Annotated in this window: 54 protein-coding genes and 2 tRNA genes (2 of these 56 running past the window's edge); 30 read left to right on the plus strand and 26 right to left on the minus strand. The window is 57.5% G+C overall.

Annotation, left to right across the window (positions count from 1 at the left end):
* Window positions 1-577: the 5' portion of an SDR family NAD(P)-dependent oxidoreductase gene (locus C8N30_RS01635; RefSeq protein ID WP_025062750.1), read on the minus strand. Its footprint begins 200 nt before the window's first position; only the first 577 of its 777 coding nucleotides appear in the window; it begins with the start codon at window positions 575-577; the stop codon falls past the left edge of the window.
* Window positions 570-1,877, minus strand: coding sequence for a histidinol dehydrogenase (gene hisD, locus C8N30_RS01640; protein WP_025062751.1), 1,308 nt, complete (start codon window positions 1,875-1,877; stop codon window positions 570-572). The genes C8N30_RS01635 and hisD overlap by 8 nt, the downstream gene beginning before the upstream one ends.
* Before the next feature lie 263 nt (window positions 1,878-2,140).
* On the opposite strand from hisD, the gene C8N30_RS01645 reads away from it, so the two are divergent.
* From C8N30_RS01645 to C8N30_RS01670, 6 genes are all read left to right on the plus strand, one after another.
* The gene (locus C8N30_RS01645) at window positions 2,141-3,166 is read left to right on the plus strand and encodes a LacI family DNA-binding transcriptional regulator (protein ID WP_025062752.1); all 1,026 of its coding nucleotides are present in this window, start codon (window positions 2,141-2,143) and stop codon (window positions 3,164-3,166) included.
* Between the two features lie 197 nt (window positions 3,167-3,363).
* A complete protein-coding gene (locus C8N30_RS01650) occupies window positions 3,364-4,605 on the plus strand; it encodes an NAD(P)/FAD-dependent oxidoreductase (protein WP_025062753.1) in 1,242 nt (413 codons plus the stop codon).
* A gap of 35 nt (window positions 4,606-4,640) precedes the next feature.
* Window positions 4,641-5,630 (plus strand): TRAP transporter substrate-binding protein, encoded by a 990-nt coding sequence (locus C8N30_RS01655; RefSeq protein WP_025062754.1) that lies wholly within the window; start codon window positions 4,641-4,643, stop codon window positions 5,628-5,630.
* A 63-nt stretch (window positions 5,631-5,693) separates the two neighbouring features.
* Window positions 5,694-6,407 (plus strand): TRAP transporter small permease, encoded by a 714-nt coding sequence (locus C8N30_RS01660; RefSeq protein ID WP_025062755.1) that lies wholly within the window; start codon window positions 5,694-5,696, stop codon window positions 6,405-6,407.
* Window positions 6,404-7,717 (plus strand): TRAP transporter large permease, encoded by a 1,314-nt coding sequence (locus C8N30_RS01665; protein WP_025062756.1) that lies wholly within the window; start codon window positions 6,404-6,406, stop codon window positions 7,715-7,717. Before C8N30_RS01660 ends, C8N30_RS01665 begins: the two co-directional genes overlap by 4 nt.
* A gap of 9 nt (window positions 7,718-7,726) precedes the next feature.
* Complete coding sequence (locus C8N30_RS01670) at window positions 7,727-8,395, plus strand: aspartate/glutamate racemase family protein (protein ID WP_025062757.1); 669 nt, start codon at window positions 7,727-7,729, stop codon at window positions 8,393-8,395.
* Here the strand turns inward: C8N30_RS01670 and C8N30_RS01675 are convergent.
* Both C8N30_RS01675 and C8N30_RS01680 read right to left on the minus strand, forming a co-directional pair.
* A complete protein-coding gene (locus C8N30_RS01675; RefSeq protein WP_025062758.1) occupies window positions 8,388-8,720 on the minus strand; it encodes a hypothetical protein in 333 nt (110 codons plus the stop codon). The genes C8N30_RS01670 and C8N30_RS01675 overlap by 8 nt on opposite strands.
* On the minus strand, window positions 8,720-8,959 hold the full coding sequence (locus C8N30_RS01680; RefSeq protein WP_025062759.1) for an Lrp/AsnC ligand binding domain-containing protein: 240 nt from the start codon (window positions 8,957-8,959) through the stop codon (window positions 8,720-8,722). Before C8N30_RS01680 ends, C8N30_RS01675 begins: the two co-directional genes overlap by 1 nt.
* A 126-nt stretch (window positions 8,960-9,085) precedes the next feature.
* Here C8N30_RS01680 and hisB point away from each other — a divergent pair, with 126 nt between their 5' ends.
* On the plus strand, window positions 9,086-9,673 hold the full coding sequence (gene hisB, locus C8N30_RS01685; protein WP_025062760.1) for an imidazoleglycerol-phosphate dehydratase HisB: 588 nt from the start codon (window positions 9,086-9,088) through the stop codon (window positions 9,671-9,673).
* A complete protein-coding gene (gene hisH, locus C8N30_RS01690; protein ID WP_025062761.1) occupies window positions 9,674-10,312 on the plus strand; it encodes an imidazole glycerol phosphate synthase subunit HisH in 639 nt (212 codons plus the stop codon).
* Between the two features lie 9 nt (window positions 10,313-10,321).
* Here the strand turns inward: hisH and C8N30_RS01695 are convergent, their stop codons facing one another.
* Window positions 10,322-10,711, minus strand: coding sequence for a DUF2147 domain-containing protein (locus C8N30_RS01695; RefSeq protein ID WP_037967949.1), 390 nt, complete (start codon window positions 10,709-10,711; stop codon window positions 10,322-10,324).
* A gap of 138 nt (window positions 10,712-10,849) precedes the next feature.
* Window positions 10,850-11,233, minus strand: coding sequence for a DUF2147 domain-containing protein (locus C8N30_RS01700; protein ID WP_025062763.1), 384 nt, complete (start codon window positions 11,231-11,233; stop codon window positions 10,850-10,852).
* Between the two features lie 135 nt (window positions 11,234-11,368).
* Between C8N30_RS01700 and hisA the strand changes: the two genes are divergently transcribed.
* From hisA to C8N30_RS01715, 3 genes are all read left to right on the plus strand, one after another.
* On the plus strand, window positions 11,369-12,088 hold the full coding sequence (gene hisA, locus C8N30_RS01705) for a 1-(5-phosphoribosyl)-5-[(5-phosphoribosylamino)methylideneamino]imidazole-4-carboxamide isomerase (protein WP_025062764.1): 720 nt from the start codon (window positions 11,369-11,371) through the stop codon (window positions 12,086-12,088).
* Between the two features lie 204 nt (window positions 12,089-12,292).
* Window positions 12,293-13,054, plus strand: coding sequence for an imidazole glycerol phosphate synthase subunit HisF (gene hisF / locus C8N30_RS01710; protein WP_025062765.1), 762 nt, complete (start codon window positions 12,293-12,295; stop codon window positions 13,052-13,054).
* A complete protein-coding gene (locus tag C8N30_RS01715) occupies window positions 13,051-13,380 on the plus strand; it encodes a phosphoribosyl-ATP diphosphatase (RefSeq protein WP_025062766.1) in 330 nt (109 codons plus the stop codon). Before hisF ends, C8N30_RS01715 begins: the two co-directional genes overlap by 4 nt.
* 68 nt (window positions 13,381-13,448) lie before the next feature.
* Here C8N30_RS01715 and C8N30_RS01720 read toward each other — a convergent pair whose 3' ends face one another.
* Both C8N30_RS01720 and rlmB read right to left on the minus strand, forming a co-directional pair.
* A complete protein-coding gene (locus tag C8N30_RS01720) occupies window positions 13,449-13,916 on the minus strand; it encodes a CoA-binding protein (RefSeq protein ID WP_025062767.1) in 468 nt (155 codons plus the stop codon).
* Between the two features lie 555 nt (window positions 13,917-14,471).
* Window positions 14,472-15,248, minus strand: a complete 777-nt coding sequence (gene rlmB, locus C8N30_RS01730) for a 23S rRNA (guanosine(2251)-2'-O)-methyltransferase RlmB (RefSeq protein WP_025062769.1) — start codon at window positions 15,246-15,248, stop codon at window positions 14,472-14,474.
* A gap of 174 nt (window positions 15,249-15,422) precedes the next feature.
* Between rlmB and C8N30_RS19230 the strand changes: the two genes are divergently transcribed.
* Window positions 15,423-15,506 (plus strand) — tRNA-Tyr (locus C8N30_RS19230).
* Between the two features lie 233 nt (window positions 15,507-15,739).
* Here C8N30_RS19230 and C8N30_RS01735 read toward each other — a convergent pair.
* Window positions 15,740-17,791, minus strand: coding sequence for a hypothetical protein (locus C8N30_RS01735; RefSeq protein WP_025062770.1), 2,052 nt, complete (start codon window positions 17,789-17,791; stop codon window positions 15,740-15,742).
* A gap of 516 nt (window positions 17,792-18,307) precedes the next feature.
* Here C8N30_RS01735 and C8N30_RS01745 point away from each other — a divergent pair.
* Complete coding sequence (locus C8N30_RS01745; protein ID WP_025062772.1) at window positions 18,308-19,312, plus strand: hypothetical protein; 1,005 nt, start codon at window positions 18,308-18,310, stop codon at window positions 19,310-19,312.
* Between the two features lie 134 nt (window positions 19,313-19,446).
* On the opposite strand, the gene C8N30_RS01750 is transcribed toward C8N30_RS01745, so the two are convergent.
* Entirely contained in the window at window positions 19,447-20,082 is a 636-nt protein-coding gene (locus C8N30_RS01750; RefSeq protein WP_025062773.1) for a hypothetical protein, read from the minus strand.
* 291 nt (window positions 20,083-20,373) lie between these two features.
* On the opposite strand from C8N30_RS01750, the gene C8N30_RS01755 reads away from it, so the two are divergent.
* Complete coding sequence (locus C8N30_RS01755) at window positions 20,374-21,654, plus strand: O-acetylhomoserine aminocarboxypropyltransferase/cysteine synthase family protein (RefSeq protein WP_025062774.1); 1,281 nt, start codon at window positions 20,374-20,376, stop codon at window positions 21,652-21,654.
* A 155-nt stretch (window positions 21,655-21,809) separates the two neighbouring features.
* On the plus strand, window positions 21,810-24,764 hold the full coding sequence (locus tag C8N30_RS01760) for a hypothetical protein (protein ID WP_025062775.1): 2,955 nt from the start codon (window positions 21,810-21,812) through the stop codon (window positions 24,762-24,764).
* 101 nt (window positions 24,765-24,865) lie between these two features.
* Here C8N30_RS01760 and hppD read toward each other — a convergent pair whose 3' ends face one another.
* Window positions 24,866-25,975, minus strand: a complete 1,110-nt coding sequence (gene hppD, locus C8N30_RS01765; protein ID WP_025062776.1) for a 4-hydroxyphenylpyruvate dioxygenase — start codon at window positions 25,973-25,975, stop codon at window positions 24,866-24,868.
* Window positions 25,976-26,113: 138 nt separating this feature from the next.
* On the opposite strand from hppD, the gene C8N30_RS01770 reads away from it, so the two are divergent.
* Window positions 26,114-26,569 carry an Lrp/AsnC family transcriptional regulator gene (locus tag C8N30_RS01770; RefSeq protein ID WP_025062777.1) on the plus strand — a complete coding sequence of 152 codons (456 nt, stop codon included), beginning with the start codon at window positions 26,114-26,116 and terminating at the stop codon, window positions 26,567-26,569.
* An 11-nt stretch (window positions 26,570-26,580) separates the two neighbouring features.
* Window positions 26,581-28,491 (plus strand): cation:proton antiporter domain-containing protein, encoded by a 1,911-nt coding sequence (locus tag C8N30_RS01775; RefSeq protein WP_025062778.1) that lies wholly within the window; start codon window positions 26,581-26,583, stop codon window positions 28,489-28,491.
* 56 nt (window positions 28,492-28,547) lie between these two features.
* On the opposite strand, the gene cobT is transcribed toward C8N30_RS01775, so the two are convergent.
* Window positions 28,548-29,573 carry a nicotinate-nucleotide--dimethylbenzimidazole phosphoribosyltransferase gene (cobT, locus tag C8N30_RS01780; protein WP_051567189.1) on the minus strand — a complete coding sequence of 342 codons (1,026 nt, stop codon included), beginning with the start codon at window positions 29,571-29,573 and terminating at the stop codon, window positions 28,548-28,550.
* Between the two features lie 65 nt (window positions 29,574-29,638).
* Here cobT and cobS point away from each other — a divergent pair, with 65 nt between their 5' ends.
* Window positions 29,639-30,388 (plus strand): adenosylcobinamide-GDP ribazoletransferase, encoded by a 750-nt coding sequence (gene cobS, locus C8N30_RS01785; protein WP_025062780.1) that lies wholly within the window; start codon window positions 29,639-29,641, stop codon window positions 30,386-30,388.
* A 57-nt stretch (window positions 30,389-30,445) separates the two neighbouring features.
* Here cobS and C8N30_RS01790 read toward each other — a convergent pair whose 3' ends face one another.
* The 5 genes from C8N30_RS01790 to C8N30_RS01810 all read right to left on the minus strand — a co-directional run bounded on the left by C8N30_RS01790 (window position 30,446) and on the right by C8N30_RS01810 (window position 35,491).
* On the minus strand, window positions 30,446-30,958 hold the full coding sequence (locus C8N30_RS01790; RefSeq protein WP_025062781.1) for a CarD family transcriptional regulator: 513 nt from the start codon (window positions 30,956-30,958) through the stop codon (window positions 30,446-30,448).
* Window positions 30,959-31,220: 262 nt separating this feature from the next.
* Complete coding sequence (gene fdxA / locus C8N30_RS01795; RefSeq protein WP_025062782.1) at window positions 31,221-31,556, minus strand: ferredoxin FdxA; 336 nt, start codon at window positions 31,554-31,556, stop codon at window positions 31,221-31,223.
* Between the two features lie 52 nt (window positions 31,557-31,608).
* Complete coding sequence (locus tag C8N30_RS01800) at window positions 31,609-31,998, minus strand: RNA-binding S4 domain-containing protein (RefSeq protein ID WP_025062783.1); 390 nt, start codon at window positions 31,996-31,998, stop codon at window positions 31,609-31,611.
* 9 nt (window positions 31,999-32,007) lie between these two features.
* On the minus strand, window positions 32,008-34,908 hold the full coding sequence (locus C8N30_RS01805) for a helicase-related protein (protein WP_025062784.1): 2,901 nt from the start codon (window positions 34,906-34,908) through the stop codon (window positions 32,008-32,010).
* 19 nt (window positions 34,909-34,927) lie between these two features.
* On the minus strand, window positions 34,928-35,491 hold the full coding sequence (locus C8N30_RS01810; protein ID WP_025062785.1) for a tetratricopeptide repeat protein: 564 nt from the start codon (window positions 35,489-35,491) through the stop codon (window positions 34,928-34,930).
* A 76-nt stretch (window positions 35,492-35,567) separates the two neighbouring features.
* On the opposite strand from C8N30_RS01810, the gene C8N30_RS01815 reads away from it, so the two are divergent.
* The 5 genes from C8N30_RS01815 (at window position 35,568) to C8N30_RS01835 (ending at window position 41,361) form a co-directional block, all read left to right on the plus strand.
* Window positions 35,568-35,858, plus strand: a complete 291-nt coding sequence (locus tag C8N30_RS01815; RefSeq protein WP_025062786.1) for an SCP2 sterol-binding domain-containing protein — start codon at window positions 35,568-35,570, stop codon at window positions 35,856-35,858.
* A 13-nt stretch (window positions 35,859-35,871) separates the two neighbouring features.
* A complete protein-coding gene (locus C8N30_RS01820; RefSeq protein WP_025062787.1) occupies window positions 35,872-36,819 on the plus strand; it encodes an alpha/beta fold hydrolase in 948 nt (315 codons plus the stop codon).
* Window positions 36,820-36,857: 38 nt separating this feature from the next.
* Complete coding sequence (locus C8N30_RS01825) at window positions 36,858-37,883, plus strand: ligase-associated DNA damage response exonuclease (protein WP_025062788.1); 1,026 nt, start codon at window positions 36,858-36,860, stop codon at window positions 37,881-37,883.
* A complete protein-coding gene (locus C8N30_RS01830; protein ID WP_025062789.1) occupies window positions 37,880-39,478 on the plus strand; it encodes an ATP-dependent DNA ligase in 1,599 nt (532 codons plus the stop codon). The genes C8N30_RS01825 and C8N30_RS01830 overlap by 4 nt, the downstream gene beginning before the upstream one ends.
* Before the next feature lie 62 nt (window positions 39,479-39,540).
* On the plus strand, window positions 39,541-41,361 hold the full coding sequence (locus C8N30_RS01835; protein WP_025062790.1) for a M3 family oligoendopeptidase: 1,821 nt from the start codon (window positions 39,541-39,543) through the stop codon (window positions 41,359-41,361).
* Window positions 41,362-41,483: 122 nt separating this feature from the next.
* Here the strand turns inward: C8N30_RS01835 and rpoH are convergent, their stop codons facing one another.
* Both rpoH and C8N30_RS01845 read right to left on the minus strand, forming a co-directional pair.
* A complete protein-coding gene (gene rpoH, locus C8N30_RS01840; protein ID WP_025062791.1) occupies window positions 41,484-42,380 on the minus strand; it encodes an RNA polymerase sigma factor RpoH in 897 nt (298 codons plus the stop codon).
* A 184-nt stretch (window positions 42,381-42,564) separates the two neighbouring features.
* Entirely contained in the window at window positions 42,565-43,599 is a 1,035-nt protein-coding gene (locus tag C8N30_RS01845; RefSeq protein WP_025062792.1) for an RluA family pseudouridine synthase, read from the minus strand.
* On the opposite strand from C8N30_RS01845, the gene C8N30_RS01850 reads away from it, so the two are divergent.
* A complete protein-coding gene (locus tag C8N30_RS01850; protein WP_025062793.1) occupies window positions 43,598-43,900 on the plus strand; it encodes a DUF6476 family protein in 303 nt (100 codons plus the stop codon). The two genes, C8N30_RS01845 and C8N30_RS01850, sit on opposite strands and share 2 nt — an antisense overlap.
* 100 nt (window positions 43,901-44,000) lie before the next feature.
* Here the strand turns inward: C8N30_RS01850 and C8N30_RS01855 are convergent.
* Window positions 44,001-44,077, minus strand: a tRNA-His gene (locus C8N30_RS01855).
* Between the two features lie 679 nt (window positions 44,078-44,756).
* On the opposite strand from C8N30_RS01855, the gene C8N30_RS01860 reads away from it, so the two are divergent.
* Window positions 44,757-44,957, plus strand: a complete 201-nt coding sequence (locus C8N30_RS01860; protein WP_025062794.1) for a DUF6324 family protein — start codon at window positions 44,757-44,759, stop codon at window positions 44,955-44,957.
* A gap of 36 nt (window positions 44,958-44,993) precedes the next feature.
* Here C8N30_RS01860 and C8N30_RS01865 read toward each other — a convergent pair whose 3' ends face one another.
* The gene (locus C8N30_RS01865; RefSeq protein ID WP_025062795.1) at window positions 44,994-45,464 is read right to left on the minus strand and encodes an MmcB family DNA repair protein; all 471 of its coding nucleotides are present in this window, start codon (window positions 45,462-45,464) and stop codon (window positions 44,994-44,996) included.
* Between the two features lie 86 nt (window positions 45,465-45,550).
* Here C8N30_RS01865 and C8N30_RS01870 point away from each other — a divergent pair, with 86 nt between their 5' ends.
* Complete coding sequence (locus C8N30_RS01870) at window positions 45,551-46,834, plus strand: hypothetical protein (protein ID WP_025062796.1); 1,284 nt, start codon at window positions 45,551-45,553, stop codon at window positions 46,832-46,834.
* The gene (locus tag C8N30_RS01875; protein ID WP_025062797.1) at window positions 46,831-47,574 is read left to right on the plus strand and encodes a COG3904 family protein; all 744 of its coding nucleotides are present in this window, start codon (window positions 46,831-46,833) and stop codon (window positions 47,572-47,574) included. Before C8N30_RS01870 ends, C8N30_RS01875 begins: the two co-directional genes overlap by 4 nt.
* A gap of 324 nt (window positions 47,575-47,898) precedes the next feature.
* Here C8N30_RS01875 and nusB read toward each other — a convergent pair whose 3' ends face one another.
* The 4 genes from nusB to C8N30_RS01895 all read right to left on the minus strand — a co-directional run bounded on the left by nusB (window position 47,899) and on the right by C8N30_RS01895 (window position 50,734).
* On the minus strand, window positions 47,899-48,387 hold the full coding sequence (nusB, locus tag C8N30_RS01880) for a transcription antitermination factor NusB (protein WP_025062798.1): 489 nt from the start codon (window positions 48,385-48,387) through the stop codon (window positions 47,899-47,901).
* Window positions 48,384-48,935 (minus strand): 6,7-dimethyl-8-ribityllumazine synthase, encoded by a 552-nt coding sequence (locus C8N30_RS01885; protein WP_025062799.1) that lies wholly within the window; start codon window positions 48,933-48,935, stop codon window positions 48,384-48,386. The genes nusB and C8N30_RS01885 overlap by 4 nt, the downstream gene beginning before the upstream one ends.
* Before the next feature lie 5 nt (window positions 48,936-48,940).
* Window positions 48,941-50,065, minus strand: coding sequence for a 3,4-dihydroxy-2-butanone-4-phosphate synthase (ribB, locus tag C8N30_RS01890; RefSeq protein WP_025062800.1), 1,125 nt, complete (start codon window positions 50,063-50,065; stop codon window positions 48,941-48,943).
* Window positions 50,066-50,146: 81 nt separating this feature from the next.
* Entirely contained in the window at window positions 50,147-50,734 is a 588-nt protein-coding gene (locus C8N30_RS01895; protein ID WP_025062801.1) for a riboflavin synthase, read from the minus strand.
* Between the two features lie 102 nt (window positions 50,735-50,836).
* Here C8N30_RS01895 and C8N30_RS01900 point away from each other — a divergent pair, with 102 nt between their 5' ends.
* The 3 genes from C8N30_RS01900 (at window position 50,837) to C8N30_RS01910 (ending at window position 55,481) form a co-directional block, all read left to right on the plus strand.
* The gene (locus C8N30_RS01900; RefSeq protein WP_025062802.1) at window positions 50,837-52,129 is read left to right on the plus strand and encodes a capsule biosynthesis protein; all 1,293 of its coding nucleotides are present in this window, start codon (window positions 50,837-50,839) and stop codon (window positions 52,127-52,129) included.
* Between the two features lie 192 nt (window positions 52,130-52,321).
* Complete coding sequence (locus tag C8N30_RS01905) at window positions 52,322-53,452, plus strand: polysaccharide biosynthesis/export family protein (RefSeq protein ID WP_025062803.1); 1,131 nt, start codon at window positions 52,322-52,324, stop codon at window positions 53,450-53,452.
* 4 nt (window positions 53,453-53,456) lie between these two features.
* The gene (locus tag C8N30_RS01910) at window positions 53,457-55,481 is read left to right on the plus strand and encodes a capsular polysaccharide biosynthesis protein (protein WP_025062804.1); all 2,025 of its coding nucleotides are present in this window, start codon (window positions 53,457-53,459) and stop codon (window positions 55,479-55,481) included.
* Here the strand turns inward: C8N30_RS01910 and ribD are convergent, their stop codons facing one another.
* A protein-coding gene (gene ribD / locus C8N30_RS01915; protein WP_037968388.1) for a bifunctional diaminohydroxyphosphoribosylaminopyrimidine deaminase/5-amino-6-(5-phosphoribosylamino)uracil reductase RibD crosses the window boundary here: on the minus strand, window positions 55,482-56,047 show its 3' portion. The gene runs 511 nt beyond the window's last position; 566 of the gene's 1,077 nt are visible here — the last part of the coding sequence; its start codon lies off the right edge, out of view; it ends in the stop codon at window positions 55,482-55,484.

A 56,047-nucleotide genomic window follows, 5' to 3' on the forward strand; every position in this document is an offset into this window, starting at 1 on the left:
GTCCAATTGCGTTGGCGGTGATCCCGTAGCCTGACCATGCTTCGGCCATGGCGCGGGTCATCTGGCCAATGCCTGCTTTGCTGGCACCATATGCGATGCCTGCCGGAAAGGCGCGTGTGGTCTGAAGAGATGCAAAATTCACGATCCGGCCCCACCCGCGCTCCCGCATCGCAGGGACAAGCGCCTGAGACAGAAAAAACGGCGCCGTCAGGTTAAGCGCCAGCGTCGCATCCCATGCCTCCGGTGTCACATCATCAGCCACTTGCCGTGTGTTTACACCTGCAGCATGGACAACAATATCGGGTGCACCGAAGGGGGCGGAGATCGCACTCACAAGCGCCGGCAATCTGGCGCGGTCTGCCACATCCCCTACCACAAATGCCGCCGCCGGTCCCGCAGCGCGCGCCATATCCGCCAGTGCCACCTCACGGCGCGCAACGCCGACTACAAGCGCCCCGGCCGCAGCCAAAGCGATAGCTGCACGGCGACCAAGGCCCGAGCTTGCCCCTGTAATGACCGCAACACGGCCTGCCAGATCAAACAGGGCAAGCGGATTGGGGGCAGAGGAATCAGCCATCTGCGGACAAATCAAAATTTTCGCCCGGGAAATACTTGGCCAGACGCACGTCCGCCGCACGGGCATGACCCTCCATCCCTTCCAGACGGCTGATACGCGCAGTGGCCTCGGCAACACGCTTGGAGGCTGCGCGGGTGGTGCGTTGCCACGTGACGATCTTCATATATTTATGCACGGACAGGCCACCCGTATATCCTGCGGCCCCCGAAGTGGGCAGGACGTGGTTGGTGCCCGATGCCTTGTCCCCGTATGAAACGGTAGTCTCTTCGCCCAAAAACAACGAGCCGTAACAGGTCAGCCGATCCAGCCACCAATCAGGATCTTCCGCCTGCACGGTGAGGTGTTCAGGCGCATAGTCGTCCGAGCAGGCTGCCATTTCTTCGCGGTCAGCACACAAAATCACCTCCGCGTAATCGCGCCATGCGGCAAAGGCGTTCTCGCGGTTGGTTTCGGGCAGATCAGCGATCAGATCGGGGACCAGTGCCATCACCTTTTCCGCCAATCCGCGGTCGTCCGTCACCAGCCACACAGGCGAGTTATAGCCGTGCTCGGCCTGCGAAACGAGATCGGTCGCGACGATATGTGCGTCCGCATGCGCATCAGCAAGGATCAAGCTGTCGGTCGGTCCAGCGATCATATCAATCCCCACACGACCAAACAAAATGCGCTTGGCCTCGGCTACAAACTGGTTGCCGGGACCTACGAGAATATTTGCCTTGGGCAGACCGAACAGGCCGAATGTCATCGCCGCGACCCCCTGCACACCGCCAAGCGCCAGAATTTTATCCGCCCCACAGATATGCGCAGCATATATGATTGCAGGCGCGACACCAATACCGGGCCGTGGCGGGGAGCAGGCGGCGATGTGACGGCAACCCGCCACCTTGGCAGTCGTCACCGTCATAATGGCCGAAGCGATGTGACTGTAGCGACCGCCGGGTACATAACATCCCGCAGCATCGACCGGAATCGCCTTTTGGCCGGCAATGAAACCCGGCTCTATCTCCATTTCCACATCCGTCAGCGTGCTTTTTTGAATTTCGGCAAAGCGTCTGACATTGTCATGAGCAAACCTGATATCAGCCTTCAGCTTTTCCGGCACCAGCGCGCAAGCCGCCTCGATCTCGTCAGGGGTCAAGACGACGTTCCCCTCGTATCGGTCGAACTTCTTTGCGTATACCAGCGCCGAAGCATCTCCGCCCTCTTCGATATCGGCAAGAATTTTCTTGACGGTCTCATGCGTTTCGGACGCGTCGGATTTGGCGGTCAGCGTCGCTTTTTTCAGATATTCACGTGTCATGTGTCGGGTCCTACTTATAAATCTCGGGCCGCAAGAAACCTGCGCAATAAACCAAAACAATCACATCGCCCCACCACATCAAGGTGTGCTCTTCCCGCGCAAACAGTCCTATTGCTGTTCGGGATATACCCGCATCCTATGCATTTGAACGGGTCAGATGCAAGCGCTTACATTCAGGTGTGCTCCAAATCGGTTAGTGTGCGGATTTTAAATTATTTTCCATTTTTGCATCCTGTGGTATCTGCTTGGAGAGGAGGCACCTCATGCGAAACACCCGCTCGATCCCCACGCTCGACGATGTCGCAAAAAAGGCAGGCGTCTCCACCGCGACGGTTTCGCGGTGCATCAACACCCCCGACCGTGTAGTCCAGTCAACGCGCACACGCGTGCTCAAGGCGGTTGAGGCGCTGGGCTATACCCCGAATTTCGGGGCGCGGGTGATGGCGGCAAAGCGGACATTTACGATCGGTGCGATTATCCCAACGATGGAAAATGCGATTTTCGCCCGTGGCTTGCAGGCCTTTCAAGAAGAGTTGCGCAATCGCGGCTATACTTTGCTGGTGTCGAGTTCCTCATATGATCCGCAGATCGAGGAGGAGCAAATCCGCGCTCTTGTGGCCCGTGGCGCCGACGGTCTGCTTTTGATCGGCTATGACCGCGACCCCGCGCTCTACCGCTATCTCGAGCGGCAGGCAGTGCCTGCGCTAGTCGCTTGGGCCTATGCACCGGACGTCGCACTGCCTGCGATCGGGTTTGACAACCGCGCCGCGATGGCCCTGCTGGCAGAGAAAGTCCTGACCTTTGGCCACCGCCGCATCGGGGTCATTTCGGGCGTAATCAAAGGCAATGACCGTGCCGCCAACCGTGTCATGGGCATCAAGGATGCGCTGGCTGCGCGTGGCATTTCACCTGACACCATGACAGTGATCGAGACACCCTATGGGTTCGAGAATGGCGAGATAGCGATGACTGAATTGATGCAATCGTCTACTCCGCCGACGGTTGTGATGTGCGGCAATGATGTGTTGGCCGCAGGCGCGCTACGCGGGGCCAGTTTGCTGGGCTTCGGCGTGCCGGACGATGTCAGTGTCACCGGTTTCGATGATATCGAGTTGGCCCGTGTCGTCACCCCCGCCCTCACGACTGTCCACGTACCCCACCGAGAAATGGGAACCAAGGCGGCAACCGCATTGATAGCATTGGTAGAAGGCGGGCAAAGTGTTGGCGCGCAAGAGCTGACGATAACGCTACAACTGCGCGACACGTTGGGCCCTCCCAAGAACATCTGAACCTCGCCCTGCGCGCATTTTGACCGGTACTTGAATTCGCTCGTTTTCTCGGATGCAGCGGCTGTAGGTCACGCAGATCCCTCCAGCGGCATCTGCAGGGCCAATGTGACACTCGAATAGTTCGCTGCTTAAGGTGCGTGACAATCCGCGTCGCATTGATAAGGCTCTTCCGCAGCAGGATCGCGAAGGAGAGACAGATGCATATTTTGGTCGCAGGCGCGGGGATCGTCGGCATATCGACTGCTATTTGGCTGCAACGTGCAGGCCACAACGTCACTGTGGTGGAGCGGATCGGCCCTGCATCGGGCACAAGTCATGGCAATGCCGGCGTGCTGGCAGCAGGGGCGGTTGTCCCTGTCACCACACCAGGTTTGCTGCGCAAAGCACCTGCGATGTTGCTCGACCGCGACGCACCTCTGTTTCTACGCTGGTCCTACCTACCGCGCCTCGTGCCATTTTTGCGCAAATACCTGTCTTATGCGACCGAAGCACATGTCGACCACTATGGCAGGGCAATGTCGTCTCTGCTCCACGACAGCGTCGAGCAACATCAGGCGCTGGCGGCGGATACACCCGCCGCCGCATATATCACCACCGAGGATTATTGTTTTGGCTATGCCACCCGCGCCGATTTCGACGCTGATGCCTATAGCTGGGGAAAGCGCGATGCGCAGGGTGTCCGCTATGACGTGGTAAGCGGTGCGGAATACGCGACCTATGATCCTGTATTCGGCACCGATACATTCGAGACTGTTGTGCGCTGCAAAAATCATGGCCGCATCAGCGACCCCGGCGCCTATGTGCGCGCGCTGGCCGACCATTTTGTGGCCGAGGGCGGCACACTGCTGATTGCCGACATCACCGACATTGAGATGACAGATGGGGCGGTCAACGCGCTGATGACGGCAAACGGCGCTCTGCGCGCAGATAAGATCGTCTTCGCCATGGGGCCATGGTCACGCAAGATTGCCCATAAATTAGGCGTAAAAGTCCCGTTTGAAAGCGAACGCGGATATCATATCGAAATGACAAACCCCTCAACGATGCCGCGTGCGCCAATGATGGTGGCGTCGGGCAAGTTCGTGCTAACACCGATGCGCGGGCGGCTGCGCGCGGCAGGCGTGATCGAATTTGGCGGCCTTGATGCCCCTGCATCCCGTGCCCCGCTGGAAATGCTGCACCGTCAGGTAAAAAAGCTCCTCCCCTCGTTGCAATACGAAGACGTGGTCGAATGGATGGGCCACCGCCCCGCCCCTGGCGATAGCCTACCATTAATTGGAGCAAATGATACCCGCGGTCTCAGCTATAGCGCCTTTGGCCATCAGCATGTTGGATTGACAGGCGGGCCAAAAACGGGTCGGGTGCTGGCAGAGCTGATATCGGCGCGCACACCAAACATGGACATGCGCGCTTTTGATCCCTCGAAATACAAGGCGTAAGGGCCACCAGAGCCTCAACCAACCGGGAGACGACAATGAGTATTCTTAGCAAACTGGCATGCACAGCAGCCACAACCGCCCTGCTCGCAGGAGCCGCCCTTGCCGACGGTCACGCACAAAAATGGGACATGCCGATGGCCTATTCGGCCACCAACTTCCACTCCGAACAAGGGGTGATTTTTGCGGATCGCGTCCGCGAGTACACGAATGGTGCGATCGACATTACTGTTCATGCCGGCGGCGCGCTGTTTGGCGGGGGTGATATCAAACGTGCGGTGCAAACCGGTCAGGTCAACATTGGCGAACGTCTGATGTCGAGCCATGCAAACGAAGATCCACTGCTGGGATGGGACAACCTGCCCTTCGTCGCCACCAGCTATGCCGACAACCAGAAACTTTGGGATGGCGCGAAAGAAATCGTAAACGCAAAGCTGGCGGATCAGAACCTCTATACCCTCTACACATGCGCATGGCCGGGTCAGGGTTTCTACTTCAACAAGGAGGTTAATTCCTCCGCTGACACCCAAGGGCTCAAGTTCCGCTCGTACAACACCGCAACTGCGACATTCGCTGAAGAACTGGGCATGATCCCAGTCCAGATCGAAGCGGCGGAGCTGTCACAGGCGCTCGCAACAGGGGTGGCGAACGCGTTCATCTCTTCAGGCTCAACCGGATATGACAACAAGGTCTGGGAAAATCTGAGCCACTATTACAAGGTCAACGCATGGCTGCCGCGCAACTATGTAATGGTGAACAAGCAGGCTTGGGACGCACTCGATGCCGATGTTCAGGCAGGTGTCACAAAGGCAGCAGAAGAAACCGCTGCTTCGTGTAATGCAAAGTCCGAAGAGCTGTCAGATTTCTACTTTGCCGAGCTGGAAAAAAACGGGATGACCGTGGTCGATGCCTCGCCGGAGTTTTTGGCAGAGCTGGAAGCCATTGGCGAGAAAATGACGGCCGAGTGGCTGGAGACAGCAGGGGCGGACGGTCAGGCAATCCTCGATGCCTATGACGCCTCGAACTAAGCGTCACTGACACAACCGCGCCCTTCCTTTGGCTGGGCGCGGTTTATTCCAAGGAAATGTGAAATGCGCGACTGGTCGCCGGTGTTTGGTCTGCCTTTGTGGGTATGGCTGTTTGTTTTGCCCCTGATGTTCGGTGTTGTGTGCTTTTTCGCCAAGGCCCCGATGGAGCGGCGGCTGCGACCTGTCTGGCGGGTGCTGGACGGTGTTTATTTTGCTTCCGGTGCGGTGGCCGCGTTTTTCATGTGCATGATCCTTTTGTTGATCGTGGCACAAATGATCGCCCGCTGGACGGGCTTCGCTTTGCCCGGAACAACAGAATTTGCGGGCTACGCCATGGCAGCCACATCGTTTTTCGCGCTCTGCCACGCGCTCACGCGGGGGGCGCATATCCGCGTGTCTATCGTACTGAACTGGAACCGGTTTACCTCCCGCTGGCTCGATATTTTTGCAGTCACAGGGGCCGCAATCATCGCCACATATTTTGCCCGTTTCGCAGTCAAGACGAACATTTTCTCCGAGATGCTCAATGACCGCACGCAGGGACAGGACCAGATCCCCGAATGGGTCGTCACGGTGTTGTCGCTGCCTGCAACGCCGATCGGCGAATGGGGCAATGTCATGGGCAATGCCAGCACAGATTTGATATACACCCCGCTTTGGATACCCCAACTCGCCATGTCGGCGGGTGCGATCCTGTTGGCCATCGCCCTGTGGGATACGCTCTACCGCACTATTATTACGGGCAAGAATCCCATTATTTCGGAGGCGGTAGAATGATCGAAGCCTATGCCACGGTCGTCTTTCTATGTGTACTGTTCGGGCTTCTCGCCTCTTCGATCTGGATCGGCCTTGCGCTGATGGGCGTCGCTTGGGTAGGGCTTGAGCTGTTTACCACCCGCCCTGCCGGTGACGCAATGATCACCACAATCTGGACCTCCAGCAGCAGTTGGACCCTCACGGCCCTGCCCCTGTTCATCTGGATGGGCGAAATCCTCTATCGCACGCGCCTGAGCCAGGACATGTTTCGAGGTCTGGCGCCATGGATGCGGTTCCTGCCCGGCGGTCTGCTACATACCAACATCGCGGGCTGTACGATCTTCGCCGCCGTCTCCGGCTCCTCGGCGGCAACATTGACCACAGTGGGCAAAATGAGCATCCCCGAATTGCGCAAGCGCGGCTATCCCGAATATATGATCGTAGGCACTTTGGCAGGGGCTGCGACGCTGGGCCTGATGATCCCGCCTTCGCTCACGCTCATCGTATATGGCGTCTCGATCAACGAAAGCATTATCAAACTGTTCATGGCAGGCATCATCCCCGGTCTCGTTCTGGCTGGATTGTTCATGAGTTATATCGTGGCGTGGCACTACATCCGCCCCAGCGAACGCCCTGCCCCAGAACCTGCGATGTCATTTGGCAAAATGCTATCGGAGAGCCGCTTTCTGGTGCCGGTCCTGATCCTTGTGTGCGCGGTCATCGGGTCTATGTATTTCGGATGGGCCACAGCGACCGAGGCCGCAGCCGTGGGCGTTATCGGTTCGCTTACATTGGCGCTGTTTCAAGGCTCGCTCAGCTTCAACACTTTCCTCGAAAGTCTGATGGGCGCCACCCGTACCTCAGCAATGATCGCGCTCATTCTGATGGGCGCGGCATTCCTGTCGCTCTCGATGGGGTTTACCGGGTTGCCGCGTGCACTGGCCGCATGGATCAACGCGCTTGAACTGTCACCCATCACCCTCATCGCAGCCCTCACCGTGTTCTACATAATCCTTGGCATGTTCCTCGACGGAATCTCCTCGGTTGTGCTGACAATGGCCATCGTCGAGCCGATGATCCGCGGCGCAGGTATCGACGTGATCTGGTTCGGCATTTTTATCGTTGTGGTGGTCGAGATGGCACAAGTCACCCCGCCCATCGGCTTCAACCTGTTTGTCCTTCAAGGCATGACCAAACACGAGATCTCTTATATCTCCAAGGTGGCCCTCCCGATGGTCGGTCTCATGCTGATCATGGTGATCATCCTTGTAATCTGGCCAGAGTTGGCCACATGGCTACCGGAAAAGATCATCTCCAATCAGGCGAGGTGACGCGCGCAGATGATCCCGCACGTCACCGTCCTGCAACTCGATACCGGTTTTCCGCGCATCGCGGGAGATGTTGGCAGCCCCGACAGCTACGCGCGCCCGCCCCAAATCATCCGCATCTGTGGGGCGTCTGTAGCGCGGATTGTGACGGACAGTCCGGAATCCATTGATATCGCCCCCTTCGAGGAGGCGCTGGCGCAGGCGCGGGGGGATATAATCGTCACTTCCTGCGGGTTCCTATCCTATTGGCAGGCACACCTTGCGGCCATGACCGACCGCCCGTTTATCAGCTCGTCGCTGACAGCGCTGGACGATCTTGCGCAGACATATGCGCCGGATGAATTACGCATCCTTACGTTTGATGAGGCCGCTTTAGGAGAAGGACATTTGGGCAAGCATCAGACTTATCTGGATTCACGCGTCGGCTTGCCTGAAGCCAACCATCTTCGGCAGGTAATCAAGAGCAACAGGAAAAACCTCGACAGGGCGCAAGCGACAGATGAGATCACTGCCCTGCTGCGCGAAAGCCAAAACGCAACTCACCGTCATATACTGCTGGAATGTACAAATCTGCCCCCCTACCGCGCCGCCATCAGGGCCGCGACAGGATTGCCTGTCACCGATATTCTCACCTGCATCGAAACCATCTGTCCGGGTGCTATCGCGCCAGAATTCAGTTGATTGGAAACCGTTTGAGGCACAGAGGGGCATTGCGCTGGTAGTCTTCCAGCGTCGCCTCGACACCACGGCGGTCCCGCATGGCCTCCATAGCGCGCTTCTTCTCGGTCCAGTTGCCTCCCACATGCCGTTCGAGGATCAACACCGATATTCCAACAAGCACGTCCTTTTGCGGGGTGTCCATAAGCCCCGCCCCATTCAGCATAACGCCCGTCATCGCCATCATATTTGCGCAGCGGATCGCGGCAGCCTCTTCCCCCTCATAGACACGCTGCGCGGCGGTCGCAGTGCCCGCCACCAGCATCAGCACAAGGGCCAGAACCCGCATCAAAATACCTTGAATGTCATAGTTGTGAGCGACCGCTCGATCCCTTCGATGTCAAGAAGGTTGTCATTGATATAGACACCCACATCCTTATCGCTCGGAATATAGGCCTTCATCATCAGGTCGAAATCACCCGACGTCGAGTACAGCTCGGAATGGATTTCGCGCAAGGTTATAGCCTCGGCCACCTTATAGGTTGTCCCCGGACGGCACCGGATCTGGATGAAAACACATGTACTCATGGGCGGCTCCTGTTTTCGCGTGTTCTCAGACTCTCACGAAGGCCCAAGCACCGCAATCCCCCATCGCCCCTTGGCGCGGCGTCCAGCACTGTTATAAGGACACAAACCCGTTAACGGAGGCCCTCCATGCGCACCGCACTGATCACCCGCAAAACTGCCGAGACTGATATCAGCGTCGAGATTAACCTCGATGGCACAGGGGTCTACGACAACAAAACCGGCGTGGGCTTTTTTGATCACATGCTAGACCAACTGTCGCGGCATGCCCTGATTGATATGACGGTGCGCTGTTCGGGCGATCTGCACATCGATGATCACCACACAGTCGAGGATGTTGGCATCGCTTTGGGTCAGGCCCTGACGCAGGCAGTTGGCGACAAACGCGGCATCGTGCGCTACGGTGCTTGCCTATTGCCGATGGACGATGCCTTGGTGCGCGCGGCCCTCGATTTGTCGGGCCGTCCTTTCCTTGTTTGGAATGTCGATCTGCCCACTGCAAAAATTGGTAGTTTTGATACCGAACTGGTGCGCGAATTCTTTCAGGCCTTTGCCACACATGGCGGCATTACCCTGCACGTGGACCAGTTGCACGGCCTCAATTCACACCACATTGCGGAGGCCGCGTTCAAAGCTGTCGCCCGTGCCCTGCGCGACGCGCTCGAACTTGATCCACGCAAATCGGATGCCATACCGTCGACCAAGGGCATTCTGTAAATGCTGACTGCAATAATCGACTACGAGAGCGGCAATCTACATTCCGCCCATAAAGCATTCGAGCGGATGGCGCGCGAAGCAGATGCGGGCGAAGTTATTGTTACAGCAGACGCGGACGTGATCGCCCGTGCGGACCGCATCGTACTTCCGGGTGACGGGGCATTTCCCGCCTGTATGGCAGCGCTCAAAGGGAAAAGCGGTATTTTTGCCGCAATGACCGAGGCGGTCGAGCAAAAGGGGCGCCCGTTCCTTGGTATTTGCGTAGGTATGCAGCTGATGGCGTCGTGGGGCCGCGAATATGAAGATACGCGTGGACTTGATTGGGTTGGAGGTGAAGTGACCCGCATCACCCCTGCCGACAAATCGCTGAAAGTACCTCATATGGGCTGGAACGATCTGGTCATTGATGTGCCGCATAGCGTGTTCGAAGGTATAAAAACCGGTGACCACACTTATTTCGTGCACAGCTATCACATGGCAGTGACTGATCCGGCCCAGCGCCTTGCCCATGTTGATTACGCAAGCGACGTCACCGCCGTAATAGGCCGCGACAACATGCTCGGCATGCAGTTCCACCCTGAGAAAAGTCAGGCAACAGGCCTGCGCATGATCACAAATTTCCTGAAATGGGCGCCGTAGCCCCAAGCGTTAGCGCACGCGCCGCCATGTGACCTTGCTGCACTCCATTCCATTGCAGTTCTCGAACCGCATCAGATTGCCCTCAACCTTCATCCGCGCCCGTAACAGCTTATTGCTTGCAGGCTCCCAGACGTCGCCCGAAAACATGCCTTCTTCGTCAGGGACAAGGTTGATCAACACACGGTGGCCAACCGAACGCGAGGGCGCATCATAACCGCGCCGGTCTTTGACCCGCTCAACCTGACCGCAAATCGCCCGCCCGCATGCCCGCGTGCGGACGTGCAAAACGATGCCCATGTTGTCTGGATTACTTTGCCAAAGGCCAATAGGTACATCGGCCTGCGCGGTCCCCACACCACTGGCTATCGCCAAAATAGCGACGCTCAAAATTTTCTTCATTTCAAAAACCCCAGCGCGCCCAAGCCCTTGTGCCGCAGCAGCACAAGCAAAAGGCGCAGATCTATGATACACCTGCGCCTCTCATTTTAGTGATGTTATTTCTGCATGGCTCGGCGGAGGCACGCAAATGATGTTGGTTTAGTTCACGCGGCTCCACGTCTGCTTTTTACAAATGGGCCCGACGCACCCAGACACGTTTAATGTGTTCCCCGATAGCGCCATCTTGGATCTGAATGTCTTGCCGGTGGAAGGCTGCCAGATTTGGCCACTTTTGTAAGCGCCGCCGCCTGCCGGAGACATGTCCCAAACCAGTTTCTTGCCCAGATTTTCGGACTTGTACTCCCCCGAGGCGTTGAATGTACGCGCGATGGTACCGCACAGGGTTGCACCGCACATGCCCATCTTCACGTGCGCATATGCACCATCGTCAACCTCGGTCTTCCATGTACCCTCCGCCGGATCGGCCCAAGCCGCACCCGCAAAACAAATAGCCGCAATTGCCGCTGTCAAAATCATTCTCATACACGTTCCTCCCTAGAACTGCTGGGGAGCATGGCGCATCGCCCCCCATTCGAGCAAGCTTAACGTAAGGTCGCGTTGCACATGGTCCCGATCCGTGCAAAACCCCCGCAACCCAGACATAAGGACACGACGGCCATGATCCTCTATCCCGCGATTGATCTCAAAGACGGACAGGCCGTGCGCCTTGTTCATGGCGATATGGCGCAATCAACTGTTTTCAACGATGATCCCGCCGCGCAGGCACAATCCTTCGTCGATGCAGGCTGCACCTGGCTCCATCTGGTTGATCTCAACGGTGCCTTCGCAGGCGCGCCCGTAAACGCCGCACCGGTTGAAGAGATCCTCAAGCGCTGCAAGGTTCCTGCCCAGTTGGGCGGAGGCATCCGTGACATGGCAACGATCGAGACATGGCTAGACAAAGGCCTCGCCCGCGTCATTCTCGGGACGGTCGCTGTCGAAAACCCCGATCTGGTGCGCGAAGCCGCCCGCGCCTTTCCCGGTCAGGTCGCCGTAGGCATCGATGCCCGCAATGGCCGTGTGGCCACCAAAGGTTGGGCGGAGGAGACGGATGTCATGGTCACCGACCTCGCCAAATCGTTTCAAGACGCAGGCGTTGCCGCGATCATTTACACCGACATCCTGCGCGACGGTGCCATGGGTGGCCCGAACATTGAGGCAACAGCCGCGCTGGCCCGTGCAGTGAGCATACCAGTTATTGCCTCTGGCGGTGTGTCCTCGCTCTCCGATCTGGAAGCGCTAAAGGCCACAGGCGTTATCAGCGGGGCCATTTCCGGCCGCGCACTCTATGATGGCGCTATCGACTTGGCTGAGGCACTTCATGCGCTGGCAGGATAAAGAAGTCTTGCTCCTAATCTGGATCGGTTAGGTCGGGTTTTCTTGCAACGCTAGGTCGGGCGGTGGTGCGGCTCTGTTGCTTGTTACGGTTGGCGATTGGCAGCATCCCTGCCGATCAAATCAAAAAATATGAACAAAAAGAACCAATGCTTTCACACCAAGAGCCACCTTGCCCCATGCCTCGCCGACAGCTAAACCCGTCTCATGCTTAAAACACGCATCATCCCCTGTCTCGATGTCGCCGACGGCCGTGTGGTCAAAGGTGTAAATTTTGTCGGCCTGCGCGATGCGGGTGACCCCGTCGATGCAGCCATCGCATATGACGCCGCTGGCGCGGACGAATTGTGCTTTCTCGACATTCACGCCACCCATGAGAACCGCGGCACAATGTTCGACATGGTCCGCCGCACCGCCGAGCATTGCTATATCCCGCTAACAGTCGGCGGCGGCGTGCGCACAGTAGCAGACGTACGTGCGCTCCTGCTCGCTGGTGCTGACAAAGTCAGCTTTAACTCCGCCGCAGTCGCCAACCCCGATGTCGTGGCCGAGGCAGCCGATCAGTTTGGTAGCCAGTGCATTGTTGCCGCCATCGACGCTAAAACCGTGAGCCCTGGCAAATGGGAAATTTTCACCCATGGCGGGCGCAAATCTACAGGCATCGACGCCGTTGAATTCGCGATCACCATGATGGAGAAAGGCGCGGGTGAGATCCTGCTCACCTCCATGGACCGTGACGGCACCAAACAAGGGTTCAACCTCCCCCTCACCCGCGCCATCTCTGATGCAGTCACAATGCCGGTAATCGCTTCTGGCGGGGTCGGCACACTCGACCATCTTGTGGACGGCGTTACGGAAGGCGGCGCATCCGCTGTTCTTGCCGCGTCCATATTCCACTTTGGCGAATTCACCATTGGACAGGCGAAACAGCACATGGCCGCTGCCGGCATTCCAATGAGGCTTACATGACCCGTTCAATAACAGCTAGCGCCACACTGGACGCGCTTTACGCCACTATCCTCACCCGTAAAGACGCCGATCCCGCCTCGAGCTGGACCGCCCAGTTGCTGGCAAAAGGTCCCGAAAAATGCGCCGAAAAATTCGGTGAGGAAGCGATTGAAGCGATCATCGAAGCGGTAAAAGACGACAAAGCGGCCCTCACATCAGAGGCCGCCGATGTCCTCTATCACCTGCTGGTGATGCTCGCCGCCCGCGATGTTCCGCTCTCCGATGTGATGGAAGTTCTGGCAAAGCGGCAATCCACTTCCGGTATTGCCGAAAAGGCTTCCCGCTAGTTTTTCTTTTTTAAAAAAGTTCAACCTGCCCACCCTATTGGCCTACGTGGTCGTGGTGCGAACGTGCCTCATAGTTTACTTGAAATAATGCCTGTATTGAACCCGCCCTTGCGTAATTCACCAAACAACCTCTGATACTCAATCTTGGGGCAACGGTTTTGTACAACATCAACGCCCCGTTCCTGTGCCGTTGCTGCTGCCTCCACATGCTCCACCCCGATCTGCATCCAGATCGTCTTCAAATCGGGAAAATGGGCAAGCGCGTCGTCCACAATCGCTGGTACAGCCTCGGAGCGCCGGAAAATATCGATCATATCCACCGGCTCTTCGATCTCCAACAGGCTGGCCACCACAGGTGTCCCAAACAGGGTCTGCCCAGTCAAAAGCGGATTAACCGGTATGACCGTATAGCCACGCAAACTGAGATACCGCGCGACGAAGTAGCTTGCGCGTACAGGATTATCAGACACTCCCACAATCGCGACCCGCTTTGTGCGTGTGAGAATCTCTTTCAAGAATGAATCGGTATATGTCATCTGGCCATACTATCGGCGCGGCGAATAAAAAAAACCTCCCGAACGTTGTCGGGAGGCTGAAAAAGTAGGAACAGGGACAAAAAACAGGGCGGGTGTTCCAATCCGTCCTGCCTAACCTAAAGATAGGAACCCCCTTTGCAGATAGTAAGGGGCAGCGAAGCATGAATAAGCAAGCCGCGGGCAATGCGCCGTTATCCGCCGGTCAGTCTAATATATCCTCAATCAATTCAAACGCTTCTTCCGCAAATTTGCGGAATAAGCCCTTGCGCCTTTTCAACGGTTTGTCCCGCTTTGCAGGTGCCGCTTTGGGCAACTTGCGCAGTGTGTGTGGAGTTGGCTGATGGGTCACAGCAGGCTGCGCGACGGGCGCGGTCGTTGGCATCAGTTTAAGACTGCGCAGCGGCGCCCCGCAAGAACCACAGCTTAGCGTGTGATGCCCTGTGTCCATAAGCAACATCGCACGCGTCCCGCAATGACAACAGGTCGCGATTTTTGCCGGATGGGCGATGGCCCCTCTCCCCCTTGATGGTGCAACTTGTGCTAGTTTGCGCTGCGTCAGGAATGATCTCTAGTGGCATATAATCCGATCGCCGCCGCATTTGAGACATTGAGCGATCCAAATCCACCACCTGCGTCAATCCGCACCAAAGCATCGACCGTTTCACGGGTTTTCTCGCGCAAGCCGGGGCCTTCAGCCCCCATGACCAATGCCACAGCGCGGTCTCGCTTGCCCGCGACCGCAGCTTCGATTGTCAACTCTGCCTCCCCGTCCAAGCCGAGCACAAGATAGCCCATATCCTGAAGCTCCTTGATTCCATCAGCGAGGTTGCGGATTCGCAGATAGGGCTGACGCTCGAGCGCGCCGGAGGCTGATTTCGCCAAAGCACCGGTTTCGGGCGCTGAATGATGCTTGGTCCCGATGACGGCCGACGCGCCTAGCACCTCCGCCGAGCGCAGGATCGCGCCAACATTGTGCGGGTCGGTCACACGGTCGAGCAGGATCACACGCGGTGCCGCCTTGCCGATACACACATCTGCCATCCGCCCCCAATCCAGCGGCTTGACCTCCAGCACGACACCCTGATGCACAGAGCCGGGATCAATCGGAGGGCGAAATTTGCGCGGATCAATAACTTCGGGCACGACCCCGCTGGCAGCAACGGCGTCTTCGAGTTTGACCAAGGCGTTGGGCGTGACCATCATCGTGATCTTCTCGCGCTTGGGATTCATGAGCGCATCGCGAACAGCGTGCAGACCGAACAGCCACAGCGTCTCGCGGGCATCCGCTTTTTTGCCCTGCTCTTTTTCCACAACCCACTTCGGTTTTTTCATTTTAGTCCCAATCCTATTGCGCGCTTGGCTCCATCCTCTACCTGTTTGCGCGCAGCAGGCCAAGCCTCGCCTGACATCCAGCGTGCTGCTGGCAACCGCCCTACAGAAATCCTTTGAAACGGGCGGAATTAGAGGTTGACGCCCCTCGGACCCGCAGGTAATCCAAGCGCCAGTGGGCGACAGGCCGCAAGGTGTGGCAGGGGACTGTAACTCCCTCGCGGAGACGCACGCCTGGTTCGATTCCAGGGTCGCCCACCACTCAACATCTCATTTAAGACAAGAGAGTTAAGGGCCTCCGGCCTTTACCCGTGTATTTTGATATTCGTACCGCATGGCCTTCAATGCAGCATTATGCAGCCTCGGAGCTTTGTGGTCTTGCATGACACATAGGGCATCCGCATCCCTTGAAAAAACAACAGCCCCAAAACAGCAAAAAGCCTCTGCCCCCCCCAGAGGGGGCGGAGGCCCTTTTTATTTCACGTGCAGATCGATCAGATGAAAATATCGTCTTCTTCGACATCGTCTACTGCGTCGATTGCTTCGATTGCTTCGACCAGTTTGTCATTCGACACCGGCTGCAACACGGGAATGCCTGCAATATATTGGACATCATATTGATCACCCTTGCCATCATCGACAAACTCTTCGTCAGATGTTGGAATAAAGGTCAGATCATCCACAGCACCCGAACCTACGAGGTTCACGTTCATCGTTGAGACATTATCGGCGTTAATGATGACTTCCTGTTGGCTGTTGTTGCCCGACGCAGGAATGTCGACCGTGTTGATCAGCGTTCCGTCCACATCAAACAGGTCAATCGTGCCGCCGTGCTCTTCGATATCCAGCAGTTTGATGCTGACAACCTCTGATGGCGCGTCGAAATCGAAGCTGATTGTCCCGCCGCGCGCATTGTCATCCGCGTCAGAACTATCGTTATCCTCCGAGATAATGAGCGCGTTGCCACGGTCACTATATCCCAAATCGTAATCGCCGCCTGTAGGGCTGTTGGTGTCAAAGATCATTGCATCGTTCTGGCTGGCTTCGCCATCACCAGCGCGCTGGGCCGAGACCGTAACGCCCTCGAACTGGCCATCGACCACATCGCCAGAAGAAAGGCCCTCGAAATCAAGTGTAATCGCTTCGCCGTCTGCAACAACTTCTGTGGTTGTTTCAGTCACGGTCAGGTTATCAAAGAACACTCGCTCGTTGCTCGAAGAAATGTCGGAGATAATGCGGAATTGAACATTGCCGTTGATATCGTCCAACGCGCCGCCGGAATAGGACAAGGTGCCGCCGCTCTCGGTGATCTCGTTGCCAGTGTTGCTGCCCACCAGCGCCGTACCAGCGTTGTTGACGACAAATTTATCAAGCGTCTGCCAGTTGCCATCCTCGGTGCGTACCTGAAGCGTTAGGTGATCGGCATAGTAACCGGACGCTTCGAACAGGCTCGCATCCTCGACACGTGCATCAAAGCTCAACGTGACGTCGCCATCCGCCGCCACGGCTGCGGTTTTGAGTACTCCGTCATTATAACCATCTGTTACCAGCTGGTCACCCCTCACATCCCAGCGGCCATCATACTCGATTGCAGTGCTGTTATCTGGATCGTCAATGGCGTTGAAATCCTCGGAGAGGAGAACAGTTTCGACCGACTGCACCGCGCCGTCCACTTCCTCGGAGGCGGTGACAGAGATGTTGTCGAGTTTGATAAATTCATCAGCTGCCGTGACATCAGAGTCAAAGCGGAACTGCACGGTGTCTTGTGCCGTATCAAGAATGCCACCTTCGTAGAGGACATTACCGGCCGAGTTGCCGAATGTCTGACCCGTCAGCGAGCCTACAAGCGCGGTACCTGCATCATTGACCGCAAATTCGTCCAGCAATACCCAAGGGCCGCCGTCGATGCTTACTTCGACGCGCAGACTGTCCGCCATTGCGCCCGAATTCTCGAACAGGTGGGTGTTGTGTACGTTTGCATCAAAGCTCAGCGTGACAGGACCATCTGTTGAAACCGTCTGGAGGTTCAAAACCCCCTCGTTGTTGCTGTTGGTGACAAGTTTGTCCCATGCTGCGGCCCAGTTGGTGTGACCTTCGACGATTGAGGAGTCTTCAGCTACATGGATGTCGTTGAAGTTGTCGAACAGCACTTCTTTGGAGACCAGCACCGGATCTGCATCGGGGGTGTCACCGGTCGTCAGTACCTGACCGCTCACACCATCGTCACTGTTTACCACAGCCGCAAAGCTGCTGATATCGAGATCGGAAATGCTCAGCGGCTGACCATTGGCGGAGAACAAAGTAAAGTTGGCATTTGCTACCTCGCCCTGTGTTGTGCTGGCCGTGGTGCCGAACTGGATGCCGATGTCATACCCATCGGCAACCTGCGCGCCATTTTGCAGCGTATCAATCGCATTTGCCGCGGCCTGAATACCTGTCACGGGCGAGAAAATGCTGCCGTCGTTGGCTTCCGGAGAGAAGTTGATGTTGTCGATCGTGCTATCGTCGGACAAGTTGAAAAACAGACCGTCAAAATCAACAGGCATACCCTGATCACCGGACAGTACCTGAATAAACAGCGTTCCTGTGTCTGTTTCGGAAATACGAATGGTCGCGGTTGGATCACATCCTAGTGTGACAGTAACGGAGTTCTGAGTGCTCCTTACGGTAGTTTCCTAATTGTTAATAAACTAATGGCTAGGTCCAAAGCACAACGGGTCCTACTGGGAAAAGTAAAAGCTTTTACCCGCCACTAAATAGACACAATCGCCATGATTTCGCCGCATTGGCCCTGTTTAGGCGCCTCCATTGTTTCGCAAATAGTTACAATGGCGTTTTGACAGAGATTTTGTTTTTTGGTCTCTTTCGTTTCTCCGAGGGCTTCGAGAATCACCTGGCAAACAGCTGAACAGTTTGGAGCGTCTTGAAATTTCCATGCCACACGCGGCCCCCTGCCGCATTCATTTGCACTGCAAAATGGCGACTTCCAAAACGCGCCTTGCCGTCTATAGTAGTGGAAAAACGCGCATCCTGTGACACGCAGGGGCATTGAAGGACAGAGCATGGCACCCGAGACGGAGAAGACAAAACCCTTCAACGTGGTTGTGGTCGGTCAAAACGGGCGATTATCATTCGAAGCGGTGATCTTCGTCGCCTCCCTCCGCGCCATGAGCCCCGACTTCAAAGGGCGTATTCTGGTGGCAGAGCCGCAGATGGGGCCGCTTTGGGAAAAAGACCCGACCATCCGCAGCCAGCCTGTTCTGGATGCCCTGACTGAAATGGGTGCGGAGATAGTACCCTTTGACAACAAACACTTCGGCGAAGCCTATCCCTTTGGCAATAAAATCGAAATGCTGCAGTATCTCCCCGAGGGTGAACCATTTGTGTTTTTCGACACGGACACGCTGATCACCGGCGACCTTGCCGCCGTCCCTTTTGATTTCGACCGCCCCGGGGCATCCCTGCGCCGTGAGGACACATGGCCCCAACCACAGCTTTACGGGCCGGGCTATAGCGGTCTTTGGAAATCGCTTTACGATAAATTCGACCTCGACTTCGAAAGCTCGCTCGACCTGAGCCAGCCCGATGAGTACTGGCGGCGCTATCTCTATTTCAACGCCGGTTTCTTCTTTTACAAATGCCCCCATGAATTTGGCAAAAAATTCCTGGAGTATGCCATTGCGATCCGTGACACCCCGCCAGTCGAGTTGTGTGCGCAGGTGTTTGATCCATGGCTGGATCAAGTGGCACTGCCACTGGTCATTCATGCATTGGGTGGCGGACGCGACGCCCTGCCGGAGGGTCTGCTTGATGGCGAGGTGAGCTGTCACTACCGCCTCCTGCCACTACTCTATGCCCGCGAGAGCGATCATGTGGTAGCGGTACTGGAGCATGTGACATCCCCTAACAAGGTCAAAAAAGTTCTCAAGACATATGACCCGATCAAGCGGATGGTATATCAGGGACGTGGGGAAAAAGCGCGCGCTATGTTTGATCGCGAAAACATGCCGCGCAAAGAACAGGCAATTCGCAATCGCCTCAAATCTAATGGATACTGGATGAGGTAGCCGCCAGAGAAACATGATTTTAAATAGTAAAAAGGCCCGCGTATGCAGGCCTTCTATACTCAACGAGGGTTGTAAACCGTAATTCAAGCGGCGCCCGTTCCATTTCGGACCATGACGCCGCCCCTTTGGAGAGGTTACGCCTCGGCGGTGGCTGCAACCGGCTTTTCAAGCAGGGTATAGGTCGCAATAACCGCGTCCTGAACCTGCGCACGCATGACGCGACCCTGCGGGTTACGCTTCCCACGTGCACCGACTGATTTCTTGATCATCCGGCCAATCTGCTGGTTCAAAGAGGCGCGCCCGCGGTTGGCTTTGCCGTCCGCATCTTTCTCGCCCAATGCGATCTCGTACTGGGCTTTGAATTCAGCGTCTTTCTGCGCTTCTTCTACCACGGTGAGGATAAAGTTCTCGTTGAACTTACCTTCCGCATCCATTTTGGTGGCCAGCGCAACAGTGTGGTCAATGACGTGACGCTTGGCAGCAAGGCGCAGCGCCAGCGCGTCGTCGGCGGGTGCCGTGGCGATCACGTGGGTTTCAACCAGTTTCTGCATGTAATGTGTCATGTTCATACCGGCGGCTTTCGCCTGCGCATCCATGAACTTGCGTACTGGAAGTTCCAGCATGAATGTAACGGTCGACGCTTTTTCGATCTTTTCGAGACGGCGTGCGCGGCCCCCTGCTGTCTTTGCGTCTTTGTCTGCGTTTCCGGCTTTGCCGGCTTTTGCAGCTTTGTTTGCTTTGTCTTTAGTGATTTTTGTGATCTCAGCCATTTTATGACTCCTTAACCTCAACATACTTGTGATGTATGCGAAAAGATGCCCTCCGTCAACATACTTGTTGGGTATGATTCAAGTTTTCAGCTGCATCCATAGTTCAGGTGCCCCCCTGCCCATGCGCCCCAATAGGCCAAGCGATGCACCGTTCCACCTCCAGCCTATTGCAGGAACTGACGTTCCGACGTTTTTCCACCTTGCACAGAGGATCTCCCTCAGATGGCCGCTGCTCTTGTCTGCGCACTGCCAATCCCGTAATCGTGATCATAGTTTTAAAGGGAGAGACCAATGACACACGGCTTTGATACACTGCAAATCCACGCAGGCGCCCGCCCCGATCCCGCGACCGGTGCACGCCAGACCCCTATTTACCAAACTACAGGCTATGTGTTCCGCGACGCCGATCACGCCGCCGCACTCTTCAACCTGCAAGAAGTCGGCTTCATCTACTCCCGCCTAACCAACCCAACTGTCGCAGTGCTGCAAGAGCGGATTGCAACGCTTGAGGGCGGCGTCGGCGCGGTGTGCTGCTCTTCCGGTCACGCCGCCCAGATCATGGCGTTGTTCCCGCTGATGATGCCGGGCCGCAACATCGTCGCATCCACCCGCCTTTACGGCGGTACAGTCACGCAATTCAGTCACACAATCAAACGCTTCGGCTGGAACGTTAAATTCGTCGACTTTGATGATCTGGACGCTGTGAAAGCCGCGATTGACGACGACACGCGCGCGGTGTTCGGCGAGGCCATCGCCAATCCTGGCGGATATATCATGGACGTGCGCGCAATTGCCGACATAGCCGATGCAGCACAAATCCCGTTGATCATCGACAACACCACCGCCACGCCGTACCTGTGCCGCCCGATCGAGCATGGCGCGACGCTCGTCGTACATTCCACCACGAAATACCTTACAGGCAACGGTACTGTCACCGGGGGCTGCATCGTGGATTCGGGTAAGTTCGACTGGTCTGCGACCGATAAATTCCCGTCACTGAGCGCGCCAGAGCCTGCCTATCATGGTCTAAAGTTTCACGAAACTTTTGGCAATCTGGCCTTCACCTTCTTCGGCATCGCCGTCGGTCTGCGCGATCTGGGCATGACCATGAACCCACAGGCAGCACACTACACTCTCATGGGCACTGAAACTCTGAGCCTGCGGATGGATCGCCACGTGGCCAACGCACAAAAGATCGCTGCATGGTTGGAAGCAGACGACCGCATCGACTACGTGACCTACGCAGGCCTCGAATCGTCTCCCTATTTCGAGCGTAGCAAGACTGTTTGCCCCAAGGGCGCAGGTGGTCTGTTCACCTTCGCGGTCAAAGGCGGATATGATGCATGTGTCAAGCTGGTCAACACACTGGAAGTGTTCAGCCACGTTGCGAACCTCGGCGATACCCGTTCGCTGATTATTCACTCCGCCTCTACAACGCACCGGCAGTTGACGCCAGAGCAGCAGGAAGCTGCTGGCGCAGGTCCAAGCGTTGTCCGCGTCTCTATCGGCACCGAAGACGCCAATGATCTGATTGCCGATCTGGATCAGGCATTGGCACAGGCCACAGCCTGATCAAGGCATCGCTCCGCGCACGATCTACTCATGCGCGGAGCATATCCGCGAGGCTCCGCCGAATTCCGCTTGCGGACCTTTTCTTGGCCTCGACTGTGCGTTAATCTCCCAACAAACGAAGTTGTGGTTAACCAGACCGTGATAAAAGGGCGCCCATGAAGCCAAATTTTGCTCTCTCGTTGTCTTTTGAAGGCATCAAACTGCTGCATCGCGCCGCAGGTGGCTGGCGTGAGGTCGGTGAAGTACCGATCGGGGCGGATGATCTCGTTGGCGAGCTTGCGGTGCTACGTAAAACCGCCGCCAGTCTTGAGCCGGGCGGCGTGCGCACCAAACTGGTGATCCCAGCCAGCCAGATCAAATATCTGACGATTGATACCGTTGGTCTGTCCGAGGCCGCGCGCCGCAAAGCGGCAGAGGGCGCCTTGCACAATGCAACGCCCTATGAACTGTCGGAGTTGGCATATGACATCAGCATGGATGGCGCGAAAACACATATCGCAGCTGTCGCCCGTGAAACCCTCGCCGAGGCCGAGGCATTTGCAACCGAGCACCGCTTTCATCCGGTAAGTTTTGTAGCCGTTCCAGACGATGCTCCTTACCTCGGAGAGCCGTTCTTCGGGTTGACCGAAGGCGCTGCTGATCTGCTGGAGCCCCAAGAAACAGTCGAGCCTGACGGTATAGCGGTTGTCATAGTAGGTGCGATTGTGCCCCCCCAAGCGCCTGAGGTCGCGCAGAAACCCGCGCAAGGAATACCCGCGCCAGTGGCTGCAGCCAAAGATCCTCCAGTAGAAGAGTCCCCTTCGCCTGTCGTGGCGAGAGCATCTGAACCGGTTTCACCAGAGAGCCCCACAATCAACGAGAGGCCGGATGCAAAAGCGGCGGCTGCACAGGACGAAATTGCCCCCGCGCCAGAACCACGCGTATCGCCCGCGGTCAAACCAGCTGAGGCGTCTGTATCGGACGCTGATCCGGTGCGGGATATGCAGGTCCAGCCGGTCGCAGATGCCCAAACAGGGGCAAAGCTGGAGCGCCCGCAGGCACCTGAGCCCACCGACAAGATAACTGTAGCTGGTAAAATGCCAGACCCATCTGTCGATAAAGTGGCGCAGAAATTTGCCGTGCCGGATCCAAGCGTTAGCCGCGGAGATATTCCAGAGTCGAAACCGGCAATAAAGGCAGAACCAGACGTAATCCCTGCCGCCGAAATCTCTACCCCGACCGCCAAGGCGGCACCTGCAGTCGGTGCAGTTTCAGCTTCAAAGGCTCCTGCAACGCCCTCCGCCGCGCCGTCAGTAAGCGCGCCCCAGACCGTGCCTGCCCCGCGTCCGTTCAAATCGGCGACCCCCATTCCGGACGAGGCTATAAAGGTGCCTGAAACAGCAGCGCCCACGGGGTTTTCAACCCGCCGGGCTACGCAAATAACGGGAACTGTAAAGCCTGTTGGTGGTGCGCAACGGATTGCTGTGCGCACTCCGAATGCCACTGCTGTGGCGGGTCCGGATACCTTTGCCAGCTCTGCTCCGGCTGCTGCTGCCTCAGCGCCGATATCTGCGGCTGCCCGCTCTTTGGGCGGATTTTTGAGCCGGCGTAAACCGGTTAAAGGCGTTACCACCCCGGCAGCTGCGCCAGTCGCCGCCCTGCCCGCCACGAGCAGCGAGGCCGAGCGGATGACCGTTTTCGGCGCACGTACCGCGCAAGTCGGGGGCAAACCGCGCTTCCTTGGGCTGATTATGACGGTAATCTTGCTAGTGTTTCTTGCAGGCGTGGCAGCATGGGCCGCCGTTTTTTTGGATGAAGGGCTTGCCGGCCTCATAAGGAAAGACACCACACGCGCCACCGCCTCGGCTCCTGAAAACCAGATCGACCCCGAAGTGATCCGCACTCCAGAAGGCGTCGAGCCCGTTGTGACCGGCACTACAGACGGTGTACAGATCGCAGCACTCGACCCTGTTTTGTCCGCGCAGGATACCGTAGCCGTAGAGGCCGCTCAAAACCTGCGCCCGGAACCGCAGGTCCCCGTAATTACTGAGGCGGAAGCAGCTGCACGCTACGCTGTGAGCGGCATTTGGCCTTTAGCGCCCGAAACTGCCCTGTCAGGTCCGGCAACGCCTGACACTGCCGTTTATCGCAGTGGAATTGATCCGGTCAGCACAGCAAATGATGCATTTGCCCTCCCGTCGCCGGAAGGCTTCGAGACAGACGTACAGCTTGCTGCGGTGGTCTCGCCACCGCCCTTTGGCCAACAAACCGCACTCGATCAAAATGGATTGATCGTTCCTACAAATGAAGGTGTGATTACACCACAAGGCTTTACGCTTTATGCGAGCAGCCCGCCGCTCAAGCCGCCAGCCACCCTCGTGCGCTTTGCGGCAGCGCCTGCTATCGAGGCACCTGCCGCGACCTCTGCACTCGCTGCCTTGCGCCCAAAGAACCGGCCCGCTGGCCTTTCGGAGCGAACAGAGCGCGCAGAGCTTGGCGGCGTGAGCCGTGTCGAGCTGGCCGCCTTCCGCCCGTCGCTGCGCCCCGCATCCTTACAAGATCGCGCAAACGAAGAAGAAGCTGCCCGCAAGGCAGCCGAGCAAGCGGCAGAAACTGCAGAAGCGCGAGCAGCGGTCGCCGCACAGTCCGCTGCCGCTGCCGCCGCCGCGGCGTTGATTGTTCCGACCACAGCCGCGTCCGTTGCGGCCCCCGCACTTGTTGATGCGACCCGCCTTGCAACCGCGCAATCCGTGCGCCCCGACACACGGCCTCGCAACTTTTCCCGAATAGTGCAGCGCGCACAGCGTGCCACTCCCGAACTGGGAGAGGAAACGCGGGTTGCAGCAGCAGCCGCCACCGTAGCACCTCGGACTTTAGCGCCAAGCCTGCCGTCAAAAGCATCAGTTGCCCGCAGCGCCACCGTAAAAAATGCCATCAATCTGCGCAAAGTAAACCTGATCGGCATTTACGGCAAACCGTCCAGCCGCCGCGCCTTGGTCCGGCTGTCTAATGGACGCTATCAGAAGGTTCAGGTCGGTGACCGGATTGATGGAGGCCGTGTCGAGGCCATCGGAAACTCCGAATTGCGCTACTCCAGAAGTGGCAGAAGCGTTGTGCTACAAATGCCGTGAAGCGGCTGTTGCGCCACTTGGTCCCACACGATTTGAATACTCCATAACGAATGCGCGGATAAAACTCCGCGCATTGTTTTATTCAGAACGCGATCATTTATTCAGCTCGCTTCAAGCTCGCCACTGTCGATCTGCTCCTGCTCGATGCTCTCGAACAGAGCTTTGAAATTCCCCTCACCAAAGCCGTCGTCGCCTTTACGCTCAATGAATTCGAAGAAAATCGGGCCAATCACAGTTTTCGAGAATATCTGCAGCAAAATCCGTGTTTCGCCGCCTTCTTTGCCGTCCACCTCGACAACGCCTTCGCCATCGATCAGGATGCCATGCTTTTTCATCCGGTCGATCGGCTCGGTGTGGCCTACCACACGCGTCTTGCTCAGCTCATAATAAGCAGCAGGTGGCGCTGGCATGAATTTGAGCCCGTTGTCCGAAATCGCATCTGTCGCGTCATAGACGTTGCGCGCGCCTACAGCGATGTGCTGGATGCCTTCGCCATTGTACTTCTTCAGATAGGCAACAATCTGGCCGGTCTCACCGCGATCCTCGTTGAGAGGGATGCGAATGCGCCCGCAGGGTGAGGTCAGCGCCCGTGAGAAGAGGCCCGTAAACTTTCCCGCGATGTCGAAAAACCGGATTTCACGGAAGTTGAAAAGATCGCCGTAAAACTTGAACCACTTGTCCATGTTTCCCTTAAATACGTTATGCGTCAGGTGATCGAGATAGTAAAAACCAACGCCTTCCGGCTTTGACTGTGCGATCCAGTCGTATTCCCAGTTATAGGGCGAGGTGTCGTAATACTGGTCGATGAAATACAGCAGCGAACCGCCGATCCCCATGATAGCCGGCACGTCAAGCACCTTGCCGTCGCCGGTATATTCCTCAGCACCCTGTGCGACAGCGTGGGCCAGTGCTGCATTCGCATCAACAACCCGCCAGCCCATCGAAGGCGCACAGGGGCCGTGTATTTCTACAAATTTTGCGGCAAAGCTGTCGGGATCGTGGTTCAGAACATAGGTGATATCGCCCTGCTGCCACAATTCGATGCTTTTTGTCTTGTGATTGGCCACATGGGTGTACCCCATCTTGCGAAATACCTCGCGCAGTTCTTCAGGATTAGCCGAGGCATATTCAACAAATTCAAAACCGTCCGTTCCGGCGGGATTCTCGGGCGAGATAATGGATTTCGGTGCATCGTGCGGGAAAGGACCCATGGCTGTACTCCTGATTTAAGCTATTTGCGTTACCATATCGCGCAGGGCGCACGAAGTTTGCGCATAATCGGGAACACCTATGGTCATTTTCGAAAACTTCCCGCATAATTATAGGGAACTATGCGGAACTTGCGCACGATGCTGGATGAAATTGACAAAAGACTGCTCAACGCCCTGCAACAGGACGCGCATCTGACCGCACATCAACTCGCAGAGACATTGAACCTCTCCCCCTCCCAAATCGGCCGCCGCCGTCAAAAGCTCGAGGCTGACGGCGTAATTCGAAGCTACACCGCTCAGCTTGATCCAAGGCGTTTGGGGCTTTCAGTTCAGGGATTCGTTCAGGTCCACCTCGGCACCCACGGACCCGAGCATTCCCGCAGCTTTGCGCGCCTTGTCGCCACCCGTGCCGAGATTGTGAGCGCGTGGACAATGACGGGGGATGCAGATTACCTGCTGCGCGTCTATTGTGAAGATCTACCCGCGCTGAACCGGTTGATTCATGAGGTCCTGCTGCCCCATAAGGCTGTTTCGCGTGTGCACAGCCAGATTGTCATGGACCAACTCAAGCGCGACGGTCCACTACCCACTTAAAAAGGATCCCCATGGAAGGTTTTCTGTTTCAGGCTACGGTCTATCTCGCTGCCGCGGTCATAGCCGTGCCTATCGCCGCGCGGCTGGGATTGGGATCGGTGCTGGGATATCTGGCGGCGGGCATCCTGATCGGTCCCGTTCTTGGACTTGTGGGCGCTGAGACTAAAGACCTACAGCATTTTGCCGAATTCGGTGTTGTAATGATGCTGTTCTTGATCGGGCTCGAACTTGAACCAAAAGCGCTTTGGGACATGCGGCATAAATTGCTGGGCTTGGGCGGACTACAGGTAGGTCTTAGCACGCTCGCAATCATGGGCATCGCTATGGCTTATGGCCAGCCTTGGGGCGTGGCATTGGCGGTTGGCCTGACGCTCTCGCTCAGCTCGACTGCGATCGTCCTCCAGACCCTCTCGGAAAAAGGGCTTATGCAGACAGCTGGCGGACGCTCGATTTTCTCGGTGCTGCTGGCGCAGGATATCGCTGTGATCCCGATGCTGGCGTTCCTGCCGTTGATCGCCGTGACCCTTACAAGTGCGGTTGCATTACCCGACGGATCAATTTCCATCGATACGGCAACAGACGCAGCCGGCAACTCAGGGCATGCTTCTTCGTCGCCTGCCGATGCTGCATTTACCTTTATCGAAAGCTTGCCTGCGTGGGGTATAACCCTTGTTACCATCGGGGCCATTGCCGGTATCATCATCACCGGCGTCTTCTTTACACGCCCCGTGTTCCGCTACATTCATTCGGCCAACCTGCGCGAGATGTATACCGCCCTCGCCCTGCTGATCGTGGTCGGCATCTCGTTCACGATGATGCTGGTCGGTCTATCGCCTGCACTCGGTGCATTCCTCGCCGGAGTGGTCCTCGCCAGCTCCGAGTTCCGCCACGAGCTTGAGACCGACCTTGAACCATTCAAGGGCCTGCTGCTGGGATTGTTTTTTATTACCGTGGGCGCAGGCATCAACTTCGAGCTGCTGGCCTCCGATCTTACCATCATTCTGGGTATGGCCCTGCTGGTCATTCTGGTAAAAGGTGTGATCCTCTTTGTGTTGGGGCGCATGTTCAATTTACGGGGACGCGATCAGTGGCTGTTTGCGCTAGGACTGGCACAGGCGGGCGAATTCGGCTTTGTCCTCGTGAGCTTTTCTGTGGCGACGGGCGTGATGCCTGACGGGGTGGCCGAGACCCTGCTCCTGGTCATTGCACTCACCATGCTGATCACGCCTTTGCTGTTTATTCTGCATGATGTCATCTCGAAACGCAGTGCCGATGCCACCGTGCGCCCCCCCGATGACGAAATCGACGAAGAAGGGCCGGTGATTATTGCGGGGATTGGCCGCTTCGGTCAAATCGTCAACCGTCTGGTGCAGGCTTCGGGGTTCGAAACTGTGGTACTGGATCATAACCCCGATACCATCGCCGTTATGCGCCGCTTCGGGTTCAAAGCGTTTCTGGGGGATCCCACGCGTGCGGATGTCCTGCGCAAGGCCGGGCTTGCCGATGCGCGGGTTCTGGTTGTAGCGCTAGATAACCGCAAGGCAGCTCGCCAACTGGTGGCATATGCCCGTGCGCAACGCCCCGACCTTCATATCATTGCACGTGCCCATGACCGCACAGATGTGTACCACCTGTATCAGGCCGGTGCCAATGACATCGTCCGTGAAATGTTCGACGGGTCCTTGCGGGCGGGGCGGTACGCGCTCGAAAATCTCGGCCTGTCGGAATACGAGGCGGCAGAAGCGCAACGGATCTTCTACCATCACGACCGGATGTCGGTCCGTGAGCTGGCAGGCCTTTGGCGCCCCGATGTGGCGCCCGCTGACAATCCAGCCTATGTCAAACGCGCAAAAGAGCTGGAAAAAGATCTGGAAACCGCGTTTCTGAACCGCTCTGATGAAGACGAGGAAAAGCAAGCGTGAGGCGCTTGCGCGTCCCGCGGTCCGCTGCGTAGTTCCCGCTTTATGTTCCGGCGCTCTTAACTGCCGCTGACTCCAGCCTCGGCGAACGTAGCCATTCCGCTGTGGCATTCGAGCGCTGCTTTCACAATCTGGATGGCAAGCGCCCCGCCAGAAGCTTCGCCCAGCCGCAAGCCGAGCGACAAAAGCGGTGATTTGTTCAGGGCAGCCAGCAGGCGGTCATGCCCCCCTTCGGAGCTGAGATGGCCCGCGAGGCAGTGGTCAAGTGCGCTGATATGCGTATGCGCAAGGCACGCTGCGGCGGCAGTGCAGATAAACCCGTCAAGGATAACGGGAATACGCAGGCTGCGCGCGCGCGCAATCGCCCCCGCCATCGCAGCCAGTTCACGACCGCCCAGACGGCGAAGCGTCTCAATTCCGTCGCCTTTCCCTTTGTGCAGCGCCAGCCCTTCATCCACCACACGTGTTTTATGGGCAAGGCCGGTATCGTCTACGCCTGTTCCCCGCCCTGTCCAGTCCGCAGCATCGCCCCCAAGAAGGGCGGCGGCGAGAGCAGCGGCGGGAGTTGTATTGCCAATGCCCATCTCTCCAACCACCAGCAGATCGGCATTTGTGCGCACAGCATTCCAGCCCGTGCTGAGGGCGGCGAGCATATCTTCCGCCGACATGGCGGGCCCCTTTGTAAAATCATCCGTAGGGCGGTCAAGCTCGAGCGCGTGCACATCGAGCTGCGCACCGGCTGCGCGCGCCAGCTGGTTGATTGCGGCCCCCCCATGCTCGAAATTCATCACCATCTGTGCAGTCACCTCGGGCGGAAAGGCGGACACGCCTTGCGCCGCCACGCCATGATTCCCGGCAAACACAATAATCTGCGGGGCTGAAATGCGCGGCTGCGAATTACCGCGCCAGCCTGCGTACCACTGCGCAATATCCTCCAGCCGTCCCAGCGCGCCGGGCGGTTTGGTTAGCTGGCTATTGCGATCTGCGGCACCGTCGCGGGCCGCTGCGTCAACATCGGGCATATCCGCCAGCGCAGCGCGAAACGCGTCTAAATCAGAAAACTCGACCATTTTGATAACCTTCATTGCCACAGTGCTTGTGCCTGTTTACGCAATAGGGCGCAGCTCACAACCGTGGAAAAGGCTCCTTGATGGATAAAAACGACCCCCTGCGCCAGCTTTGGCTGGCCTTCGTGCTATTGACCCGCTTGCCGCTGCCGCATTTGCCGGAGAACGCGTTCTCTCAGGGGCCGCGCGCGGTCTGGGCCTATCCACTTGTCGGGTTTGTGGTGGGCGCTATCGGTGCGCTGACAGGACAGATTTCCCTGTCGCTCGGGCTGCCGGTAACAGGGTCTGCGGTGCTGGCGCTGGGGGCGATGATACTGCTCACTGGTGCGATGCACGAGGACGGACTCGCCGACATGTTTGACGGGTTCTGGGGCGGCACCACAACGGCGCGGCGGCTGGACATCATGCGCGACAGCCAGATCGGAACCTATGGTGTGTTGGCATTAATCCTTGTCTGTCTGGCAAAAATCAGCGCTCTGAGCGTGCTGCTGGGCAGTGGCGGCTGGGCCATAGTGGCGGCAGCGGCGCTGTCACGGGGCATTATGCCCGCATTGATGCACGGCCTGCCCCATGCGCGCGTTGACGGCCTCTCGCGCAGCGTAGGCGTGCCCCCACGCAGGGCCGCAGTCACGGCAGCGGCTATCGGAGCGTTAGCGGCACTTTTGTGTTTGGGGTCGCTCGGTATCGCGGCCATCTGCGTTGCTGCTCTCGTCGGTCTCGCAACTGCCTTGCTTGCAAAGCGGAAGATCGGCGGACAGACCGGCGATGTTTTGGGCGCTGCGCAACAGCTGGGCGAGACGGCGATCCTGTTGATCTGTGCAGCCGCCCTTTAAAATAAAAAACCGCGCCACGGCAGGGCCGGACGCGGTTTCATGTAGTTTTCAAACCAATCAGGCTGCGATGCGGCTTTCCAGAACATCACCGATCTGCTTCGCTGCGGCCAGTTCGTCGCCACTTGCGACGGCAGCAACTTCGCGGGTCAAACGCTCCAGTGCCGCTTCGTATAACTGACGCTCGGAATAGGACTGCTCGCGCTGGTCGTCTGTACGGTGCAGATCGCGCACCACTTCGGCAATCGCGATCAGATCACCCGAGTTGATCTTTTGCTCGTATTCCTGTGCCCGGCGGGACCACATCGCACGCTTTACCTTTGCTTTCCCCTTGAGGGTCTTCATCGCATGCGCGATCACATCTGGAGAGCTGAGAGCACGCATGCCGATTTCGGTGGCCTTGTGGGTTGGAACCCTCAACGTCATCTTGTCTTTCTCGAATGCGATCACGAACAGTTCAAGCGTGATGCCCGCGACTTCCTGCTCTTCAACCGATACGATCTGGCCTACGCCATGAGCCGGATAAACGACAAATTCGTTGGGGCGGAAGTCGAGTTTTTTTGTTTTCGTCATGCTGTTCAAGCTCCTGAAATGGCCCTGCCTGCAAGAGGCAACGCGCAACAAACACGGCACCCACCGGGCTATCGCCCGCGAGACCCGCGTCTAATATTTAATGGTCAAATGCGCCGTGGCAGGGCGGCGTCTGTGGGTGTTAATCGTATTATCATCGAAAGAATCATAACACAAAAATGCCCCCCTTTAAAGGGAGACAATTTTTCAGCGCAACACAAGCCTAAGCTGGCCAAAAGTATTGAACAACCAGTCCACTTTAAGGTTAGCCGCCCTCGCCGGGCGTCTCGGAGAAAAGGTCCATTTTGCCCTCTTTTCCGTCCATCTCTTCTGCCGATGGCAGAGGATCCTTCTTTGTAATAATAACCGGCCAGAGTATTGAATACATGCGGTTGAATTCGACCCACTTTTCCATGTCCGGCTCAGTGTCGGGACGGATCGCATCAGCAGGGCATTCCGGTTCGCATACACCGCAGTCAATACATTCATCGGGATGGATCACGAGCATGTTCTCCCCCTCGTAGAAACAATCCACGGGGCATACCTCGACACAGTCGGTATATTTGCAGGCGATACAGGCGTCGTTCACGATATAAGTCATGGGTTTGTCTCTGTCAGGTTATCCTGCCCAGTAGCTAGAACAGCCACGCCCATCATTCAAGGTGGCGTGCCTTAGAAAGATCAAGCTGACGGCGGTCGCGCTTTGTCGGGCGACCTTTTCCCTCAAACGCCGGATTATGCGCAATTTTGTCCCTGTCAGCGCGTTCAGGCGGCGCCATATCGGTATAAAGTGCCTGCGCTTCGGGTGCAGGGCCGCGCCGCATGCCCAGTGCATCTATCTGGATCACACGAATATGATCATCTTTGGGGAAAGTCAGCACATCGCCGGGCGTAATTGTCGCACTGCGTTTGTAAGCGGGTGTGCCGTTCACCCGCACATGCCCCCCGGCGACAGTACTTGCCGCCAGAGTGCGTGTTTTAAAAAACCGCGCGTACCACAACCACTTATCCAGTCGGAGTTTTTGCGCAGGGGTTTCTGTCATATCAGCCTGTTATTTATCATTCTTGAGGCCCATCAGGGCCGCAGCAAACGGGTTGTCAGGGTCGATCTTCTTTTCGGGTTTTGCAGGGCGAGCAGAGAAGTTCTGTACCTTACCGCTCTTATCTCCGTCGCGTGGTCCTTTTTTGTTCCCGCGCTGGTTTGGTTTACCCTTACCTTTAGGACGGTCCCCGCCTGCAGGTGGCTGGCGGCGCGGCGCACGCGCCCACGTGAAGGTATAAAATGTCTCCATCTCGGCGCCCGCGATCTGCGCATCCGGTGCAGTGCCTTGTGGCGTTTCCGTTTCAGACATGTCCGGAATCGCGGCTGCGACCTCTCCCCCCTCGGACGGCTCCGAGAGGATCGGTGCGATACCTTCATCCTCGATAGCCGCCACCGCTTCATCGATGTCTGCGGGCATTGCAGGAGAAGGATCATCTATGATCGCGCCTTCAGGAGGCGTGTTTACATCCATAATCGGCGTATCGGCTGGAATGTCTTTCGCTGCTTTCGGCATCACCTCGGTCACTATTTTGACTTTTGTGCGCTCGCCCGCCTCGGCCTTGTATCCAAGGCCGCGCATGAGATCGGCGAATTGTTCCAGCGTTGTGCCTGATATCGACAGCATATCGGCCTTTGCCTCAAAACCGCCGCGCGAATCCTCTGCGCGCAACATGTCTGCCAGACGCTCCAGCATGTCGATGCGGATGGCCCGCGTACCCGCATTACGGTAGCCCGACATTGTGTCGGCCCCGGCAGGCGCACCCTGCTCTACAGGGATGGTTACGAGACCCGGAGGAGGCGATTCGGGGAATTCCGACAAGCCCTTGGTCAATGACCATAACACCAGCCGCAACCGTGTTGGCGCAGGCTTTAGCAAAAGGGGCATAAAAATTGTAAACTGGCCAAAACGGATACCGTGTTTGCGAAGCGCACCACGTGCATCCTGATCAAGCGATTTGACTTCCTCGGTCAACTCCGCCCGTGGCAAAATACCAAAGCCCTCAACCATGCGGAAGGCAAAGCCCCGCGCCAACCCCGTCAGAGCCTCATCATTCTTGAGGGCTAAAAGCGGCTCAAACAAGTTTGCGATCTTGCGATCAACGAAATGTTGCAAGCGGCGCTGCACCTTTTGTGCAACCTCCGGCCCGGCAACATCGTCAACAAACACTTCAACCTGAGGCTTCAGGCCATCGGATCCAGTAACCAGCTTCCCAACAGCCGAGCTGCCCCACATCAGGCCACCCTGCTCGGTGAAATCAATTTCTGTATCCGGCGCATTATAAAAACGGTCAGCCCTCAAATGGAACTGAGGCGCCAGCGCCTGAAGCGCTGCCGTCTTGATCGTTTTATTCTCAGCCGTGCCTGCGCCTTTGTCAGCGCGGAACCGGAAACCGTCCAGCTTGCCTACAAATTCACCTTCAACGGTTACTTCACCGGTCTCGTTATTCACTTCGGCCACCATGGCTTCCTTCTGTCCTAGCCGGCGCAAAAGCACGGATGTGCGCCGGTCTACAAATCTTTGGGTCAAACGTTCGTGCAAGGCGTCCGACAGTCTGTCTTCTACGACACGTGCTTCCCCGCGCCAATGGCTTTCGTCATTTGTCCATCCTTTGCGCTGGGTCACATATGTCCACGTTCGGATAAAAGCCAGTCGCTTGCTCAACGCATCAATGTCGCCATCGGTTCGATCAATACGTTTTATTTGTCGCGCCAGCCAGTCGTCAGGGATGCTGCCGCGTTGATGGAGATGGTTGTAAATATGCTCCAGCAGGTTCGCATGCTCGGCATTCGAGATACTGCGAAAGTCCGGTATCCGGCAGACATCCCACAGCAGCTTAACAGAAGGGCCGTCGGTGCAGCGCGCGGCGATTTCCGCATCCTCGCCGAGCGTCTTGAGCACGCGTAGGTCATCCGCCTCCCGTGCCCTGACCAGCCGCTCATGATCGGGGCCCACCTCCAATGATTTGATCAAAGCGGCGATTGTGCCGAATTGAAGGTTCGGATTGCGCCAGTTGATTTTGGTCTGGGGCGTGAATTTATGATCCATGATTGCACGCGCCACACCGTCATCCATCGGGGGAACATCGCCTGTTACGCCGAAAGTGCCGTTCTTCATGCCGCGCCCTGCCCGCCCTGCAATCTGCGCCAGCTCATTGGGGGCAAGGGGGCGCATACGTCGCCCGTCAAATTTCGAAAGGGAGCTGAACGCCACATGATCGACGTCCAGATTGAGACCCATCCCGATGGCATCCGTGGCCACCAGATAATCGACCTCGCCGTTTTGATACATATCGACCTGCGCATTACGCGTGCGTGGGCTGAGCGCGCCCATAACCACTGCTGCCCCCCCTTTTTGGCGGCGGATCAGCTCTGCAATTGCATAAACATTCTCAACTGAAAACCCCACAATTGCGCTACGGGGACGCATCCGGCTTATCTTTTTCTGACCTGCATAGGTTAATTCAGACATCCGCTCGCGGTGTACGAATTGCGCCTCGGGTACCAGTGCGGCAATGGTGCCGCGCATGGTGTCAGACCCCATGAACAACGTCTCATGCAGGCCCCGCGCGCGCAAAAGACGATCTGTAAAGACGTGGCCGCGCTCAGGATCAGCGCAGAGCTGGATTTCATCTACGGCGACGAAATCAGCACCCATGCCCTCAGGCATCGCCTCGACAGTACACACCCAATATTGTGTGCGCGGCGGCACGATCCGCTCCTCGCCCGTGACCAGCGCCACCACGGATGGTCCTCGCGCCTTTACAATCCGGTCATAGACTTCGCGTGCAAGCAAACGCAAAGGCAGGCCAATAACACCTGTCCGGTGCCCCAGCATCCGCTCGATCGCGTAGGTCGTTTTGCCGGTGTTGGTCGGGCCCAAAACTGCCACAACCCTGCCTTGCGTGTTCACCGCAATGTCCTAACTTGGATTAGAGGGTGCGACCAATACCGATCGTTTTAAGTTGTTCAAGCGCCTTTTCGGCGTTTTCATGGTGCGGGTTCAGCGCCAGCACACGGCGGTAAAGTTCGGCAGCGCGGCGTTCGTTGCCAAGCTCCTCAAACAAAACGCCAAGGCCGAAAATTGCGTTGAAATTGTCGGGGTTGAGCGCGAGGGCCGTTTCCAGATCATCGAGCGCAGGACCATATAACCCGGCGCGGTAGAATGCAGTTGCGCGCGCGTGATACCCTTCGGGGAAATCAGGTGCGTGATCCGTCAAGGCAGTCAAATGGCCGATCGCTACATCGAAATTACCTACGGCCATCGCATCCCGCCCGCGCTTGAGCAACAGATCCATCGCAGCAGAGCCGGAGCGTGACCACTCGCGCTCAACATTACGCACTGCAGCGGCTGATTGCTCGGGCGGCGCGGTGCGCAACGCCTCCAAAAGTTCGGATATCTGCGGCGCCTGCTGCCCACTTGCGGGGCCAGACAGCAACACAGCACATCCAAGTGCCGTAACGGTATGTTTGAGGTTGACGATGTATCTGACCATAACAACAGTGAATGTAACAGGTGGGGGAGCGATTTCTAGTGACGACCGCCACCATTTGCCAAAAAAGGGCCAAATAATGAGCGACATGATCAACGAAGCGGTAAAAGTACTGTCTGCAAAGATGGACGGCGTTGAAATCGGCGGCACTGTGAAATTCGAGATCGAGGGTGAAGGCTCTGTAATGGTTGATGATTCCGGCGTGCGTGCTGGCGACGAAGAAGCTGATGTGACCCTCACCGCCGATCCGGAGACATTCCAGGGCATCATGTCGGGCGATACGAACCCGACATCGGCCTTCATGACCGGCAAGCTCAAGGTCGATGGTGACATGGGGATGGCGATGAAGCTGGCCTCTGCGTTGGCATAACCGACCCAACCCTATGACCCTTACGCCTGCCCCTCTGTTCACCGACATTTACCCCGGCCCTGACAACGGCCAGGCGTATTGGCTCAAAACATCCGACGCAAAGCAGATACGGCTTGGTGTTTGGGCGGCGGAGCAGGCGAAGGGCACGGTCCTGATTTTTCCGGGCCGTACCGAATATATCGAAAAATATGCAAATGCAGCGGCGGAGTTTGCGGCGCGGGGCCTGTCGTGCGCGGCGATCGACTGGCGGGGTCAGGGCCTTGCTGACCGAATTCTCGACGATCCGCTTATCGGCCATGTCGACCATTTCCCGGATTATCAAAAAGACGTAGCCGCTCTTATTCGTTCTGCACGCAGCCTTAATCTGCCACGCCCCTATTTTATGGTCGCCCACTCAATGGGTGGCGCCATCGGCCTGCGCGCCGTTATGGAGGGGCTGTCGGTACAGGCCGCCGCCTTCACCGCGCCAATGTGGGGTATTCATATCGCGCCGCATATGCGGCTGCCCGCAAAACTCCTCAGCAGCCTGATGCCAAAGCTGAACCAAGGTCACCGCATGCCGTTGGGCACCACCACAACGCCATACCCGCTGACAGCGCCCTTCGACGATAACATGCTGACCACAGATGCAGAAATGTATGACATGATGCGCGACCAGATCACCGCGCATCCCGCACTGCAGCTTGGCGGCCCCAGCTATGTCTGGCTGCGCGAAGCTCTGGCAGAGACACAGCATCTGTCACAGCGTGCCGCCCCGAACCTCACCAGCCTCACATTTGTGGGGACCAACGAGCGGATCGTCGACGTACCACGCATCCACGCCCGCATGCAGGGTTGGAAAGGCGGGCAACTGCGCATCGTTGAAGGGGCCGAACACGAAGTGCTGATGGAAGTGCCTGAAATACGTCTCCCGATTTTCGATGAAATTGCCGGTATGTTTCTTAACACAACCACAGGCTAGGGCTGGCACAGCCAGTTTTACCTCCTACATATTAATGCATGCAGCATGATCCGGTTCTTACATTTACTCCTGAAGGCATTTATTGCCCTGCTGGCGATTTCTATATCGATCCGTGGAGGCGGGTGGACCGTGCACTCATAACCCACGGCCATTCGGATCACGCCCGTTGGGGGATGGGCAGCTATCTGGCCACACATGACGCCCTTCCTGTGATGCGCCACCGTCTGGGCGACATTACCGCCGAAGGCATCGCCTACGGCGAACAGCGTATCATCGGCGGTGCCACGGTATCCTTCCATCCGGCCGGACACGTCCCGGGATCCGCGCAAATCCGCGTCGAAGTGGGCGGCGAGGTTTGGGTCGCGTCGGGTGATTACAAGATCATCGACGATGGACTGTCCACCCCGTTCGAGCCCGTCCGTTGCCACCATTTCATCACCGAAAGTACCTTTGGTCTCCCCGTTTTTAACTGGGCGGCACAAACGGAGGTTGCAGCCCAGCTTAACGATTGGTGGCGCAGCTGCGCTGCAGCCGGTAAAACTGCACTTCTGGGGGCCTACTCGCTGGGCAAGGCGCAGCGCCTCATGTCCATGCTTGATCCCGATCAAGGCCCGATTTTGTGTCATACGGCAGTTGAAAACACCAATGCCGTCATGCGTGCCCAAGGCATCATACTGCCCGAAACGCGGCTCGCAAATAAAGAAGTCACTGCAAAAACCCACCCAGGGGCCATTGTTATCGCGCCTCCCTCCGCACTTGGTTCTGCGTGGTCCAAAAAATTCGGTCCTCAAGAGAGCGGTTTCGCCTCTGGCTGGATGGCAATGCGCGGGGTGCGCAGACGACGTGCAAGCGACCGTGGTTTTGTCATTTCCGACCACGCTGACTGGCAAGGACTACTGTGGGCGGTCAAGCAAACCGAGGCTGAAAATATATATGTAACACATGGTTACACCGACACCTTCACGCGATACCTTAATGAACAAGGATATAATGCACAGGTTGTCCCGACCCAATTCGAGGGCGAAAATCTGGATGCCGCCGACGACAACGGAGAGGCCACATGAAAGCGTTTACGGCCCTCTTTACAGCAATTGATCAAAGCACGAAAACAACAATAAAGGTCAATGCGTTAGCAGAGTATTTCAAGCAGGCGCAAGACATGGACAAGCTTTGGACAATCGCGCTGTTCTCTGGCCGCCGTCCAAAACGCGCTGTAACAACGACCCGCCTGCGCGAATGGGGTGCGGAGGTGGCTGACATTCCGCTGTGGCTTTTTGAAGAATGCTATCCGGTGGTGGGTGATTTGGCCGAAACTATTGCCCTTGTCCTGCCGCCGAACCAGACCAGCGACAATCGCTCACTGTCCCAATGGATCAATGACTTGCGTGAGGTTTATAAAGCAGACGAGCCAACCAAAAAGGCCTTTGTCCTAGACGCGTGGGCGCGTCTCGGCGGGACGGAGCGTTTCATCTTCAACAAGTTGATAACCGGAGGGATGCGGGTCGGCGTAAGCCAGAAGTTGATGACCCGCGCTCTGGCCCGCGCAACAGATCAGGACGAAGCTCAGCTTGCGCATCGCCTCATGGGCAACTGGCACCCTGACGATACCACATGGCATGCGCTGATCGAGGCACAAGACGCCTCTGCGGATGCTTCGCGTCCCTACCCTTTCTACCTCGCCTACGCGCTGGAGGACGGGCCTGAGTCCCTCGCCAATCCAGATGATTGGCGCGCCGAATGGAAGTGGGACGGGATCCGTGGCCAGCTCATCGTCCGCGGGGGTGAGCATTTCGTCTGGTCGCGCGGCGAAGAGCTGATGACCGATCGTTTCCCAGAGCTCGCCCGCGCTGTTGACTACCTCCCCGATGGCACAGTGCTGGACGGGGAACTGCTTGTCTGGCACACGGATCAGGCCTTTCCCGCCAGTTTCAACACCTTACAACCTCGTATCGGACGTAAGATTGTTCCGAAAAAGATGCTTAAGGACGCCCCGGTGGTGCTGCACGCCTATGACATGCTGGAGTGGAAGGGCCAAGATATCCGCACGCTGCCGTTTAGGGAGCGCCGCGCCCTATTGGAGGCGGCCTGCGTGGACCTTCCGCCGGATGCACCGATAAAACTGTCGCCGCAACTCCCTTTCACAACGCCCCAAGACCTCCATGCGTACCGCGACGGCGCACGTGATGCGCAAGCGGAAGGCCTGATGCTCAAACGCAGCGACAGCCCCTACCTCGCAGGACGCAAAAAGGGTGACTGGTGGAAGTGGAAACTGGCACCGCTGACAATCGATGCGGTGATGATCTATGCCCAATCAGGATCGGGTCGCCGTGCCAACCTGTTCACCGATTACACCTTCGCCGTCCGCGACGGCGAGGCGCTGGTTCCGTTCACCAAAGCTTATTCCGGCCTGACTGACGCCGAGTTTCGCAAGATCACTGCATGGGTTCGCAAAAATACGCTCCAGCGTTTCGGGCCCGTGCGACAGGTCACGCCACATCATGTGTTCGAGATCGCCTTCGAGGGCATTCAGGCCTCGCCGCGCCATAAATCCGGTGTCGCCCTGCGCTTTCCGCGAATGCTGCGCTGGCGGCAGGACAAGCCGGCAACTGAGGCGAACACCCTCGAAGATCTCAATGAAATGCTGCGTATTTACGGCTGATCACGCCTTGCCCCTCCGGGTGGCGACCCCTACCTATGACACAAATGTTTAAAGGATTTCCCATGTTCTCACTGCCTTTTCCCGTCCGTGACGCCAATGCCTCAAGTGCAAAACCATCCTTTGGCGATCTGCCTGAGTGGAACCTCGACGATCTTTATACCGCAGAGGACGCCCCCGAGCTCAAGCGCGATCTCGATTGGCTGGAGCAAGCCTGCGCAAGTTTCGCAGCGGACTATGAGGGCAAGCTTGGCACGCTTGACGCTGCAGGTCTGCTCGATTGTGTGTTGCGTAATGAAAAGATCAACCAGATTGCCGGTCGCATCATGTCCTACGCTGGCCTTCGGTATTACCAGCTGACCACCGATTCCGGTCGCGCGAAATTTATGTCCGATATGCAGGAAAACATCACCAGCTTCACCACCCCTCTTGTGTTTTTTACGCTCGAACTGAACACACTTGCGGATGCACACCTCGACGCGCTGTTGGGCCAGAACGCCGATCTGGCGCGCTACACCCCCATATTCGAGCGTATTCGCGCGATGAAACCTTATCAGCTGAGCGATGAGATGGAGAAGTTTCTACACGATATGGGCGTCGTGGGGGACGCATGGGAGCGCTTGTTTGACGAAACCATCGCGGGCCTGCAATTCGACGTGAACGGTGAGACGCTGGGCATTGAAGGCACGCTGAACCTGCTGACTGATCCCGACCGGGACAACCGCGAGGCCGGTGCCCGTGAGCTTGCAGAGGTTTTCGGAGAGAATATCAAAACCTTCGCCCGTGTTCACAACACCCAAGCTAAAGAGAAAGAAGTGATGGACCGTTGGCGCGGAATGGAAACACCCCAAACCGCCCGCCACCTCAGCAACCACGTCGAGCCTGAGGTTGTAGAGGCGCTTCGTAATGCTGTGGTTAAGGCCTACCCCAAGCTGTCGCACCGCTACTACGCGCTTAAGAAAAAATGGTTGGGGCTGGACACGATGCAGGTTTGGGACCGCAACGCGCCCCTGCCGATGGAAGACCCGAAAATCGTCGATTGGCCTCGCGCCGAGAAGATGGTGATGGACGCTTATACTGCCTTTGATCCACGTATGGGGGAGCTGGCAGAGCCTTTCTTCCGCAAAGGTTGGATCGACGCGGGCGTAAAGCCGGGCAAAGCGCCAGGTGCATTCGCGCATCCGACCGTCACCGATGTGCACCCCTATGTAATGCTCAACTATCTGGGTAAACCCCGCGATGTAATGACGCTGGCGCATGAGCTGGGACACGGAGTGCATCAGGTCCTCGCCGCCGGTCAGGGCGAGATGCTGTCCTCCACGCCGCTCACTCTGGCGGAAACGGCCTCTGTGTTTGGCGAAATGCTAACGTTCCGAAAAATGCTCGAGAACGCCAAGTCAAAGTCGGAGCGCAAAGTCCTGCTTGCGGGCAAGGTGGAGGATATGATCAACACCGTCGTCCGCCAGATTGCGTTTTATGATTTCGAATGCAAACTCCATGCCGCCCGCCGCAACGGTGAACTAACGCCCGATGACATCAACGCACTGTGGATGAGTGTTCAGGACGAGAGCCTTGGGCCAGAGTTTGAGTTCATGGACGGCTACGAGACCTTCTGGGCCTACATCCCGCATTTCATCCACTCGCCCTTCTACGTCTATGCCTACGCCTTCGGGGATGGCCTCGTGAATGCACTCTACGCGGTCTACGAAAGCGGCCACGAAGGGTTTGAGGATAAATATTTCGACATGCTCAAGGCTGGCGGGTCCAAGCACCACAAGGAATTGCTCGCCCCCTTCGGCCTCGATGCTTCGGATCCTGCGTTCTGGGATAAAGGGCTGAGCATGATTTCAGGCTTTATCGACGAACTGGAAGCGATGGAAGAATAGGATCCGCACAGGCGCCCCTCTGAAATAGGGGCGCCTTGCCACGGACCCCGAACCAACATGTGGAAATAGAAATGCCGCCCCCAAAAGGGAGCGGCTTTTGTATTTTCGGTGCGGTTTATCTGTTAATCCGCGACGGCCATACCTTTTACGCCAGCAAGTTCCTGCATCCGGTGTTGCAACTTTTCGAAAGCGCGCACCTCAATCTGTCTAATCCGTTCGCGGCTCACATTGTATTCGCCGCTCAAATCCTCAAGCGTGATTGTCTCGTCTGACAACCGCCGCTTCATCAGGATATCCTTCTCACGGTCATTCAATACGTCCATCGCTTCGGCCAGCATCTCGCGGCGCGTCTCAAGCTCGTCGCGTGCCTCGTAGTCCCCCGCTTGATCGGCGTCCTCGTCCTCTAGCCAGTCCTGCCATTGCATTGTCCCCTCGCCCTCGGAGCCGACAGTCGCGTTGAGCGAGGCATCCCCGCCCGACATCCGCCGATTCATCGATATGACCTCGGCCTCCGTGACGCCCAATTGGGTTGCGATGGTCGTAACATTCTCGGGTCGTAGATCGCCTTCTTCCAGCGCGCCTATCTTATTCTTGGCCTTGCGCAGATTGAAGAACAGCTTTTTCTGGCCCGATGTGGTGCCGAGCTTCACCAGTGACCATGACCGCAGGATATATTCCTGAATCGAGGCCCTGATCCACCACATCGCATAAGTCGCAAGGCGGAAACCCTTTTCAGGATCAAAGCGTTTAACCGCCTGCATCAGGCCAACGTTGGCCTCCGAAATTACTTCCGCTTGCGGCAACCCGTAACCACGGTAGCCCATGGCGATTTTCGCAGCGAGTCGCAGGTGGGAGGTGACCATCCGGTGTGCAGCGGCTGTATCTTCCTTCTCCACCCACGCTTTGGCGAGCATGTATTCCTCTTCCGGCTCCAGCAACGGGAACTTCCGGATTTCCTGCATATAGCGGTTGAGACCGCCTTCGGGCGTTGGTGCCGGCAGATTTGCATAATTGGCCATGGTGTTCGTCCCTTCCTTGGCGCCCTTCTTTTACAAGCATGTAACAGAGCTTAACATCAATATGGGATTGCCGGTCTTGCCTTACAAGATCGGAGATCACCGTTTTGCTTACAGTTACACAACAAAGAGGAAGGCAAAACGATCCATCAAATTCTTCACAGTCTTGTGCAATTTATGACAGGTATCAGGCCCGTGTAGGCTCCAGCGCGTCAAGCAATTCGGTCATATCCGCAGGAAGGGGCGCCTCGAACCGGATCGCCGCTCCACTGACGGGATGCACAAACCCCAGAACGGCTGCGTGCAGGGCCTGACGCGGGAACTCCTTGATCCTCTGCGCGAGAGTTTCTGGCAGTGCCGCGCGCGCCAGCTTCCGCTTGCCGCCATAGGTCGGATCCCCGACCAGCCCGTGACCCGCATGTGCCATATGCACACGAATCTGGTGTGTGCGCCCGGTTTCTAACCAGCACTCCATCAACGCCAGTACGGGCGGCGTGCCGAACCGCGCAACCGTGCGCGCCCGCGTGACCGCATGACGCCCCGCATTGAAAATAACCGCCTGCCGCTGCCGGTCGGTTTTGTGCCGCGCAAGGCCGGTGGTCATCTTGAGGATATTTCCCGCCTCGAAGTTGACTCCCTTCACTCCGCGCAAGCGCGGATCATTCGCATCTGGCACGCCGTAAACGAGACAACGGTAGTACCGCTCGACCGTATGCGCCTCGAACTGCTTTGCCAGCCCGTGATGCGCAGCATCCGATTTCGCCACGACCAAAAGGCCGCTGGTTTCTTTATCGATCCGGTGGACGATTCCCGGGCGCTTCATGCCGCCCACGCCCGATAAATCGTCACCACAATGGGCCAGCAGTGCATTGACCAGCGTGCCAGAGGGCGATCCGGGTGCGGGGTGTACGACCATGCCAGCAGGCTTGTTAATCACCACAAGGTCAGCATCCTCGAATATAATCTCGAGCGGTATATCCTCGGGCAGGATGTGGCTTTCCTGTGCTTCCTCTACATCGATGTCAATCTTTGTGCCTTCGCCTACAACAGCACGTGGATCGCGTTGGACCTCGCCATTCACAAACACCACGCCCTGATCAATCAACTTCATCAGGCGGGTGCGCGAAAGGTTCGCATCCTCTGGCACATCACGGGCAAGCGCCTTATCAAGGCGCGGCGGGGGTGTTTCCCCCAAGATAAACGATATACGGCGGTGCGACATGGATGAACTTCCCGAACTTACCGATCTGGCAGAGCCGGCAAACCTGCGTTTTTTGCGGCGCATGGTCACGGTCCTGACAACGGTCATGGTTTTTGGGGTCGTAATCGTTATCGGCCTGCTTGTCACGCGCCTGACCAGCGATATGCCAATTTTGCCGAGCGAGATCACATTGCCCGATGGCGCAAAGGCAATTGCTTTCACACAAGCCCCTGATTGGTATGCGATCGTAACAGAAGCAGGCGAGATTTTGGTGTATGACCGGATGACTGGCGCGCTACGACAAACTGTTGTGGTGGACTGAGGGAAATATGGGCTGACTGATATTCCATCAAAGGTGAGCCGAGTTGCTTAAGCAAAGTACCCTGTATCCCACACATTCAAAAAGCATTAATTTTTGAAGGTGGTACCGGAGGATGGTTTCGAACCAACTACCTCGTGGACCACAACCACGCGCTCTAACCGATTGAGCTACTCCGGCACTGCGGTGGTGATTAGAGGGCTACTGCGCGCCCGTCAACTCCTATTGGCAGGGTTTTTTCATCCATTCGCCCGGCACTGAGTATCAAATGCAGACTTTGCACGCGCGCACCTACTGTGGCCGCCGCATCGTCTGCTCGATCAAATCCTGACCGAACGAGACAATTGCCTTCTGATCGATGACCTGCCAACCGTTGCGCAGATAAAGAGTACAGGCTGCTGCATGGCTTTCATGGGTTCAAAGCTGCTTCTCGTGATAGCCCTGCGGCCTCACCTATGCCGTGCGTGTGTCCGGCATTCGGCCCTCCCTCTCCCCAAGCAAAGGGCGGCTGGTGCCAAATGGAACAGGCGCAACTATGCTCTGCTACCGTCCAACCGCCCACAAAAAATCCAGTCGAGGCGAACACCACCCTACCATGCGATCCAAACCCGCTCACGCTTGGGGTCGTAGCCAGAGATATAGTCATCTAAAATCTGGCCTACCCGAACGCCAAAAATTCGCATCCATGCCCTCTGACCGGCAGTATTGCGCGATGTGGCGATCCATTATCCAATCACGGTCGCCGGGGAGAACGTGCGCAAATCAAACTTGCTCGTGGCAAGATCCTATCCCCGCACCACTTGCCATTCAAGCGCGCCGGCGCTAGCGATATCTTCGGATCAGATAAGGAAATACCGCCATGGGTATCAACGACGAACGCGATATTGAAGCCAACCTGCAAATCGGGCCTACAGACAAAGGCATGGTGCGTCTGTTTATTGAAGGCGCAGGCATCGAAATCCCGATGGATTTCACCCCCGATGAGGCCCGCGAGATCGCCGAAGAGATCACAGCCGCCGCAAAAGCCGCCTCGCAGATGGGCGGAAAAAAACGCCGCTGAGACTTGTTATTTGGGATGACACTGCGCTGTCAGTCACTAATCTCGGTCCGGGTTCATTTCCGGGTCGCGCATTAGCTGTAAGCGTCGCGCGGCTGTCGTTGCAAATTTCTGCACCATGACCTTGCGCCGCGCCGGCGCCAGTTTCGCCTCCGGTGCCATACGTAAAATCTCTGCTGTATATCCGTCCGCAATGATCAAACCCTGATCATCAGGCAATAGTTCGACTGGAAAATGCTCGTCCACGGCGAAGAAAAACCTGTCCGCCCACTCCAGATAACCCTGCCATTTACAATCCGAGGTGAAGTCGACACGGCTCGATTTGCACTCAACCACCCACACCTCTCCTTTGGGTCCCAAGGCCATTACATCAACCCGCAAACCGCGCGCGGGAATTACCTCCTCCACGCAGGCAAAGCCGTAGCTGGCCAAGTGGCGCGATACGCCGCGCTGCAACAGCTGGCCGGGTTGGAGGATAGAACGCTCGATCATCCCCAATATTATGAACATATCGTGAACATGCACAAGCCCTTGTCTGCCTTGGCCTTTTGCCCCGCAGCGCTTATCTGTTAACTTCTCAACGATAGGATTCCCGCATGAGCGATCTCGAAGACCCCTCCACCCGCGCCCGTGGTGTGCGCTACGCGCGCGAGCTTGAGGGTCACCTGACATGGCTCGACACCTTCTCCGGCACCGCCCTTGGCGTGTTGGCTGTGGCCTCGGGGATTTATACCTATCTCGGGGTTTCATCGCTTCTGGATGATAACGGGGCTATGTCTGCCTTTGCCGCAATTGCGTATTCCGTGGCCGTATCGGTGGGGATCTTTGTTTTCTGGTCCTACATGCTACGCCTGTTCCCTGCAGTGCGCGGCGCACGCGCGCGGGTGGGCCTAATGGGCGCGATGGCGCTTGGATCGCTTGCGATTATCGCAATGTCGAGCTGGCTGAATGCGGCGGCCCTAGCAGGATCCGCAGCCGTCGAGCAGCATCTGGCAAAGACGGTGCAGGATTATCAGGTCTCGCTGGAACGTGCGCACGAAATTGCCCTGTCAGCACAAGGGCTTGAACGTGACGTGGCTCGCGTGCGCCAGTCTTTCGAAGATCTGAGCGAACAAGAGGCCACCGGCGATCTATCAGGCCTTGCCGGACGCGGTGCCGTGTTCCGTGTCCTGCGCCAAAAATCATCCGAACTGGCCGGGCTAGAGGCGCAGATCGCCTCCCAGACACCGCTCGTGAATGCCGCCTTCACCGAAGGGAATGCGATCCTGAGCCGGATGCGCGCACTCACCGTTGAGGCAGGCCCCGTCGAGGCACGCTCGGTCGAGTTTTCCGAACAAGCCGTCCGCCTTGCCGGTCTCATCACACAAATGCGCCAGCTCTCTGTGGCCTCACTGGTGGAGCGTGCCGCGCAAGACCTCTCTGCCTCGGTTGTTCTGCCAGAGCTTGACGGCCGCTCTGCCCAGATCCGTAATGACCAGTCTGCTACGATAACCTCTGTCCTCGAAGTCCTGTCCCAGCGCGCGCTAACGCTGGCCCGCGCTGCCCAAGCGGTAGAGGCCCTGCCGGCGCCGCCCGAAACCACCTACACCCCTATTTCTTCGGCCGATGCCGTAATCCTCTATGCGCGGAACTTCATTCCTTCATGGGCTGGCGCAATCGCTATCGACCTGTTGCCCGCCGTACTGGTTTTCATCCTTGCGATCACGCAATCCGCAATTCGCGCAGGCCGTGAAGGCACTGCCGTTGAGGATAGCATGACACTGGCCGAATTGCGCGCGGCCATCGCCGTCATGAAGGAAATGGAAGACACAATGAAGGCCGGCGCGCCTGTTCCTGCGTCGCTCCCATCCCCTCCTCCCGTAAAACCCGGTGCGCAATGAGTGACGCCCCAAAACGCAATCCGGTCGCCCGTGTTCTGATGGGCGTCCTCGGCTTCCAGCTTGTGTTAGGAGGCCTGCTGTTCGTGGGAGACCTGCAAAACGGCTTCTCGCTGCCGCGATTGGGTCCAAAATCACCCAATCTGTCGGAGCCTGTGCGCCCGGGCGACCAGACCCGCCGCTTTTCTCCCAGCCGCAGCGTGCCAAACAGCGGTGAGCCACTACCGGAGCGTCTGACGCTCACTGTGGTGTCGGGTGGTGCTGGCATCTTGCTTGAGGGTGAGATCGCGGGCGGAGACGCCCCTCGTATCCTGAAGCAGATAGAAGAACTTCCAACACCCCCCACCCGTGCGATCCTCAACTCTCCGGGCGGCTCGGTGCAGGACGCGCTGGAACTTGGCCGTGCATTACGCCTTGCAGGGCTGGAGACGGAAATGCGGGACGGCGACATCTGCTACTCCGCCTGCCCATATCTGTTGGCAGCAGGTACAAAACGGTCTGTCCCCGAGACAGCCTTTGTCGGCGTACACCAACATTATTTCGGGGAAAACACCTTGCTACCAGCCTTTGTCGCAGTTGAGGACATCCAGCGCGGTCAAGGGCTGGTTATGCGCTATCTCGACGAAATGGGTATCGACCCGCTGGTCATGCAGCACGCATTAGTTACACCACCCGATGACATTTATGTGCTGCTGCCCGAAGAACTGGTGCGATACAAATTTATTGCGGCCCTCCCCCAGTGATACCCCTTGCCGTGGAGCATCTACGCTCCTATCTATGAGGAGTGGCGGGTTCTGCCCTGCGCGACTGACGTTACATTCCAGTGGCCTTAAGCAAATCCGAGGGAGCTGGCTCTGTCATAGCCCTGGTTACGTTAACCGGCGCCCACCTGTACATACAGGTCCTCGGGAATACAACCGACCCGGCAACGGCGGTCCCGCCACACCTTATTTTAGTGATTTTATATAGCGTTCAGCGCTGAGTGGAATGAGCCAAGTGTTCAGTGGCAAATGTCCGTGGTCGAGCAATAGTCTGTAAAGTCTGGGATTGCCCTGATCGAAGCCGCGTTAAAACGCTTCTGGGCGCGCCTCGCGGGCCATGTGGTCCAGCACTGCGTTTACAAACCGCGCCTCTTTGCCATCCGGAAAAAATGCCGATGCCAGATCGAGATATTCAGCGATCACGACCTTCGGAGGGGTGGCCTCATCGCGCAGCTCGGCTCCGGCGGCACGAAAAAGTCCGCGCAACGTGGGATCAATACGCCCGAGCGGCCACTTGGCCACCAAAGCGCGGTCGGTAATCTGGTCGATTGATGCCTGATGAGCGATAGCATCCTCAAGAACACGGGTGAAATGCGCCTCGTCCCCCTCCAGCATCTCTTGCCCGTCCATCATCTCGCCAAAGCGATGGTCGAGGAATTCCAGCCGCACCTTGTCAATGGACAGATTCGAATGCTCCATCTGGAAAAGCGCCTGCACCGCATAAAGCCGCGAAGCCGATCGCATCTTGCGTTTCATGTTGCCGGTCATATTGCTGGTGCGGTCAGGCGTGGTCATAGGGTCGTGTTTCCATCCAATGATCCGGCCATGATGGTATCCGCGCCTTGCGGCTTGAACCCGATGCCCGATGGTGAGGACGACCACTTACGAGCCAGTGCCACCAGATGCAAGGCCGCCAATGCCGCCCCGCCACCTTTGTTCTGGCCGTCCGGATCGCTGCGCACGTCAGCCTGCGCCTTGTTCTCGACTGTCAGAATGCCGTTCCCGATGCACAAACCCTGAAGCCCTAACAACTGGAGCGCACGGGAGCTGTCGTTACACACTGTCTCGTAATGGGTCGTCTCACCCCGAATTACGCAGCCCAAGGCCACGAACCCATCAAAATTACTATGCCGGTCGGCGATACCGATTGCGGTAGGGATTTCCAGCGCGCCGGGCATCTCGACCACTTCAAAAGTCGCGCCCGCTGCCTCGAGTGCGGCCTTCGCCCCGCTCAGTAGACCCTTTGCGATATCGCTGTAATAAGGCGAAACCACGATGAGAATTTTCACAGGCTTGTCGAATTCCGGTGCAGGTAAAACGGTATGCTGAACAGATGCGGCCATTGTTTCTACTCCTGCGTAATCGGGCGGTGGCCCACAATTTTGAGGTTATAGGCCTCAAGCCCTGTGTATTTTGTTTGTGGATTATCCGTCAGCAAAATCAATTCATGAACACCGAGAGCTGCCAATATCTGCGCGCCCAACCCTGTTCGCTTGATCGTGCGCGGGGCCTCATCATCCTTGTCGAGGCGCAGTCGCGGGTTCGGCTCGCGAAACAAGAGCACCGCACCGCGCCCTTCTTCGGCGATCAGACGCATCGCCCGCGGTAATTCGTCCGGCGCACTGGGGCCAAGACCCAGCACATCTTCAAGCGCGTTGAGCGCGTGGGTGCGCGTTAGCACCGGTGCACCATCGCCAATCTCGCCCTTGCTCAGCACAACATGATCGGTACCGGAAATCTGGTCCTCAAACACCCGCATCCGCCAATCGCCGCCATCATGCGCCGACACAACCATGCGGTCGTCCCGCTGGACCAGCATGTTATCGTGTTTGTTGCGGTAAGCGATCAGATCGCTGATGGTACCGATCTTCATGTTGTGCTCGGCAGCGATTTTCACCAGATCAGGCAGGCGCGCCATGGTGCCATCTGGCATCATAATCTCGCAAATCACCCCCGCCGCCGTTAGTCCGGCCAACCGGCTGATATCGACCGACGCCTCTGTGTGGCCTGCGCGCACCAGCACACCACCGTCGCGCGCGCGCAGCGGGAAAACATGACCCGGCGTCGCTATATCGGCTGCACCGTTTTCGGGATCAATTGCTACCGCTACGGTTAGGGCACGGTCCGCAGCAGAGATACCAGTTGTGACGCCCTCTCGCGCTTCGATGCTCACGGTAAACGCGGTCTCGTGTCGCGAAGAGTTGTTGGTCGCCATCATCGGCAACTCAAGCGTATCAACGCGATCCTGCGTCATCGGCAGACAGATCAAACCGCGACCGTGGGTCGCCATGAAATTAATCGCATTTGCATCCGCGAACTCGGCGGCAATTACGAAATCACCCTCGTTTTCGCGGTCCTCATGATCCACCAGAATGTACATCTCGCCTGCGGCACAAGCGGCGATTATGTCTTCGATCGGTGAAATGGCATTTGCCAGCTCGGCCTCGACAGGACCGGGAGTTTCAAAGCTCATCACGAGGCTCCTTTATATCTGGCCTTTGCAGTACCGCACACACGGCCCCATGACCAGAGCAACCGCAGCGTCACAGCGCGCCTACGTCATCTCGGCCAGCCGCGACACATAGCGGGCCAGTGTGTCGATTTCGAGGTTTACACGATCACCTACCGCAGTGTCGCCCCATGTGGTCGACAGTTTGGTATGCGGGATGAAATTGATGCCAAAGTCACAGCCCGCAACTTCGTTCACCGTGAGCGAGGTACCATTAAGAGCAACCGAGCCTTTGGGCGCAATAAACCGCGCCAGCGCCTCAGGCGCACGCAATGTCACGCGCGTGCTGTCACCCTCGTCGCGCATGGCGATTACTTCGGCCACGCCGTCCACATGACCCGAGACAATATGCCCGCCCAACTCGTCACCCACGCGCAGCGCCCGTTCAAGATTGACGCGTTTGCCTGTTTTCCAGTCGCCCAGGTTGGTCATATCCACCGTCTCGCGGCTCACCTGCACCTCGTACCAGTCAGGCCCCAGATCCACGACCGTCAGACACACACCGTCGCTGGCAATTGACGCCCCCATGTCGATGCGACCGGTATCATATCCACAAGTGATCCGCGCGCGCAGATCGCCCTCCTGATGAAGGTCGGCTATGGTTCCGATATCGGTGATAATCCCCGTAAACATTTATGTTCCTCCGGTTTAGGGTGCGCAGGCCATTATAATAGCCTTATTCTCGACAAGGTTTTGAGACTAAATAAGACGAAGAGCAACCAAGGAAAGCCCACCATGGCACCGCACGCCCCCGACAATCGGGTATTTTTGTTCCTGCAAGGGCCTCATGGTCCCTTCTTTAACCGCTTGGGCAAAATGCTCAGGGCGGCAGGCGCGGATGTGTGGCGTGTAGGTTTTAACGCAGGCGACCGCGCATTCTGGTTTCATCCGCGCACCTATATCCCTTTTCGCGGCACGGTCGAGGACTGGCCCGCAACCTTCCAGAGCCTTCTAACTGATAAATTAGTAACAGATATTGTGCTATACGGCGATACGCGGCCAATCCATGCACAAGCGGTGGCACAAGCCCGCGCACGTGGCCTAACGGTCCACGTATTCGAGGAGGGCTATATGCGTCCCTATTGGATCACGTATGAGCGCGACGGCACCAACGGCAATTCGCGCCTAATGGATATGTCGATTCCGGATATGCAAAAGGCGCTCGAGAAATCCGATATGGAGGCTCCCCTGCCTCCCGGCCACTGGGGCGATATGCGCCAGCACATTTTTTATGGCGCGCTCTATCATTGGTTCGTGATGTTTAGAAACGGTGATTACCGCAATTTCCGCCCCCACCGTGATTTGCCCGTAACAGCCGAATTCGCGCTCTATCTCAAGCGCCTCTTGTTGATGCCGTTTCAGGGGATTGAGCGGCGGATCGAAACGCTGCGAATCCGCTTGGGTGGCTTTCCCTACCATCTCGCCCTGCTCCAACTCGAACACGACAGTTCGTTCCAAATGCATTCGCCCTTCACTACCATGAGCGATTTTCTCGAAGAGGTTATTGCAGGCTTTGCGAAAGGCGCGCCCCGCCATCATCATCTGGTCGTTAAGGCCCATCCGCTGGAAGATGGCCGCGCGCCTGTGCGCCATGACATCCGGCGTCTGGCAAAAGCCTACGGCGTGAGCAAACGCGTCCATTTTGTGCGCGGTGGCAAACTAGCACAGCTTTTGAATGATGCGCGCACTGCCGTGACGGTAAATTCCACCGCAGGCCAACAGGTGTTATGGCGCGGCATCCCGCTCAAGGTCTTTGGCCGCGCCGTTTATGACAAGCCCGAATTTGTCTCCGAGCAGTCGCTGCCCGAATTCTTCCAGACTGCAACCCGACCCGATAGTCGCGCCTACAAAGATTTTCGCCGTTATCTTCTGGAGACAAGCCAACTACCCGGTGGATTTTACTCGGCACGCGGCCGCCGCCAGCTGATGCGTCAGGTCGTAGATATGATGCTTGGCCCTGATGATCCCTATGATGCACTCGATTCAGGCACCGCCCCCCCGCGCCAGCAGTTGCGGCTCGTGAACTAACAACCACAACCCCTTGTGCCTTCAGCCGAATCCTGGCCCTCAACGCGGCAGCAATGCCACACATTTCACACCTCCCCAGCCAAAACTCGTAGCCTTTGGTAGATTTTGCGGCACAACTCCGATAGGGTCTCTCTTAATACGTCGAAACAATCGGCGATTTTGAGGCAGAACATAGGTCGAGGAGACCGGGCAGTGAAAACCCTTAGCATCCGGTGGGCTCGCCCCATCGCAGTCGTTACGGCCTGTGCCGTGATGGCCTCTTGCGGATTGCCGCAGGTAGGTCCAAATAAACGCCAGATTTATTCAGGCTCCGTTCAGCGCGAAGGCGACGCATTTGTCGTCGCAGTCAATGACCGTGTCACCCGTGCTACCGCTGTGGTACCGGCACTTGGTTTCTCGTCCGCGTTCAAAAATGCCGGCACACTTGGCTCCGATACGATCCGCGCTGGTGACGTGCTTGGCATCACCGTCTATGAAAACGTCGATGACAGCCTGTTGGGCACCGAAGGCGCACCCGCCACGCTGGAAGAAGTACAGGTCGACGGCGCCGGCTTTATCTTCATACCCTATGCAGGCCGGATCAAGGCGGCGGGAAATTCTCCCGAAGCCATTCGCCGCATCATTACCGCAAAACTTGCCGATCAAACCCCCGATCCACAGGTCGAAGTACGCCGCGCCGCCGGTGACGGATCGACCGTGTCATTGGTCGGTGCCGTAGGCGGTCAGGGCGTCTTCCCTATCGAGCGTCCGACCCGCTCGCTAGCAACCATGCTGGCGCGTGCAGGCGGCATTACCATCTCTCCGGAGATTGCACAGATTACCGTGATCCGCGGTGCAGCGAGTGGCAAAATCTGGTTTGAAGACCTCTACAAATATCCTGAACTGGACATCGCCCTGCGGGGTGGTGACAAAATCCTCGTCGAGCAAGATACCCGCTCGTTCACTGCGCTCGGCGCCACGGGTTCTCAGGCCCGTGTCCCGTTCGAGACGCAGAACCTCTCCGCGATCGAAGCTATTGCACAAGTGGGCGGCCTGCTTGCCGCCTCCGCCGACCCTACTGGCGTGTTTGTGCTGCGCAACGAGCCGGAGGAAGTGGCCGAGCAAGTGCTCGGTCGTAACGATTTGGAAGGGACACAGCGCCTCGTCTACGTGCTTGACCTGACAGAGCCGAATGGCATGTTTATGGCGCGTGATTTCGTGATCCGCGACGGAGACACCCTCTACGTCACCGAAGCGCCCTTCACGCAGTGGAGCAAGGTCATCACAGCCATAACCGGCACCGCAACCTCTGCTGGCAGCATTACCTCACTGTCCGGCGGCTGACACGATGGGCCTTGGTCCTGAAATATATCACGAAAGCGCCGCCGGTTCGACGAAGGACCGGCGGCTTTTCGTCTATAATGGCGGGTTCCTTACACAAGAACGCATCCGCCGCATCCTTCAACTGTCAGGCTATTCCATCCATCTGGGTCTGCCCGCACGCGAAGGCGATGCCGTCGCCGTTTGGGGCAACTCGCCCACCGCCCACCGCGGAGAGGGCGTAGCCATCGCCTGTGAGGCGCCCGTTGTACGCATCGAAGACGCCCAACTTCGCTCACTCTTTCCGGGCCGCGACGGAGAGCCGCCCCTAGGCCTTGTGATCGACCACCGTGCCGCGCATTTTGACCCTTCCAAGCCTTCTGACCTCGAGGTGCTGCTGGCCACACATCCGCTTGATGACACTGCCCTGCTCAACCGTGCACGCACTTGCATTGCGCGGATCAAAGAGGCGCATCTGAGCAAATATGCCGCGATCCCACTCGACACGCCTGTCCCTCCAGCTGGGTATGTGGTGGTCATCGACCAGACGGAAGGCGACGCTTCGGTCACCGCATCGGGCGCCGACCGCACGCGATTCCTTGAAATGCTGTATTATGCGCAAGAGGAACATCCCGGTGCGCGCATTTTGATAAAAACCCATCCCGAAACCGCCGCAGGCCACAGAACAGGTTATTTCCGCGATAGCGATCTGAACGAGCGAACGCAGTTCCTGAGCGACCCGATAAGCCCCTACGCCCTGTTCGAGGGTGCACTTGGCGTTTATACCGTTTCCTCAGGCTTGGGCTTCGAGGCGATTTTCGCAGGCCACAAGCCGCGAGTCTTCGGCCAACCTTTCTATGCCGGTTGGGGCCTGACCGAAGATGCCTTCGAGATCCAGCGTCGCCAGCGCATCCTGACCCGCTCGCAGCTTTTTGCCGCGGCAATGATACTCTATCCGCGTTGGTATGACCCCTACCGCGATACCCTGTGCACCTTGGAGACAGCGATCGACACACTGGAGGCACAGGCGCGCAGCTGGCGCGAGGACCGCCATGGCTGGTGCGCCACAGGTATGAGCGGGTGGAAGCGCGACCACTTGCAAAAATTCTACGGCGGGTACCGGCCGCTTGTCTTTGCCGATGCACCAGTGGATATTTCTGACCGTCCACAAATGGTCTGGGCCAGCAAAATCGGCGCAGAGGTCAAAGGGATCACCCGCATAGAAGACGGTTTCATCCGCTCTCGCGGCCTTGGCGCTTCATTGGTCCCCCCCCTGTCATTGGTGACCGATGATCTGGGTATCTATTATGACCCGGACCGCCCCTCGCGGCTCGAGCGGATGATAGAAGGCCGCGCTACAGCGCGCCTTGATCAGGAATTACGCGCCGCCCGATTGATCAAATCGCTGATTGCGGCGGGCTTGAGCAAATATAATACCGGAAATCCCCCCGGTGCTCTGCCTGACGGTCACCGTATCCTTGTGTGTGGACAGGTGGCCGACGATGCCTCTATCCGGAGGGGGACCAGCGACGTGACGACAAATCAGGCCCTTCTCGACACGGTGCGCGCCGCCCATCCCGATGCAATAATCCTCTACAAGCCCCATCCGGACGTTGAAGCGGGCCTGCGGGAGGGCGCCCTTTCCAATCCCGCCGCAGCCGACCAGATTATCACCAAAACCGATCCTTCCGCCCTACTGGCGCAAGTCCACGAAGTGCACACAATGACATCGCTGATGGGGTTCGAGGCACTTCTCAGGGGCATTCCCGTCACAACCTACGGCGCGCCCTTCTATGCGGGCTGGGGGCTCACAACCGACCTGTCCGACGTCCCCCCGCGCCGCCGCGCACGCCCCAGCCTTGAAGCTTTGGCGCATGCCACACTCATCGATTATCCACGTTATTTCGATCCGAAGACAGGCTTGCCGTGTCCAGCTGAAATCGCAGTACTACGCCTCGTCGAAAATGACCTGAACAAGCCAAGCCTCGCGAACCGCACCGTTTCAAAGTTACAAAGCAAATTCCGCCGCTACGCACACCTGTGGCGCAAGTAGTCAGGCGCGCCTGCGCACCCAACGGTGCAAAACATCCGGCCCCACAACCTGTGTCTCGACCAGATCAAACCGTGGCGCCTGCCCCAGGCGAGCCAGACCCGTCGGGCCAACTCCAGCGAGCCCCTCGGCACCGATCACGACGCCGGCGGTAAACCCTGCCAGATGATCCACCAGATCCGCACGCAGCAAACTTGCTGCGATCTCCGATCCTCCTTCGGAGAAAATCCGCGTCAAGCCGTGCGTGCCGAGCTTCTGCATCACATCAATCATATCAAGCTGGCCACCGGCGGTGCGGCAGCTGATCAGCACTGCCCCCATGCCTGTCCATGCATCCACCAGCGCATCGGGCGCATCAGCCCCATGGCACAGGATCAGCGGCACATCCGCCGCAGTCTGCGCCAGCTTTGCGCTCAGCGGAATATCCAACCGGCGCGAGATGACTATCCGCGCAGGCTGTTGCACAATTCCCATATCGCGCACTGTCAACGAGGGATCGTCGGCGCGCACCGTACCGCCACCGACCATTACCGCATCATGTACGTTGCGCATCGCATGCACCAAACGCC

It is taken from the genome of Sulfitobacter guttiformis (assembly GCF_003610455.1).
In the GTDB taxonomy this organism is placed as follows: domain Bacteria; phylum Pseudomonadota; class Alphaproteobacteria; order Rhodobacterales; family Rhodobacteraceae; genus Sulfitobacter; species Sulfitobacter guttiformis.

What these genes read in the sequence shown, in the direction of transcription:
- C8N30_RS01865 (WP_025062795.1), bottom strand. Translation starts at nt 45,464, where the DNA reads ATGTTCATAATATTGGGGATGATCGAGCGTTCTATCCTCCAACCCGGC.
- cobT (WP_051567189.1), bottom strand. Translation starts at nt 29,573, where the DNA reads ATGAAGGTTATCAAAATGGTCGAGTTTTCTGATTTAGACGCGTTTCGC.
- C8N30_RS01715 (WP_025062766.1), top strand. Translation starts at nt 13,051, where the DNA reads ATGACCCGTTCAATAACAGCTAGCGCCACACTGGACGCGCTTTACGCC.
- C8N30_RS01820 (WP_025062787.1), top strand. Translation starts at nt 35,872, where the DNA reads ATGACCCTTACGCCTGCCCCTCTGTTCACCGACATTTACCCCGGCCCT.
- C8N30_RS01885 (WP_025062799.1), bottom strand. Translation starts at nt 48,935, where the DNA reads ATGGCCGCATCTGTTCAGCATACCGTTTTACCTGCACCGGAATTCGAC.
- C8N30_RS01800 (WP_025062783.1), bottom strand. Translation starts at nt 31,998, where the DNA reads ATGACAGAAACCCCTGCGCAAAAACTCCGACTGGATAAGTGGTTGTGG.
- C8N30_RS01680 (WP_025062759.1), bottom strand. Translation starts at nt 8,959, where the DNA reads ATGAGTACATGTGTTTTCATCCAGATCCGGTGCCGTCCGGGGACAACC.
- C8N30_RS01860 (WP_025062794.1), top strand. Translation starts at nt 44,757, where the DNA reads ATGGGTATCAACGACGAACGCGATATTGAAGCCAACCTGCAAATCGGG.
- hisB (WP_025062760.1), top strand. Translation starts at nt 9,086, where the DNA reads ATGCGCACCGCACTGATCACCCGCAAAACTGCCGAGACTGATATCAGC.
- hisA (WP_025062764.1), top strand. Translation starts at nt 11,369, where the DNA reads ATGATCCTCTATCCCGCGATTGATCTCAAAGACGGACAGGCCGTGCGC.
- C8N30_RS01910 (WP_025062804.1), top strand. Translation starts at nt 53,457, where the DNA reads ATGGGCCTTGGTCCTGAAATATATCACGAAAGCGCCGCCGGTTCGACG.
- C8N30_RS01810 (WP_025062785.1), bottom strand. Translation starts at nt 35,491, where the DNA reads ATGGTCAGATACATCGTCAACCTCAAACATACCGTTACGGCACTTGGA.
- C8N30_RS01895 (WP_025062801.1), bottom strand. Translation starts at nt 50,734, where the DNA reads ATGTTTACGGGGATTATCACCGATATCGGAACCATAGCCGACCTTCAT.
- C8N30_RS01655 (WP_025062754.1), top strand. Translation starts at nt 4,641, where the DNA reads ATGAGTATTCTTAGCAAACTGGCATGCACAGCAGCCACAACCGCCCTG.
- C8N30_RS01755 (WP_025062774.1), top strand. Translation starts at nt 20,374, where the DNA reads ATGACACACGGCTTTGATACACTGCAAATCCACGCAGGCGCCCGCCCC.
- C8N30_RS01695 (WP_037967949.1), bottom strand. Translation starts at nt 10,711, where the DNA reads ATGAAGAAAATTTTGAGCGTCGCTATTTTGGCGATAGCCAGTGGTGTG.
- C8N30_RS01845 (WP_025062792.1), bottom strand. Translation starts at nt 43,599, where the DNA reads ATGTCGCACCGCCGTATATCGTTTATCTTGGGGGAAACACCCCCGCCG.
- nusB (WP_025062798.1), bottom strand. Translation starts at nt 48,387, where the DNA reads ATGACCACGCCTGACCGCACCAGCAATATGACCGGCAACATGAAACGC.
- C8N30_RS01770 (WP_025062777.1), top strand. Translation starts at nt 26,114, where the DNA reads ATGCTGGATGAAATTGACAAAAGACTGCTCAACGCCCTGCAACAGGAC.
- C8N30_RS01900 (WP_025062802.1), top strand. Translation starts at nt 50,837, where the DNA reads ATGGCACCGCACGCCCCCGACAATCGGGTATTTTTGTTCCTGCAAGGG.
- hisF (WP_025062765.1), top strand. Translation starts at nt 12,293, where the DNA reads ATGCTTAAAACACGCATCATCCCCTGTCTCGATGTCGCCGACGGCCGT.
- C8N30_RS01850 (WP_025062793.1), top strand. Translation starts at nt 43,598, where the DNA reads ATGGATGAACTTCCCGAACTTACCGATCTGGCAGAGCCGGCAAACCTG.
- C8N30_RS01735 (WP_025062770.1), bottom strand. Translation starts at nt 17,791, where the DNA reads ATGCCTGTTGATTTTGACGGTCTGTTTTTCAACTTGTCCGACGATAGC.
- C8N30_RS01645 (WP_025062752.1), top strand. Translation starts at nt 2,141, where the DNA reads ATGCGAAACACCCGCTCGATCCCCACGCTCGACGATGTCGCAAAAAAG.
- C8N30_RS01830 (WP_025062789.1), top strand. Translation starts at nt 37,880, where the DNA reads ATGAAAGCGTTTACGGCCCTCTTTACAGCAATTGATCAAAGCACGAAA.
- C8N30_RS01700 (WP_025062763.1), bottom strand. Translation starts at nt 11,233, where the DNA reads ATGAGAATGATTTTGACAGCGGCAATTGCGGCTATTTGTTTTGCGGGT.
- C8N30_RS01650 (WP_025062753.1), top strand. Translation starts at nt 3,364, where the DNA reads ATGCATATTTTGGTCGCAGGCGCGGGGATCGTCGGCATATCGACTGCT.
- cobS (WP_025062780.1), top strand. Translation starts at nt 29,639, where the DNA reads ATGGATAAAAACGACCCCCTGCGCCAGCTTTGGCTGGCCTTCGTGCTA.
- C8N30_RS01665 (WP_025062756.1), top strand. Translation starts at nt 6,404, where the DNA reads ATGATCGAAGCCTATGCCACGGTCGTCTTTCTATGTGTACTGTTCGGG.
- ribB (WP_025062800.1), bottom strand. Translation starts at nt 50,065, where the DNA reads ATGAGCTTTGAAACTCCCGGTCCTGTCGAGGCCGAGCTGGCAAATGCC.
- C8N30_RS01875 (WP_025062797.1), top strand. Translation starts at nt 46,831, where the DNA reads ATGAGTGACGCCCCAAAACGCAATCCGGTCGCCCGTGTTCTGATGGGC.
- C8N30_RS01675 (WP_025062758.1), bottom strand. Translation starts at nt 8,720, where the DNA reads ATGCGGGTTCTGGCCCTTGTGCTGATGCTGGTGGCGGGCACTGCGACC.
- C8N30_RS01670 (WP_025062757.1), top strand. Translation starts at nt 7,727, where the DNA reads ATGATCCCGCACGTCACCGTCCTGCAACTCGATACCGGTTTTCCGCGC.
- C8N30_RS01835 (WP_025062790.1), top strand. Translation starts at nt 39,541, where the DNA reads ATGTTCTCACTGCCTTTTCCCGTCCGTGACGCCAATGCCTCAAGTGCA.
- rlmB (WP_025062769.1), bottom strand. Translation starts at nt 15,248, where the DNA reads ATGAAAAAACCGAAGTGGGTTGTGGAAAAAGAGCAGGGCAAAAAAGCG.
- C8N30_RS01660 (WP_025062755.1), top strand. Translation starts at nt 5,694, where the DNA reads ATGCGCGACTGGTCGCCGGTGTTTGGTCTGCCTTTGTGGGTATGGCTG.
- fdxA (WP_025062782.1), bottom strand. Translation starts at nt 31,556, where the DNA reads ATGACTTATATCGTGAACGACGCCTGTATCGCCTGCAAATATACCGAC.
- C8N30_RS01790 (WP_025062781.1), bottom strand. Translation starts at nt 30,958, where the DNA reads ATGACGAAAACAAAAAAACTCGACTTCCGCCCCAACGAATTTGTCGTT.
- C8N30_RS01775 (WP_025062778.1), top strand. Translation starts at nt 26,581, where the DNA reads ATGGAAGGTTTTCTGTTTCAGGCTACGGTCTATCTCGCTGCCGCGGTC.
- C8N30_RS01870 (WP_025062796.1), top strand. Translation starts at nt 45,551, where the DNA reads ATGAGCGATCTCGAAGACCCCTCCACCCGCGCCCGTGGTGTGCGCTAC.
- C8N30_RS01720 (WP_025062767.1), bottom strand. Translation starts at nt 13,916, where the DNA reads ATGACATATACCGATTCATTCTTGAAAGAGATTCTCACACGCACAAAG.
- rpoH (WP_025062791.1), bottom strand. Translation starts at nt 42,380, where the DNA reads ATGGCCAATTATGCAAATCTGCCGGCACCAACGCCCGAAGGCGGTCTC.
- C8N30_RS01745 (WP_025062772.1), top strand. Translation starts at nt 18,308, where the DNA reads ATGGCACCCGAGACGGAGAAGACAAAACCCTTCAACGTGGTTGTGGTC.
- C8N30_RS01760 (WP_025062775.1), top strand. Translation starts at nt 21,810, where the DNA reads ATGAAGCCAAATTTTGCTCTCTCGTTGTCTTTTGAAGGCATCAAACTG.
- hppD (WP_025062776.1), bottom strand. Translation starts at nt 25,975, where the DNA reads ATGGGTCCTTTCCCGCACGATGCACCGAAATCCATTATCTCGCCCGAG.
- C8N30_RS01825 (WP_025062788.1), top strand. Translation starts at nt 36,858, where the DNA reads ATGCAGCATGATCCGGTTCTTACATTTACTCCTGAAGGCATTTATTGC.
- hisD (WP_025062751.1), bottom strand. Translation starts at nt 1,877, where the DNA reads ATGACACGTGAATATCTGAAAAAAGCGACGCTGACCGCCAAATCCGAC.
- hisH (WP_025062761.1), top strand. Translation starts at nt 9,674, where the DNA reads ATGCTGACTGCAATAATCGACTACGAGAGCGGCAATCTACATTCCGCC.
- C8N30_RS01750 (WP_025062773.1), bottom strand. Translation starts at nt 20,082, where the DNA reads ATGGCTGAGATCACAAAAATCACTAAAGACAAAGCAAACAAAGCTGCA.
- C8N30_RS01815 (WP_025062786.1), top strand. Translation starts at nt 35,568, where the DNA reads ATGAGCGACATGATCAACGAAGCGGTAAAAGTACTGTCTGCAAAGATG.